This is a genomic window from Amycolatopsis sp. NPDC059021, from assembly GCF_042739895.1.
Taxonomy (GTDB): Bacteria; Actinomycetota; Actinomycetes; order Mycobacteriales; family Pseudonocardiaceae; genus Amycolatopsis.
In genome coordinates this window covers 9,325-65,354 of sequence record NZ_JBHYIQ010000057.1, presented here as the reverse complement: position 1 = coordinate 65,354, position 56,030 = coordinate 9,325, and the positions used below count along the sequence as shown (strand labels likewise).

Below are 56,030 nucleotides of genomic sequence, written 5' to 3'. Positions count from 1 at the left end.
TGGAACAACGGCCAGACCTCGCGCATCGCCTTCAACGAAGCCGAAGTCACCGTCGTCGACGGAGTGCAGCAGTACACCGGCACCGGCACCGTCACCTCCGGTGAATTCACCGGCGCCACCGCCGTTTTCACCTGGGCCTACCTGGTACCCAGCCCCCTGGACTGCCTCGCTCCCGGTGGCCTGACCAGCCAGGATGGCACGGTCGTCGGCGACATCACCGGCCTCTAACCAACCCGCCGATACCCCAAGCCGCCCGCGGGGAACCGCTCTATGCCCCTGGAGCCGAGGGAGCATCTCCGCGGGCACTGAAGATCCGACAGGCGCCCTCGACACACCGGGCACCGGGACAACCTCGTTCCGGGCAACCTTCTTCAACATGCTGACACGACAGGGAACTGCACGGCGCAGAGCAGCTGCCGCTCGCCCGAGGCTTGCCGGAACACTGGTGCGCCGTGCTCCCAGGGGGTGATGGCCGGCACTGGAATGCCGCGTTGGGGTTCGAGCTCGTGCGACCGACGCGCCACCTGCCCCGACCAGCTCCGAAGAGAACCAACGCTTCACGATCCGGCTGCGGTGTCAGCTGGCTCGAGGGGTGCGGCGGCGTTTGGTAGTACGCAACCGGAACGACTCGGTCCCGGTCTCGATGATGGATGCGTCGAACGTCAAGCGATCGACAATCGCGGCGCAGAGCCGCGGATCAGTAAAAGTGCGCGCCCACTCACTGAACGCCGAATTGCTCGCGATGGCAATACTGGAACGTTCCTCTCGCTCGGTGAAAACCTGGAACAGGAGCTCCGCTCCGCGCCGATCAAGCTCGAGGTAGCCGAGCTCATCCAAACACAAAAGATCGACGCGGCCGTAGCGGGCGATCGTCTTGGACAGGTGCTTGTCGTCGGCGGCCTCGACCAGCTCGTTGACCAGTGCGGCGGCGGTGACGTAGCGGACCCGGAACCCGGCCTCCGCCGCGGCGGTCCCCAGCCCGATCAGCAGATGGGACTTGCCAGTGCCCGAGTCCCCGATCAGGCAGACCGGCTGCCCCGCGCGGATCCAGGCGCCCTTGGCCAAGGTATGGACGAGTGCGGGCGGGACGTTCGGGTTCGCGGCGAAGTCGAAATCCTCGATACGTTTCGTCCTCGGGAAACCGGCCTGTTTGACCAGGCGTGCCTTGCGGCGGACCTCGCGGTCCTCGCACTCGATGAACAACAGCTCGGACAGGAAGCTCTTGTAGGTGGCCTGCTGCCGGGCCGCGGCGGCGGCCTGGTCACCGAACCGGTCCCGGATCGTGGGCAGCCGCAGGATCCGGCAGGCCTGCTCGATCGCGGCGTCGGCGGCTTCCTCGGTGATCTGGTCCCGGCCGCGTGTGCTGGTGCGGGTCATGACACGTTCCCCTTCCTCGAAGGATTGCTGAGCAACTGGTCGTAGGCCTCGACCGACGGCGGCGCGGGCCGCGAATCCGGCGGCAGTTCCGCAGCGCGGCGACGCTCCGGCAGTGACACGACCTTGCTGCGACTGCGCCGCGGCCGGGGCAGCTCACCGGCCGCAGCGCCGGTGGCATCTCCGGCCGCGGCGGCATGCTTGCGGGCCTCGATCGCCACCACGTCCGGCGAGACCGACCCAGCCTCCAGCGTGGAGCGGATCCCAGCGATCACATGGGCGTGTCTCATTCGCCGATGCAGCAGCAGGACCTCGATCAGCAGCCGGGTGCCGGCCTGGTCACCGTGCTTGGCCCGCGCGGCGGCCCAGAACGCGTCGTGGGTGGCGGTGAACCAGCCCTTCTCACGGGCCTGTGCCAGCGCGGTCGCCCCGCGTAACGCACCCGGCTTGCCGGCCAGCACTTCCAGGTAGTGATCCAGCACCAGGTGCTGCCCGCCCTTGGTGGCCAACCTCGGATGCCGCGCGACCTCGCTTGAGCCGTGGCACACCACCAGTTCCTCCGCGCCGAGCTTCGCCCGAACCGTCTGGCCGATCAACCGGGCGGGTACTGAGTAAAGCGCTTGGCGCACGGTGATCCTCGAATAACGGTCCACACGCGGTGTCGTGGTCAGCGTGATGTCGAACTCATCCACCGGCAATGGTGCCAGCAGCGGCGCCTCCCGCGCGAAGTCTTCCCCAATCGTGCTGGTGCGGTGGTCAATGTGGCGGGCATCCTCGGCTCGGTCCGCCGCGGCGAGCCGCTCGTTGACGCTCGCGAGCCCGGAAATATCGGCGATCTTCGGGACCGGCACAAACCAACGGCGCCGGAACCGACCGCCCTCGCCCTCGACGCCACCCTTCTCGTGGGCGCCTTCTTTGCCTGGCATGCAGTAGAAACTCGTGACACCGAAGGCAGATTTGAACAACACCCAGCGTTCTGTCTCCACCCTCGACCGTCCAAAGCAGACTCGCAGCACCGCGGAAGACAAGTTGTCGTAACGGATCTCTCCGGCAGGGACACCGCCGAGCTCGGTGAACGCAGTGACGTGGCCAGCGAAGAACGCCTCCTGACCTTGAGAAGAGTACACGCGGTGAATGGCGCGACCACTGAAACTCAGCCGCAGCGTGAAGAGGAAGCACTTCGTGTCGACGCCGCCGACATTGACCCAGACCTCGGCAAAATCCACTTCGGCATCTTGCCCAGGCAAGTGGGTCTGCGGCACAAATCCGTCCACCACACCAGCCCGGTTCCGTGCCTCAAGCAGGATCTCCGGACGACGCTTCGCGACGTACTTCGACACCGTCCGGTACGCGATCCGCGCGTCGTGCTCGTCGACCAACCGCTCCCAGACCCGGTGTGCAGTATGCCGCTGCTTACGCGGCGCACCTAGATCCGCCCGCAACATCTCGTCCATCGCCTCGCGCAACGGGCCCGTCACCGGCGACGAGCGCACCGGCGTCTTCCGCGGTGGCGGCACCGCCGAAGCCAGCGCCTGACGCACCGTCCGGCGATGCACCCCATGCCGCTCAGCCAACGCCCGAAGCGAGAGCCCCTCAACCCGGGCATCCCGCCGGATCAGCGCAAACAACTCCACCCTGGACACCATCCCGGCTCCCACGCGGACGGCCCCTCACCGGCACTGTCCACCCAGGACCCTCAACTCAACCCACCGACGCGCACACCACGCCGACCAAATCCCCCGATCGGTGGGGCCCGCTAACGGTGCCGAACCGGGGCCAAGTCACGATGCCACGGCCACACCACATGCTCGAACGCGTTTACCACCTCGCATCGGCACGCGATCAACCCACGACCAGATGCCCACGATAACAACACGATCCAACAGGAGTCCACAATGGATCGCGAAGGCACGATGACGGAGATCATGGCCGACTACCACCAGCTGCTCGCGGACTACGGGTTCACTCGCGTCGCCGACGTCGCCGACGGCACGCTATTCCGAAGCCCCGATGGGCTGGCCGCGGTGATCGCCAACGACTACGACGGTTCGCTCACTGTGACAGCGTTGACCGCGTTCAGCCCTCAGCTCATCCGCTGGAAGGTGCTCATCGACAACACGAAACCCGACGTGCTCGACAACGCATCCGTCGAGATCCTCGACGCCGTCCTGCACGCGGCCGAACCCCACCTCAGCCATATCGTCCACAATGGACGAGTCGGGCGATAATGGAGGTGGAGTTGTGAAAGGCAAAAGGGGTCGAAGGAGGCCGGCCACACGCCTTCGACCCCGAGATCTACAAGCAGCGGCACGCGGTGGAGTGCGGCATCAACCGGCTCAAACGCCACCGCTGTGGCGACCCGATACGACAAGCTCGCCGTTCGCTACGAGGCCACCGTGCACATCGCCGCGATCAACGAATGGCTCTGACCGACTTCGATAAAGGCCCTAGGGCCAAGCGACGGAAACCTCACCGTGCCAAGGCCAAGTCAAGCCGGACGGGCCGGGGCACGGTGACGCGGGAACAGGTTCAGGCAGTCCGGGGCGGCGGAGGTGGTGCCGTCGTCGTGCGGGACGGCGGTGACGGTTCCAAATGCCCGTCCGACGGTGTTCGCACAAACCCGCGCGCGAGGCCGTGCCACCGGGAAGTCGACGGCGGCCCCGCGCGCGGGCAGACGGCGGGTGTCAGGCATTCGGGGCTGATTCCCCGGACCCGTCGGTCGTCTTCGGGACGTCGGTCTTATCCGGGTTGATGGCGAACCGTTTCGGTGCCTCGCAAGTTTTGCGAGCGTGCCCGTCGGCGACGAGCTTCTCCAAGGCGTTGTTGACCGCGCCGCCTGAGCGGCCGAGGTCCTTGCCGATCTTGGCGGGGCCGAAGCTCTCGCCTGGGTGCTCGGTCAGGTACTTCTCCACCAAGTCCCGCAGCCCGCCCTTGGGCAGTCGGTCCTTGTCCGTGGGGGCCGTGTCGGCGGGTTCGGAAACCGCAGGAGCTGCTGCCGAAGACGGCTCGGGCTCGGTCGCACCATCCACCGGTGCCGTGTCAGGCGGAAGCATGGTGACGTCGCCGTCGCCGGTGGGCGGGGCGGGCGTGTCGTCGGTGTCGGTGGACGCCTCCGTCGCACCGGGGTCCTCGGCCGTGTCGTCGATGTTGGTGTCGTCGGTCGGCTGTTCGGCGCTGGGCACGGTTGCGTTCGTCCGCGCCTCGTCGGTGTCGGCTGCGGCGGTGTCGCTGGTCGACGGTGCGAGTGACCAGGTGTCGGGGTTGCGCGGACCGTCGCCTGCGGTGCGGATCGCGGTGCCGTCGCGGTCCCAGCGGGCCAGGATCTTCGCGGCGGTCGAACGGCCAACTCCGCCCGCCATCGCCAGTTTGGCGGTCGTGGAGCCGGGATTATCGGTCAGCGCCGCCCGCACCTTGTCCTCTGTGGTCGGTGCGTTCTGCTGACCGGGATCGTCGGCCACGGCGTGCAGGTGCCGGTCGTCGTCGGTAGCGGCAGTGGCGTTTGCGGTGCGGGTCTTGCGGTTCTTACGGGACATGACGAACTCCATGTGCTTGGTGCGGAATGAATGGTCATGCCCCGGCCGGGGCGTTGGCCCGCCGGTGCGCATCCGGTGGTTCGGGCTACACGACTATGGACGCTTCGTCACCGCCTCCATGTCAAGCGATTCGTCAAACAAGACATGTGTCTCGTGTGGACACGCGGTGACGGCTAGCTGGCGCGTTTACGTCGTCCGGCAATTTCCCGCGATGGCTTGACAACATCGGCCCTACGGAGCGTCCATATCGACGTACGCCGGACGGCCATCACCCGCCGTCTGATGCCCGACAACACAGGCGCCGTGCCAATCAGTGCACGCCGAAGCCGGATTGCGAATACGACTATGGCCAACATGGGAAATCCGCGGGACGACCGCTACGATTGGGAGAGGGCGCGCGGACTGATAAGCGCCTTCGGCGAATCCAAAACATTGACGGCGTGGTCGCGAGACTGGCGATGTGTCGTGAGTCGAGAGGCAGTCAGGACCCGCCTAGCGCTCGGATGGGCGCCCGAAGACGCCATCACCCGCGCCAAACACGAAAAGCCTCCGCTCGAATTCACCTACTACGGGCGAACCCTGACCTTGCGGGGATGGGCGGAGCAGAGCGGCATTAAGTACCACACCCTCTATAAGCGGATAGCAAAAAGTGGGATGACCTTCGCTGACGCGCTCGCCAAAGGACCCGACGGATCAGATTTCATGGTCGAAGTGACTGCGTTCGGTGAAACAAGACCGCTCTATCGATGGGCGGTCGACGCTCGCGCGAACTGCAGTACCACAACCTTGCGGAAACGGATACTCGCCGGGTGGGATCCGGAACAAGCGATCATAGAGGAACCGGACTCGCGCAACACGCTCGGCAGCGGCGAACCCCTCGCCGCGTTCGGCGCCCGAATGAGCCTGGAGGACTGGGCGCGCCACGCACATATCCCGGCCGCGACGATCAAAAATCGCATGGACAACCATGACCTTACCCTGGAAGAAGCCCTGCGCTCGCTCTGCTGGACACCGAACCAGTCGGATACGGATGCCGCACAATCGGATCTGTCGTAGGTCGCAACCCTGCCGACAAACACGAGCAGGTTCCGCCATCGGTCACATCGCCGTGCACACACAACACGTGTCTTGTATGGACAGTGGGACGCGACGAGTTTTCCGTACCCCATATGGGTCCGATATAGCCACGTCGTCCCGACCGGCATTGACATCCTCGCGAGGACGAAGCGTCCATGTACGTCGTCAACCACATCCACCCCGCCGATCCCGGCGAACACGAAGGGACGCCCCATGTCCACCGCAACCGATATCACCACCGAGACCGCCAACAACACGGCATCGGCCGTGACATCGCTGGTTGGCGACGACTACCACGACACGGCCGAGCTGTCCCTCGACGAGATCGCCGCTCGGGTCCACACCGACCTCCGCGACGTTCAGGGGGACGGCATGATCCCAGCTGATGCGGCGTGGGCCGTGACCGCCGACGAAACCGGCCCGCAGAACCTGATCCGCATCACCGTGGCCGGGCTGCACCGGACGAACGACAACGGCACGATCGACCCGTCGGCCCGCACGGCGACGCGTAAGGCGGTCAAGGTCGCGTTCGGATTGGCCAGCAACTACAACCGGTTCGAGCTGCAGCCCTATCGCCTGCGGTTCCTGACCGTCATCGGAGCCGTCACCGACGACGGCGCCGGATACGGCACCTACGTCGGCGCGATGGTCCAGGACCTGTAGGCCCAGGAAACCAGCTCGCGACAACGCCTCGCGGACACCCATAGCCCACGGTGGGCCGCCCCGACGGCCCACCGTGGCCCGCCCGAGCCGCGTCCGGCCCGCCAACCCTGGAGAAACCCCATGCCCTACAAGGCTGTCTTGTGGATGCGTGTGACGGTTGATGGCGCCGCTCTCGCCGTCCTCGGCTTGGTCGTGTGGTGCGTGCTGTGTGCCCAGCCCGTGTTGGCGGTCGTGGCGGGCGGGGTGACCGTGCTCGCCGTCGCGACGGCCCGGACCGTGCGCCGAGAGCCCACATGGGCCGTGCACGACCTCGGTGAGGAGCACCGGGAGCTGGTGGCGTTGATCGAGGCCACACCCGCCGGGAGCCTTCTCTACGACCCGGTCGACGACATCGGCCTGATCTGCCACCACGACAGCGACTCGCCCGAACGCATCCTGACCCGCATCACGGGAAGCGACGTCGACGCCATCCACGGCGACAACCGCCCCTGGATCATGGTCGAACGCTTCCGCACCGAACCCGGCCACCCCGCCGTCGTGGCCCACCGCGTCGAACCCCACGCGGTCACCCTCGACGACACCGGGCACATTGTCGGCGCGGCACCGATGGCCGAACCACCCAGCAGGGCCGAGCAACGCGCCGCCGCCGAGGACATGTTCATCAACACCGCAGCCACATTCGCCACCGCACCCGACGTCCGGCTCGTCATCCGGCAACTCCGCAGGGCACAGCCCCTCCCATAGCCGCGACCCCAGGGCCCGCCCCGTTGCCGACGCCACCACCGAGAAGACCCATGCCGCACATCGTGCTCGCGGGCCCGCGACCGCATCCGGCTGGCAACAACAATCAACTATTTCAGGAGAACACCGTGAGCAACCGCAAGAAAACCAAAGTCGATATGCTCATAGTGGCGTTGGATGTCTTCACCGTCGTCGCTTTTGTGGTCGCCCTCGCCTGCTCCGAATGGTTCGCGGCAGCGGTCATCGGCGGACTCCTCGCCCTCGACACGGTTCTGGCGACCGTGATTCGTCGGCGCCGCCGTCGGGCGTAGCACCCACATCGTCGTCTCGGGTCAGGGGTCGATGTGCGAGCCCGCAGTGCGCGTGACCGTGGCGGTAGCGCGTGTGGGCGGCTGTGTCCTCCTGAAACCTTGCAACGAGTGCAAACCCGCTGGGGAAGAAACGTGGATGAATCCGATCTGCCGCGAATGACTCTGGGTGCTGCTCGGCGGGTGTCCACTCAGGACGCGAGGCGAGCTGTGGTCGCCACCTTCCATGACCCGCAATGGACCGCGCCGGTCCGCGATGCGCCTGGCCTGCTGCGCTACCGGCGACACGAGTGCGAACTGCGTGTGCGCACCGCCGACGGCGTGGTGTGCTTCGTCGGGTTCCACCTCGATGACACCACTCACCAGGCGCCCGTGCGCGCGGCACCGCCGCGCCGCCACCGACGACGATCAGGGGGCGCTGGCACGGCCTGGCCCACCACCTGGCGTGAACTGCGCACCCGGCTCCGCGCGGCCGGGTGCCAGCTCTCCCATGGTGGCAAGCACTGGCGCGCACACCTTCCTGACGGACGCACCTACACCTTGCCTGCCACCGCGTCCGACCACCGTGCCCTGCGTAACGCCGCCCACGACCTGATCGCGCTCGGCATCGACATCCGCCGGTCGGATGGACACCGCTGACCTCAGCGCAGGCGCCGCCGCTTCCCTGCCGGACTCGGCGGAGGCGGGTCTCCGGCGCCGCATCGAACGTCCACTTCACCTGGTGGGCCGGGTTGCGCCGAAGTAGTCGTCGCCTGTGGCGCGGTAAGGCGCGATCTTGACTGGTTGCCCCCACGTTGAGGCGTGGACCATGTTCCCGTTGCCGAGGTAGAGCCCGACATGGTGGATGTTGCGGGGAGTGCCGTAGAACACGAGGTCTCCGGGCAGCAGTGGCTCTCCCGCGGCGACAAGGGGGCCCGCGGCATACTGGGCCTGTGCCGTGCGGGGTAAAGATATTCCGGCCGCTGCGTAGGCGGCCTTGGTCAAACCCGAGCAGTCGAATCCATTGTCGCCATTCTGGGGGCCATTGCCGCCCCACACATACGGCAACCCCCTTTGCCCGCACCCGTAATTGATCGCGGTCATCGCGGCGGGCGTGGCCGCCTGGATGTTATTGCAGTCCCCGCTTCCGGCCATCGCGGGCGCCGGTTGGCACCGTACCCCGGACACGGCGGCAACGATCGCGCGCGCCTTGTCCTCGTGCTGGGCGTAGGCGTTCGGGAACCCCGATCCCTGGACTGCTTGCGCGGCGTCGTTGACGCTCATCTTCTGCCAGTTCGGCGTGGCCGTGAGGTGTTCGAAGAATTTTATCGCCGCGTAGGTCGGGGCGGTGATCTGTTGCGGGGTGCCCCAGCCCATCGAGGGCCGTTGCTGGAAGAGCCCGAGCGAGTCGCGGTCGCCGTAGGGCAGGTTGCGCAGCTGGGATTCCTGCATGGCGGCGGCGATCGCGACCACCCAGCCTGGCTCGGGCACACCCCTCTGCTTGCCGACCGCGACGATGGTGGCGGCGTTGCCCATCTGCTCGACGGTCAGGCCCGGCACCGTGCCGGTTGGCGCGCCGTCCGGAGTGCAAGTCAGCGAACCCGACGAGCCGCTGCTGCCGAAGAGGCTGCTGACGACGCCGGCGATCCCGGCGCCGATAAGTAGCGGAATGGCGAGGACCACGGCAGCGACACCGGCCCCGAGTTTGCTTCCCATAGTCGGATCGCTGTCCTTTCCGAGGTGCTCGCAGCGGTGTGGCGAAAAGGGGCCCGCGCAGCCGCCGAGGGAACACGGGGCCTTGCGTCAGTGCATGCCGCGTGCGACGCGGTTCGGCGTGGCCGGCGGCGGGATCGGACTCGGCGGGGGCAGCCGGTACGGCGAGGCTGCCGCGGCGTCACCGGTCTCGCCCTCGCCGTCCTCGGACGTGGTGGGGTCGGTCGGCGGCGCCAGGCCGGGCCAGGCGTCCGCGAGGTCGGCGAGGCTGTACCGCGGGCCAGCGCGATCGGCGCGCGCCGAGGTCAGCGGCAGCCACACCGCCTCGCCCGGGCTCGGGTGCGGCGCGGCGGGGTCGAGCAGGTCGGCCGCCGCGGTGGCCACCGGCACCGCGCGAGGGGCATCGAGTTCGGTGTGGACCCGGGCCAGCGCGGTGCGGGCCCCGGCTTCGCGGCGGGTGGTGGGCAGCCACACCAGCACCGGCGTGGCGATACCGGTGCTCTCGGCCAGCCGCGCGTACCCGCCGAGTTTGCGGCCGACCTTGCTCAGGGATTCGGTGCCGGTGTCGAACTCGAGGAACCACTCCACCTCGCGGACGGAGGTCGCGGCGCCTGTGCGCCAGCGGCCGTAGCCATCCGGGATGACGAGGTCGCCGAAGTGTCTGGCGCAGCGGGATTCCGACCACCACGCCACCACCGCCTCGGTGCTGCGGGTGTGGCGGGTGCGGGCGATGAGCGAGGTGAAGAAGTCGTTGACGCCGACGGTGTGCGCGAGGCGCTGGTTGTGGGCGATGGCCATGGCGCGGTCGTGCCGGTAGCCGAGGTCCTTGACCTCGAGGCCGTGTTCGGCGGCGAGCACGGCGGCCCCGGCGGGGCCGAGGACGTAGTGCATGGGGGCGGACCCGAGCTGCTGGAATGGCTGGAACCTGCTGACAGCGCGCCAGAGGTAGAGGTCGCGCAAACGTTGGCGGGCCGAGCGGCCGGAGGGGAAGGCGGCGTCCTGGATCTGGGCTGTGGTCAGGACCCGGTGCTCGTGCAGCAGGGCCAGCAGCCATTTGTCGCGGTCGGTGAGCCGGGAGGCGAGCATGGCCTGGTGTTCGACCGAACCGGCGGCGCGGGCGGTAGTGCGGCCGGGTAAGTGGCCGCGCAGGGTGTGCTGGCGGGTGGTGGTCGTGATCACGAGCGCTCCTCGACGAGGTGAATGTCGCGAATCGCGGTGGATGCAGAAGATGTGAGTTTGATTCAGAGTGCCGTTTCGTGCTCATAGAATTCATCGGTGCGATCCGGCGCGCATTGCGTGGTAAAATTGCTTGAAGCGTGTCGAAAGGGGTGTCGATGACGAGGGATGACTTCAACCCCTTCACGGATCCTGTTACGCCACATGACCTCCGTCGTATGACCTTGGAGTACGAGGAGTGGGAACGCGGCTGGCGGGACGATGACGGGCGACCGCTCCGCAATAGAGTGTTTCTTGCGATTTGGCGCGAAATTCGATGGCCGTGGTATGGACTTGTCGTCCTGGGTGTGGCATTGCTCGCCGCGCTGACGGTGGTCGGTCTTATCGTCAGTGGTGTTTTCTAACACCGCGCCACCTACGGTCAGACGAGAATCCGCCCACGTCGGGCGGACGGGGCACCGTGCGGTCGTGTGCTTCGCCGAATAGCGCATGTCGCGAATACTGTCCCTCCACCGGTAGTCAACAGGGTGTGGATAAGGGCTGTGGGTAACCCGGAACTCAGTTACGGGCGGGTGCGGCGTGGGTCGGTCTTGGGTGGCCGGGTCGGCGGAACTCGTCGCCCGGTCGGCGCGGGCCGTGTCGCGGTGGCGGGCGCGCCGACGTGGGTTGGCGCGTCACCGTGCGCGGTGTTGTGCGCGCGGCGCTGGGCGCGCAGCGCGGAACGAATTTCGCGTGCCCGCCCGGGAATGGGGTCGGGCAGGGGGGTGGTGGTCATGGTGAAGGGCTCGGTTTCCTCGCCGCGCACGACCAGCCGGGTGGCGGTGTGGTAGACGCCGAGGTGGGACAGGTCGTGATCGGACAGCCGCGGTGCGGTGTGGCGGGCGAGTTCGCGGGCGTCCTCGGGGCTGGCGGAGTAGATGATCTTGTTTCGGGCGTTGGTGGAGATGCCTTCCTTCAGTTCTTTCGATAGCTGGCCGAGGTGCTGGTGGGCCAGGATGAATCCGTTCCGGAACGCGCGGGATTCGGCCAGCATGTCTTCCATGGGGTAGGGGAGATTCAGGAAGTTGTGGCATTCGTCTATCACGGTGTGCGCGTCGGGGCGCAGGCGCTGCGGGACGCGGGCGCGGGCGGTGGTGGCCTGCCAGGTGCGTGCCACGACCAGGGAGCCGACCAGCCGCGTCGTTTCTTCCCCGAGGGAGCCTTTGGGGATGCGGACCAGGCAGATCCCGCCCTCGTTGAGCACGTGGGCCATGTCCACTGTGGAGCGTCCTCCGGCGATGGCTTCTTTCACGAAGGGGCGTAACAGGAACGCCCGGAGTTTGTTCATCAGCGGCGAGATCACCTGCGAGCGACTGGAGTCGGTGAGGCCGTCGTACCACTCCCAGAATCCGTGCAGGACCGGGTCGGTGAGCCCGGCGGTGATGCGGGACCGGAACGCCTCGCTGACAAGCAGTTTCGGCAGGTCCGCGAGAGTGGGCACGCCTTCTTGCGCCCGCAGCGTCAGGCAGGCGGCGCGCATGAGGTCGTCGGTGCGCGGGCCCCAGAACGCCGAGTACACCCTGCGGAAGACGGAGACGAGGTTGTCGACCTCCCGGTCGGTTTCCCCGCCCTCCAACGGATTCAGGACGGGCGGACGGTGCCGGGAGTCGGCGTCGAACAGCACCACTCTGTCGGCCGCGCTGCGCGGGATCCGGCTGAGGATGTCGGTGACCAAGTCTCCCTTCGGGTCGACCAGGACGACGCCGCGGTTGTTGTCCACGTCGTCGAGGATGATGGTGCCCAGCAAGGTCGACTTCCCCGAGCCGGTCGCCCCGACCACCTGCGTGTGATAACGCGCGTCGGCGACCCGCAGGCCGACCGGCCGGGCATGGCCGGCGTCCGAGTGTCCCAGCGGTATCACGTCCGGTCCTGGCGCGGCGATCCCGGGCGGTGGGGCGACGGCCTTGGCTCCGGCGCGTTCGACGCCGGGGATTTCGGCGTCGACCGGGAGGTGCGCGATCGCCGCCAGTTCCGGCACCGACAGCAGGTCGCCGCGGTCGAGGCGCCGGTCGGCGAGGGCGTGGGCGGGGTGGCGCAGGCGGGTGCGGGTGTAGTGGTTGTGGTCGGTGTAGGCGGCGAACGCGGCGGCCAGCGCGTGCGCCCGTCCCCGCGCGGTGTCGCGGGCCTGACGCGCCAGCGCGTCGGCCGCGTCGGCGGGCAGGTCGGCGGCCACGGCGTAGCGCACGACGGTCTCGTACTGCGAACCGCGCTGTTTGCCCACGATGGCCTTGTTCTGGGCGGAATATTCCAGCGACAGCTGCGGGTCCTGGCTGATTCGCCGCGAGTCTGAGGTCCGCCCGCCGCGGGTGGCGTTGGTGCCCGGCGTGATCACGTCGAGGAGTCGCCCACCGAGGCGACCGGATGAGCCGTGGTGCACGCGGCGGGCGGCGCGGCGGGCCTGGGCGACGCGGCGGCCGGTGACCGGCCGGGCGAGGATCTGCACGCAGGCACGCTCGTCGCGGCCGAGACCCACCGGCGCGCCGAGCAGCCCGCGGATCGGGTCGGCGTCGAACGCGGTGCGGATCGGCAGTGCCTCGGAGCGGGCGAGGCGCAGCTGCCCGCCGACGGTGATCCGCCGCCGCCCGGGCTCCAGCGCGGGGAACGGGGAAGCGGCGGGGCTGGTGCGGGTGTGGGAGCCGGGCCAGGCGGCCTCGACCGCTCGTTCCACTAAGGACGGTGGGATGACGCCGGGCACCCAGAACTGCACGGTGACGCCGTGTTCGCCGAACACGTACTCCATCGCCAGATGCGGCTGGCCGGCCCACAGCCGTCGCCAGGCGGGGCGTAAGAGTCCGATGAGGTTGGACCAGACCGCGGCGCCACCGGCGGGATCGACGGTGGGTGGGGCGAGCACGGTGATCCGGCGAGCATCGACCCGCAGCGCGGCCTGGCGACGAGCGCGCCACCAGTGGCGCGCCACGATCGAACCCGCCACCGTCACGGCCAGGACCGGCACGACGACCGGTCCCCACGCCAGCGCCCACTCGCGCAGCGCGGCGAGCAGGGTGGCGGTGGTGCCACCCGGGTCGCGCAGGTAGTCACCGAACCAGTTCTGGATCACCGGCGATGCCGCGTCGCGGGTAGCCATGGCGGAACTCCCTTCCGGGAAACGTCGTGCGAGACAAGAAAAAGAGCGGAGCCGGGGCCGGTCACGCGGGATCGAGGTCGACCTGTCCCGCGTCGTCGAACCCGTCACCGTCGAGCTCCGCGTCGGTGCCCAGGGCGACGGCGTCGAAGGAGGCGGCGGTGTCGGCGGGCCCGAGGTCGACGTAGGCGTCGGCGAGACCGTGGTCGGTGGCGTCGGGGTCTTCGTCGGCGAACCGGGCGAGTTCGGCAGGATCGGTGGTGACCAGGAAGTTCTCCGTGGGCGAGGCCAGTGACTGGAACGCCACTCTGTGCATCCCCGAGCTGAGAAGGCCCTGGCCGCGCTCGGCGGAGAGCAGGAACTGCCGCTCTCCGGCGGAGAGGTCGAAGGCCTCGGCGATCTCGTCGATGACTTGGGGTGCCTGACTCAGCAGCACCTGGGTGTCCGCGTTGGACACGATGGCTTTGCCCAGTTCGCTGCCGAGCACGTCGGCGATGTCTTGCGTCGACACGGTGAGCCCGCACCAATATTTGCGAGCGGCCTTGGCCATGCGGAACAAGAACTTCGCGCCCTCGGGCTGTTGCATCAGCAGCCACGCCTCGTCGACCACCACCAGCCGGGGACGGCGGTAGGCGGGGTTGGACACGCGGCGCCAGACGGCGTCGAGCACGAGCAGGGTGCCGATCGCGCGCAGCTCATCGGGCAGATCCCGCAGGGAAAACACCACAAGGTGCCCGTCCGGGGCGGCGGTGGTGGGCCCGTCGAAGAGATCGGCGAACGACCCGTCGACGAACGGATGCAGCCGGGCGGCCAGGTCGGCGGCCACCGCGTCGCCACCGTCGCCGGAGGCGGCGAGCACGTCGCGCAGGTCGCATAGCAGCGGCGCCGGGCGTGTCCAGGTCCGGGCGTCGTCGGTGATGCCCGCGCGGTGGTAGGTGGTGGTGATCGCGGTGTCGAGCACGGCCCGCTCGGCCGCGGTGACCTCGGCACCGAACAGCACCGACAGGACGGTGTGCAGGAACAGGCTGCGCCGTTTGAGCGCGTCCCGCGGGGCGGTGCGGTGCCCGCGTGCGTCGGTGTGCACGGGCAGGTCGAACGGGTTCAGCCGGACTCCGCCCGCGCCGAGGTGCACGTAGGTGCCGCCGACCTGGGAAGCCAGGCGCGCGTACTCGTCCTCGGGGTCGATGACGAACGCCTGCACTCCGTCTCCGGCCCAGCCGCTCTCGTCGTCGCCGAGGGAGCGGTAGAGGCTGCGCAGGGTCTCGAGTTTGACGAGATACGACTTGCCCGCACCGGAGCGTCCTAACACGACGGTGTTGTAGTTGTCGCAGGCGAACCGGTCCCAATGCACCAACCCGGCCGAGCCGACGTTGTAGCCGTAGAGGACCCCGGACGGTGCCGAGGTGGTCGGGTCGGTCGGCGGCAGATCCGGCGAGGTGAACGGATACGCCGCGCTGACCGCCGCGGTGTCGAACGTCCTCTTCAACCCCAGCGGATCCAGCCCGAGTGGCAGGGTGGTCACCCAGCCCTGCAACGCCCGGTAGGTCGCGGGTTTCGCGTCGAGCAATAGCGACGCGCACAGCGACCGCAGCGCCGAGACTTCCTCGGCGAGCGCTTTCTCGTCCGGGGCGTGCACGGTCAGGTACAGGCCGAACTTGAAGAGTTTCCCGTCGCCACGGGCGATGCGCCGGGATAGGTCGGCGGCGTCCTCGGCGGCGGCGTCGAGATCCGGGTCGTCGAGCCGGTCATTCCGCGCGGTGTGCCGCCTGCTGGATTCGAGTTTGGCGCGTTGCTTGCGCAGTCCGCTGGCGGCGGTGGCCGGATCGATCGGCACCACGTGCACCGAGACATCCAACCGGGCCGGGTAGGTCAGCAGCGGCGCGAGAAAGCCGGGGTAGACCTCCTGCGGATACCCGGTGACCCCGAAGCTGGCGACGAACTCGTTGCCGACCTCGAGGTGCCGGGCCGACACCGACAGCGCGTCCGGGGTGAACGCTCCCGCCGACCCGGGCCGGGCCGCCGGGGCGTGGTTTCTGGTGCGTGCCATGGGATGTCTACCTACTTTCGATCTGTCGGGTAGGCCCCCCGCATTGCTGCGGGGGAGCCCCCCTCAGAACCGGACGTGCACCTTTCGGCGCATCCGGCTCAAGCAGGTCCCAAGGACCGTGCGGAAGAGAGCTCCAGGGGGCCACGCTGACTGCCGGTTGCGTGGTGACTGTGGTGGCAGTCGGCGTGGATGAGCATGGGAGATTGCGCATGGTGTCCTCCGGTTGATCGGTAGATCAGGCTGTCCGTGGCGCGGGTGCGGTGTAGTGCCGTGAACCAATTCGCCCAGTCGCGTACTGAGTCCGGTTCGTAGCCCGCGCCCGCGATGAGGTCCAGCCCGCAGAGTGGGCAGAGCCCTTTCTGTTTCGCAGCAAGGCTGACGTGGAATTGCCCGTCTGCCTGTGGGTGCCTGCGTTTCCGTGTCCGCGCGGCCCAGTAATCCGTCAGGCTCGGGTCGTCTTTGGACGCCGTTCCCTTGACCGGGATGTGCCGTTGAATGACGGTCCACACGAACTTGTACAGGTACCGTCCACTGTGATGATCGCCGAACACCCAGTGGTCGTCGCGCCGGGAATGGAAGCGCCCGAAGTACCGGTCCTTGGTCCATGACCGGCTTTTCCGGGGATGCCGCCGCAGGGCCCATCTCCATGTCCTGTGCCACACGTAGTGGTCCAGGTCGGCGAAGATCTCCTTGGCTACCGCACCGCGGTAGTAGGTGGCCCAGCCCTTGATCAAGGGATTGAGACGCCGGATCAGCAGCTCCGTGGTCGGGCTCTGCTCGACGATCCGGCGGATCTTGTCCTTGACCCGTTTCACCGCCTCGGCGCTGGGCTTGATGAGCGTCTTCGGGCCGTACTTCCTCACGTTGAAGCCGAGGAAGTCGAATCCATCCTCCAGCCGGACGATTCGTGTCTTGTCCGGATGGATGGTCAGCCCGCGTGGCTCCAGCCACTCGGCCAGATTCTCCTTGACCTGTTCGGCCTCGGTCTTCGAGGTGCAGAACACCACGAAGTCGTCGGCGTAGCGGACCAGGAGCGGCACCTGGGCCCTCTGCCTTTCGGTGAGGGTGTCCAGGTCGCCGATGGCGGTTCCCATGCCGTGCAAGGCGATGTTCAGCAGGAGCGGGCTGATGACCCCGCCCTGAGGCGTTCCCTCCTCCGTGGGCGCGAATCGCCCGTCCTGCATCACACCGGCCTTCAACCACCGGAGGATTGCCCCGGCTGCGGGGAAACCTCCGACGGCGTCCATCAGGCGGGTGTGGTCGATCCTGTCGAAAGCGCCGGCCAGATCCGCGTCGAGGACCCACGTGCGGCGAGTGTTGCTGCGCGCCGTGAGCCGGAAGATCTTCTCGATCGCGTCGTGACAGCCGCGTCCAGGACGAAAACCGTAGTTCTTGCCCTCGAACCGCGCTTCCCATTCAGGTTCCAGGGCGTTCTTCACCCTGGCCTGCTGCGCCCGGTCCCGGATCGTCGGGATGCCGAGCGGACGAGTTTTCCCACCAGCCTTCGGGATGTGCACTCGCCGTACCGGCCTGACGTCGGTGGCGGGCTCGTCGGCGAGTGTCCTCGCCAACCTTCCCCGCTCCTGTGCCGTCAGAGCCCTCGCCCCGTCGATGCCGGGAGTACGGCGCCCTGCGCTCAGCTGCGTGACCCGGCGAACACTCACGAGAGTGTTCGCGCGGGAGCGCAGCATGAGCTTCTGGAGATTCCGGACCTTCTTCAGGTCCCCTTCCTGCGCGGCCGTGAAGATCCGTTGCCTCAGTCGCCGTACGTCCCGCTCGGCCTGCGCCCAGTTGATGCTGTGCCAGGCTTGCGCGTCGCCCGTGGCCTCGTTCAACGGAGGCACCGCCATGTCGGCTACCGCGTCCACGTTGTTCCCTTCCGTCGTCTAACTCGGCTGCTGGTAATGACTTCTGTGTGCTCGGTTGTCCTCACGGACCCACCAGACCCGCGTGGGCTCCCTTTCGGGCCCGGCCACCATGGGCCGGTATCCGCCGGGTTATGCGCAGCGGCTGAGGTGCCGGGTGCTGCGGTTTCCCCTGGGCTTTCGCCCCAGCGGCGTTCGCTTCTCGGGTCTTCCTGTTCCCGCAAGGGAGTTCTGCCGTGGTTGCCCGTGGCTTACCGAAACGCATCCGCTTCGGACCCTTACGGGGTTTCGCTGTTCCGCTCCTTCCAGATACGACCTGCGAGGACGTCCCCTATACCCCGGACCCGGTGGTGATCACGCCGTCCGATAGACGACTCGGACGGCCACGTGGGCTTCTCAACCCGGTGGGCCATTAACCGCCGATTGCTTGCCATGACGCGGTCTGACTATGACGAGGCTTCATCAGGGATTCACTGGTGTTCGTCCGTCAGGTCTTCTCCCCACCCCGTGGCTCCGCCATGGCTCGGCAGTGCCCTTCGGGCTTTCCGGGAGGCTTCTCCCCACGCCGTTACCAGCGCAGTTCGCTCCCTGGGAGACCGGCTCAGTGATCACTTAGCCGGAGCGACAGTCCACCTCCTTCTTGTCGCCACTGGTTGGAGCGGCTTTTCAGCTCGCACCGTCGTCGTAGTCCCAGTCCTCGTCGTCGGACAGCCACGGCCCCGCCGCCTGCGAGCGGCCGGAGCGCGACGGCCCAGGGCGTGGCGGCTTCGGGCGTGCGGGCTCGGGTCCGCGAGCCGACGGACGGGAGGGGGGCGTCGCCGGAGCGCGGCGCGCGGATGACGGCGCGGCGGCCGTTCGTGTCGGCCGGGCCGGGAGGGATTCCGTCGCGAGGTCGGTGTCGTCGGGGCCGTAGAGGTCGGTGAAGGTGGTGGTGGCGGTGACGACCTCGTCGGCTCCGGCCAGCCCCGTGGTGGACGGTGGCAGGAAGGTGTCGGGGTTGCACGCCGCCGCCAGCACCCCGGTCGCGGCGGCGGCGTCAAGCGGGGTGGCCACGATCCCGGCGGGAGTGAGCAGTTCGATGGCCTCACCGAGGCGCCGCACCAGCCGTTGCTCGGCCGCCTGCCGCACTCCCTCATCCACCGGCTGCTCGCCGTCGCCGCGGTGGCGTCGCCACGGCAGCACGCTCGACGCGGCGGCGGGTGCCGGCCCGGTACGCAGCGGCTCGCGCAACACGAGCAGCACCTGGCGGCGCAGCAGATCCGCGTGCGCGGTGAGCTCGGCGAGGTAGTCGGCGTGGTCTCGCGCGGCGGCTTCCAGCGCCGGGTGGGGGAGCCCGCCGGCACGGGCCCGCAGGTCCACGATCTGGGGTGCGAGGTCGAGGCGTTCGGCGCGGACCAGGATCTGCACCGGCGCGGTCAGGGAGTGCAGGTAACGGGCGAAGGACGCGACGAGCGCCTCCTGCTCCCCGGCCGTGCGCAAGGAGAAGTTCACCGTCGAGCAGACGGCGATGACCGCGAGCCCGTCGGTGCCGAGGTCGACGACCCCGGCCTGCGCGCCGGTGTCGGTCACACCGCTGGCCGGGAGTTCCAGCGGTGCCGGGGACACCGGCTCGGCCCCCGCTGCCGGGTGCCGTCCACGGCGGCCTCGCGTGCGGGGGCCGGGTTGCTGGGCGGTCAGCCAGGCCGGGGCCGCGCGCACGCCTTCGGGCGCGGCGACCCGGTGCCGCGGGGACAGGTGCTGGCGGATCGCGGCGAGGGCGAGCTTGTCCAGGGGCAGCCCGTCACGCCGCCCAAGCGCTAGCACGGTGACCGTGATCCCGACCGGGATGGCGATGATGAGGAACACCGGCAGCGGCACGAACGCGCGGGTGGCCGAGTAGAGGCCGTAGAGCCCGAGTCCGGCGACGCCGAGGATCGCGAGTTGCCGGGCGGTCAGCGGGCCGAGTACCCGGTCCGGGCGGTCGACGTCGGCGGGCACGCGCACGGGAGAAGTCATGGCGACTAGTCCTCACTTCTTCTTCGGGCCCCGCCGGGCGGGCAGGTCCAAAGGCAGGGGCAGCTGCGTTCCGGCGCGCCCCTTCGGCGGCGAGGCGCCCGCGTCCTTGGCCGGTGGCGGCGGTGTGGGCTTGGGCTGGCGCCGGACTCCGAGCGGCAGCGGGTACTGGCCCGAGGCCAGCGGCCGGTTGCCGGTGTAGGCATCCCGCGTCGGGCGGCGCGGGGCGCGGGCGGCGCGGTTGATCCGCCCGGACGGGGTGATCAGCCCCGGGCCGGTCTGCCGCGGCGGGCTGGCCGGTGCGGAGTTGGCGGCCTCGTCGGCCAGCGTCCGCCGAGGCGCGCGCGGTGGCGCGGGACGCAGATGGATCGGCAGCATCCCGGTGTTCGGCGCCACCAGTGCGTGGGGCAGGTGCGCGGGAGGACGGGCGTTGCGGTTGATCCGCCCATCGGTGGTGAGCAACCCGGGCTGCGGCACTGGAGGCGGCATCCCGCCGCTTCGCCCGGCGGCCTCGTCGGCCAGCGACCGCCGCCCGATCCGATCGGGGTCGCGCCGCGTGGTGATCGGCAACCCGAGCTGATCACGCGGCAGCGCGCCGGGCAGCGAGTCCGGCGGCAGCGCCCGCGGGTTGGCCGCCACTCCACGCTCGTCCCCGGACCCGCTCGCGGTGAACAGCGACATCTGCCCAGGACCGGGGCGCCGGTCCGTCCCGTATCCGGTGCCCGGCAGCTCGCCGAGGCGCGGGGACCGACGCGGCGCGGGCAGCGTGCGGCGGACCCGCATCGGCAGCATGAACTGACCCGAGCGCGTGGACGGCGGATCCGCCGGAGCACCACCGTCGCCGCTTCGCATGCGGAGCCCGCCGCTCTTGCCGCCTTTGCCGCCGAACAGGGAGCTGACGCCGCCGAGCAGACCCATCGCCTTGTAGGCGATCGCGCCGCGCACCAGCGAGCCGAGCATCGACCGGCGCCCACTGCCGCGCAGCGGGGACAGGCACCAGAACGGGATCTTGATCTCCACCCACACCAGCGCCACGCACGCCAGCAGGGTGACCAGCCCGGAGGCGGAGACGCCGAACACGGTGAACCCGCCGGGGGCCAGGAAGACCCGCAGCTGCACGACCAGCACCAGGGACTGGCCGATCTGGATCGCCAGCACGCCACCGAAGGCTTTCCACCACGCCTGGGCCACGCCCTCGGTGTGCGGGAGGGCGTGCCACATCAGCGCGATCGGGGCGGCGGCGATCAGCAGGATCGTCACGATCACCCGCACGATGAACGTGATCAGCAGGATCACGATCATCACCACGAGCGCCAGGCCGATGAAGACCAGCCAGCCTTGCCCGCCGTTGAGGACGCCGAGAACCATCCCGGTCAGCGCCTTGCTCGCGGCCTCGGGGCTGACGCCCTCGCCCATCACCGCCTGGGCGAGGGCGTTAGCGATCTGGATCGCCTTGGTGGCGATGAACAGCGACAGGGTTCCGGCGAGGAACCCGACGACGAGGCGGGGTGCGATCTCTTTGATGGTGTAGCGGGTCTGCAGGGTCTCGTAGCCCATGAGAAGCATCCCGGCGACCACGACGAGGATCACGTAGACGGTGAGCAGGATCTGCCACGACTGGGTCCACAACTGCCCGACGCCGGGCAGCGCGCCCGGCTCCGGGGTAGTCAGCAAGGTCTTGCCGAGCAGGTCCAGCAGCGGGTTGAGCGCGGTGGTCACGACGGTGCGGAAGAAGCTGTCGATGCCCTCGGTGACGCAGGCGAGCGGGTCGGTGATGCCGCACTTGTCGGGCGGCTTACCGGTGCCCGTCCCCGGTGCCGGAGTCTGCCCCGGCCCGCGGGGGTCGAGCGGGCTCGGCTGCGGAATGCAGTTCGGCCCGTCACACGGCGCGGGTGCCGAGGTGGTCGGCGGGCCGAAGGGAGCGCACTCGGGCATCACGGCACCCGGGAAGCACGACACCGGCGGCTGCGACGGCGGAACGAGCGGACTGCTCGGCGGTCCCGAGGGCTTCGGCGGCCGCGTATTGCCCGGCAGCAGGCACGCGGGATCAGCCGAGCCGGGACCACAGTCCGGCTGCGGCACCGTCGGCAACGGCAACACCGGCGGTTGCACGGGCACCAGCGGCGCCGCCGCTGCCACGGGCGCGGGTGCGGCCGAGGCGGTGAGCGCGATTCCGGCGAGGGCCGCCAGCAGCGGCACCACCACCGCGAGAACACGGGCCCAGCGACGTGGGGGCATCCACCGGGCCCCACCGCCGTGTGCGCGACAGCGCCTCGCGGTGCCCGTCGGTGGACCGGCCATGAGCCGCTCGTCGCGGCCGGGCCCGGTGCTCGCGCGCGTACTGTCACGGCCCGAATCGGTGGCCCGGGCCGGACGCGCGATCGGCGTCGTCGCGTGGTGCCGGGCGGGGTCGCGTGGGCGGGCGGAGCGCGTGTGGCGATGTGCGGTCATGGCTCACACCCCGCCGACGATGCCCTTGAGAATTTCGACCACGAGCGGGGCGAGCGCGGCGAGCCCGAAGCCGATCAATCCCGCTTTAAACGCGCCTTTGGCCTTCTCGATCTCCCCGGGGTCGCCTCCGGCCATCAGGTACCGCAGCCCGCCGATGGTCACGAACACCACGGTGACCAACCCGAGGAGCCCCAGGATCCAGTTGCGGATGTTGTTCAGAACGTCGTCGACCGTGCGGGCGAGCGCGACAATCTGGACCGTCTCCGCCCGCGCGACCGAGGACATCAGCAACACCCCGGTGGCGACGAGCCACCCGATCAGCAGCACGAGCCGGCGGCGGCGGCGCGCACCTCGCCGCGGCGGCGTGGGCGCAGGGGTGATGTCGGCCGCACCCGCGCAGCGGCTCCCGGCGTGGTGCGCAGCTGTGGTCGCGGACCAGGGATGCCTCGGACGCGGTCGCGGCGTGGGGGCAGGGGAGCCGGGACGGCGGCGCAGTGCCGCACGGCGCCGGGTCGTCGGGTGTGGACGATGACGATGGCGTAGTGGTGTCGGTCGCATCAGCGGACCTCCCGGCTGGTGCGCGCGGCCGGACCGGGGCGGGTGCGGCGGGCGCGGGAACGGCGGTCTGCGGGCAGGCGGGTCCCGCGCTCACTAACTCCGGATTTCGGGCCGTTTCGGGACACGGGAGCGCGCAGCTTTTTCGCCGACGCGGCTTGCGCCCTGGTCACGTTGCGTAGCCGGGTGCGGTGCGTGGGTCCGGGCTTCGCGACCGGAGGCGGCGCGCTGTCGCCGGGCGGGGCACCGTGCTCCGGCGTGGCGTCGGCGACGCCGTCGGTAGCGCTGTCGGTCAGGTAGGCGGTCAGCCGTGCCTCGGCTCGGTGGCGGGTGTGTTTCGCGGTGTCGTAGGACTGGCCGCGGGCGTGTGCGGCTTCGGCCAGCGCGACGTCGCCGACGCGGGTCGCGGAGATGAGTTCCGCCTCGCTGCCGGTGATGACGCCCGCCTCGACCGCGGCGGCCAGGACGAGGTCCGGGTGTCCGCTGGGCCGCGGCGGAGGCGCGGAGCGGGAAGCGAGCTCCTCGTGTGGGACCGGGCGCTCCAGCATCTCGCGCAGGGCCTGTTCGCCCGCGCGGTACGCGGTCCACCGCAGCCGCACCAGCACCGCCCGCCGACCCAGATCGACGTCGTGCAGTCCCTCCAGGAACCCGGCCAGGATCGCGGCGTGGATGTCCTCGCGGTCTGCGGCATTCAGGCCGCGAGTGAGCGTGCGCGCGGCGGGCAGCAGGACCGGCAGCGCCAGACCGGTGCAGGCCACCGTCCACTTCCCGCCCTCGGCGCGGGACAGGCTGACCAGATGGCGCCACGCCGCGTCCCGCGTGTCCTGACTGCACGACGGTGACAACAGCACCGTGCCCAGCTCGTCCAGGGCCAGCAGCCGAGGTGGCACGCCGGTGATGTCCCGGCCGTCGACCGAGAGCGGCGCCGGCCCGGCCACCAGCCACTCGAAGCTGGTCCAGGCGGTGTCGAAGACGTTCGCGTCCTCGACAAGAGCCGGCTTGGAACGAATGAAGAAAACGGGGTCTTTCGTTTCTGTCTCAGACAACGACAAGTCCATGGCGGAACTCCCCGGGGGCAATCGGCATTGGTGAGCCACCAGGAAGCCGTGTGCGCCGCCTCAAAACCGCACCAAAGCCGCCTCGCGGGCGCGACAAAAGCGCCTCAAACTCTTGGTGCGCGTACGGACGGGTCGACTAGCCAACTGCTGAAAGCAGCCTTCCGTTGTCGGTTGAGGCACCCGAAAGTAGGTACTTGAGCAGCTAAAAAACTCGCCGCTGCCCTCGCGGCGATCGGGTAGCGCCTCAGATGCTCTGCGTGTTGGCGGGCGTTGAGGCGCTTGCCGTGGGAAGTCTCGAAAAATTCTGGCCGATGCGGGTTCGTGCGACGCGAGTTCGCCGTGTTTTCCGAGTTGCTGCAGGGGTTTCGTCTCAGTCGCTCGTCTCTTCGTTGGCCCGTGGCGAGAAATTGCAAAATTTTCGGGACACGTCGTGTCCCGAACGGCCCTGTTTTTCGGAGTTAGGGGATGACAGCAAGCAAGGCCCTGGGCTCACGCGGCCCGGTGTCGTTTCATCCTGGAGGGCCGCACATGACCCAGCGCTCGCAGTCCCCGGACGGTCGTCCCGGTCGCCGGTCAGACTCGACTCGCCCGCCGCGTACGCGGCGCGGGGGCGACCGCGCTCCCTACCCCGGAGCCCGCGCTCGCGCCACCGGTGCGGGTGCCCGACCGATCCGTGCGACCTCCCGTCCCGAGAGCACGACGGCGCCGTCGCGCCGGCGTGCGACGCCGACCGCGCCGACTCCGGCGACGGTATGGACGTGCGGAGGCGAACCGGTCGACGCCCACGCGGCGTGGCCGGTGCCGATCGTGGAGACCATCACGGCGGCGTTCACCGCCTCCGGTGCGCACGTCGTCCTCGTCGACATCGACACGGCCACGCGCACCGGTGCCGACCGCGCCACACCGACAGGCGACGCGTCGGCGGTGGTGGCGGCGCGGGAGGCGGTGCGCGCCCTCGACCGCACCGCCGAGACGCTCACTCTCGACCCGCGCACGCCCGTGCCCGCCGCGTCGTCGCGGCCGTTCTGGGCCGACCTCGTCACCGACTCCGCCGACCCGTTCGCGGCCCTCGCCAGCACACCGTCGCGCCCGGCGCGCACCGGAGCTCTCGCGGGTGCGGACGCGCTCGAATCGGGCGCCGGTGCGCGGGCGGATCTGGTGCTCGTGTCGTTGCCCGCGCGTGCCACCGAGTCGGTGTCGCTGGACCGGATCGCGCTGCTGGCGGCGCACCGGTTGCGCCAGGGCGGCATCTTCGCGGTGTATACGCACAGTGACTGGATGCGGGAGCGGTTGGCCGACCCGACCGGCGCGATCGTGGCCGCCGCGCAACACGCCGATCTGCTCTACCTCCAGCACATCGTCGCCCTGCACACCCCCATCGAGAAGGGGCGTCTGCACGCCGCGCCGAGCGCGACCGTGACCGCCGAGTACGACCGCGCCCGGCACCGCGCGACGGTGCGCGGACTGCCCGCTCCGCACCTGCGCGCGCACGGCGATGTCCTCGCCTTCGCGCAACCTGCCGACCCTGCCGCGCCGCCACCCGACACCGGTCCGGCGATCACCGCGCCCGGCACCGGAGACCACCGGTGACTCCGCGCGTGCCGCGTTCACCCGCGCCCCGGTCGGGCGTTCCCACATCCGCGAAAGGCATCACGCTCATGTCCCACCAGCGCCCCTCGGTGTCGAGTACCGCCGTCGTGAACGGCTCCTCCTCCCACGGCGGTGACGACCTGACCGTGCCGATCTCGCGCGCCTTCATTGACGCCCTCGACACCGCCGGAGAAGTCAGCGCGGAGCTGCCGAGCACCCCGGCCGGAAACGTCCCGGCCGGCCCGACCAGCGTTGCTGACGCGGGCGAGCTGCCGTTGTCGGTGTGGGCGACCGCGCAGACCTCCCCGGCCGCGCAGCGCAAGGGCCGCTACGTGCCCGACTCGACCGCGCACCCGGCGAAGATGCTCCCGGCCGTCGCCGCGCACGCCATCGGCCACTACACCCGGCCCGGGGAACTGGTCTTCGACCCGATGGCCGGATCCGGCACCACCCTGGTCGAGGCGATCGACGCCGGGCGCCGCGCGGTCGGCGTGGAGTACGAACCGCACTGGGTCGCCGTCGCTCAGGCGAACCTCGACCTGGCCCGGCAACGCGGGCACGACCACGACGCGGAGATCGTGCGCGGCGACGCCCGTCAGCTGCCGTTCCTGCTGCCCGAGAAATACCGGGGGCAGGTCGCGCTGATTGTCACCTCGCCGCCCTACGGACCGTCCACCCACGGGCAGGTCGTCACCGCCGACACGGACTCGCCGGACGGGAAGGTGCACAAGTACCACCACCGCTACGGCAACCTTTTCGACCGTGGCAACCTGGCCAACGTCGGCCACCACCGGCTGCTGGCGGGGTTCACCCGCATCCTGACCGGCTGCGCGGCCGTGTTGCGCCCCGGCGGGCACGTCGCCATCACCGTGCGGCCGTGGCGGGAGCACTCCGAACTGATCGACCTGCCCTCGCAGATCATCGCCTGCGGCCAGGCCGCCGGACTGGTACCGGTCGAACGCTGCGTCGCCCTGCTGGCCCGGGTCGCCGACCGCGAGCTGGTCGCCCGCGGCAGCTTCTTCCAACGCGACTTCATTCGCAAACAACGCGAGCAGGGCCTGCCACTGCATCTGATTTCGCACGAGGACGTGGTCGTGCTGCGCCGCCCGCCCGCGCCCGAGACCCCGGGCGAACGCCCACGTCCCCAGCCCGCATCCGGCCCCTGGGCGAGGCGCCCGCCGGTGGCGCGGGTGCGAGACGAGTACGCGGCGATCGGGCCCGGGCGGTGGAGGGCGTGAGCGCGCGCGTGCGTTGCCCGGACTGCGGCTGGCACGCCCACTACCAGCGCCCCGCCGCGGCCCGCCGTGCCGCCGCCCGGCACCGGTGCGGCGCGCCGGAACACCCAGCGCCGCGACCGGAGGGCGGTGGGCGGGCGTGACCGCGCTGACGACGGCGGCTCCCACGCCCGCGCCGACGGACGATCGGCAAGCCCGGCGCGCAGCACACTGGGGCGCACCGGTCGGGGGAGCGATCGCGGCTGCTGGCTATCTGGCGTCGGTCGTCGCCGCGAACTGGGCCGGCACCCAGCTGCTGACGGTGGGCTGCCTGGCTATCCCCCTCGGCTCCTGTGTAGCGGGGATGGCGTTCACCGCACGCGACGTGCTGCACGAGGCCTTCGGCGCGGTGGGCGTGGCCGTGGCGATCACGGCGGGAACGGTGGCGTCGATCGCCGTGGCCTCGCCGCGGATCGCGTGCGCCAGCGCGGCGGCGTTCCTGCTCTCCGAGCTCACCGACTCCTGGCTGTATCACCGGCTGCGCTCACGCGGGCCGACGGTGGCGGTCGCGAGCTCGAACCTCGGTGGCCTGCTCGCCGACAGCGCCCTGTTCGTGCCGTGCGCGTTCGGGTCGCTGACCCTGCTGCCCGGCCAGCTCGCGGGCAAGGCGCTGGCCACCGTGGCCGCGGTCGGGATCACCGCAGCGGTGTCCCGATGCCGGGAGGGCCAATGGTGACGTTCTACCTAGGCACCCATCAACCGGCCTGGCTGGCGCGTGGTCTCGGGGTGCCGCTTCTCGTGTCGCACCGGCGCCTGGCCGAGCGCCGCACCCTGCCCCGCGCGACCGGCACGTGGGCCCTGGACTCGGGCGGCTTCACCGAACTGTCGCTCCACGGGCGGTGGCGCAGCGACGCCCGCAGCTACGTCGCGGCGGTGCGCCGCTATGCCGAGGAGATCGGCAACCTGGCGTGGGCGGCACCGCAGGACTGGATGGTCGAGCCCCACGTACGCGCCCGCACCGGACTGAGCCTGCGCACACACCAACACCGCACCGTGCGCAACTACCTGCGGCTGCGCGAGCTGGCCCCGGAGCTGCCGATCATCCCGGTCGTGCAGGGCGAGGCGGTCGCCGACTACCACCGCTGCGCCGACACCTACGAACGCCACGGCATCGACCTGGCGGCCCTGCCACTGGTCGGCGTGGGCAGCGTGTGCCGCCGCCAGCACAGCGCCGAGGTCGAGCACATCGTGCGATCACTGCATACGCGCGGCCTGCGGCTGCACTGCTTCGGCGTCAAGACCAGCGGGCTGGCCCGCTACGGCGCAGTGATCAGCTCCAGCGACTCGGCCGCGTGGAGCTTCGGCGGCCGGTACCGACCGGGCTGCGCACCCAGCCATCGCACCGAGGCGAACTGCCTGCGCTACGCCCTGGCCTGGCACGCCCGGCTGCACCGGAATCTGACCCACCTTCCGACGTCTCGCTCCGTCCCGCTCCCGGAGGACGGGCTGGCTGCGGTGGACGCCGCGCGGCCGTCGTCGCCGCGTCGTGCAGGGCGCGCTCGAGCACGCACCAGCCGTTCCCGGCCACCGGCTCGGCCGCGCGAGCGCGGCGCACACGAGCATCCGCGGGAGAGAGGGGTGCACCGATGAGCGCGTCCCGCAGCGACACCTCCCTCCACACGACACGCAGCCCGGGCGATCTGCGGTTCGTGGCCACCGACGGCCCGGTGATCGGGTCGCTGTGCACCGGGCTGGCCGGGCTCGACCTCGGTGTCGCGGCCGTGCTCGGTGGCCGGATCGCCTGGTACTGCGAGAACGATCCGCACGCCGCGCGCATCCTCGCCGCCCGTCTGCCCGGCGTGCCGAACCTCGGCGATCTGCGCGCCGCGGACTTCGCCGCCGTGGAACCGGTGCAGGTGCTCACCGCTGGGTTTCCGTGTCAGGACATCTCCGCGGCCGGTCGGCGCGCGGGTATCGAGAAAGGCGCTCGCAGTGGACTGTGGCACACCATCCTGGACGCCATTCGCGTACTTCGACCCCAGCTCGTCGTCGTGGAGAACGTCGCCGCCCTCCGCTGGAAAAACGGCGGACTCGACCGTGTACTCGGCGGGCTGGCCGACGCGGGGTATGACGTGGTCTGGCGTTGCGTACGCGCCGCCGACATCGGCGCCGCCCACCGACGCGAACGCGTGTTCCTGTGTGCCATCCCCGGCCCGGGACGGGATGCGGATGATGCCCACTCCGCAGGCGCGCGACGGCGAGCCACGCGGTCCGGCCGACCCGGCGCGGCGTCGTGCGGGCGGGCATCAGGTGAACCTCAACGACGCGGTCGACTCGGTAGTCCGGCCGACGCGGTTGCTTCCGACGCCGACGGCGGCGGACTCCCGCTCGGCGGCGATCCAGACCGTGCTCAACTCGGGCCGTCCGATCCCGGCCGGGTGCGTGACACTGACCGACTCGGTACGGCTGCTGCCGACCCCGACGGCGTCGGATGCGAAGAACTGCACCCACATCACGCACGACGGCGGACCGTCCCTTCCCGACCGCGCCCGCGCACTCAGCCCGTCGAGGGCACCGACCAACGGAACGTGTTGCGCGGCAACGCGAATCCGGGGGATTCGTAGCTGCCTTTCCCCGGGGGCGTGGGGCCCCGCTGCCGACACCGACCGCGCACGACGGTTCTTCCAACGGAATCTCCGCTGCGTCACGACAAGGAGGCCCGTCTCTCTTGGACACTCCACGACTTCTGCCGACCCCGCGGGCGACTGACGGCACGAAAGGCTGCCCCGCGCAACGGGGATCGAAGGGGGACTTGATGTTGCCCTCGGTCGTCATCGCCGTCACCACGCCCACGCGGAAAACCCGCGTGCGAAAGGAGGTGAGTGACCGTGGCGACCGCCCGCGCACCTCGCGCTCGCCGCGCCGCGCGCGATGAACCGGGGCCGGTGGACTGGGGCGAGTACGCCGCCGCCGTGCACCGCTGGGAACTCATCACCGGCCGACCCGCCCCGCACCCGACGCAACCCGGACGGCACGGACGTCCCGTGCTCGCGCCGCCGTTCGTCGAATGGCTCATGGGCCTTCCCCCGGGCTGGGTCACCGCCGCCCACCTCGATCTGCCCCGCACCGCGCAGCTGCGGGCCCTGGGCAACGGGGTGATGCCCCAGCAAGCCGCGCACGCACTGCGCCTCCTGCTGGACGACCTGACCCACCTGCACCGTCCGCCCAGCCACCCGTCGGCCGGCGCGCCCCGGGACACCAAGACCCGCGCCAGCCGACCGGCCGCGGCGCGCGGCGGCTCGACGCGCCCGTCTGGTGCCGTCCGGTCCTCGAGCGCCGCGCGCGGTCGCCGCAGCCGTACTTGCTCGCGCCGCTGAACCTGTGGTGCTCCGGGGTGAGGACACCGCCGAGCCCGCCCCGGAGCGCCACGCTCCACCCGCCGCCGACTTTCCCCAGCCCGACTTTGTGAAGGGGCTCTTCGCCATGCCCACACACAGCAGGACACGCCGCCCCGCGTCCCGTCTGCGCCGCTGGGTCCGTACCGCCCGCCACCGCCTCCAGTCGCGGTACCGGCGGCCACCGAACCGAGCACTCGCCAGCCACCCGCCTTCCGATGTTCCACCCGCGCGGCATCCGGTGACGTGGCGGTCGGCCGAGGCGATCGCGCTCCTGATCCGCGCGGGCTGGAACGTGCACCACCCGCCGTATGGCTACACCACGATGACCGTGGCCGGAGCACAGAACCGGCGCGGTACTCCCCGCACCCGCCTGACCCCGGATCCGTGCCGTGCCCCGGTGGTGCAGGACGTCTTCTACTGGCGCGCGGTCACCGGCCTGTCCGTCGAGGACATCACCGCGCGGCTCGACGCCGACCATGACCGCTACCCGCCGCCCGGCACCCACCTCTCCTGGCCGCCCGCGGCAGTCGCCGCGATCTTGACCAACATCAAGTACACCGGCTACCAGGCCACCGGCACCCGCGACGAGAACGGCGCCTTCCGGCCCGTCGAGCAGTGGGTGCTCTCCGACCAGCCCGCGCACCGCGCCCTGGTCACCCCCGCGCTGTTCTGGGCCGCCCAAGATCCCGCGACCAGCGTGAGACGCATCCCGCACCGACTACTCGCCCCGGCCCACGGATTCGCCGCCAACGGTGACGGGAAGGAGGTGCGGTGATGACGACGTCGCGTCCACCGTCCGCAGCGCGCGCCGCCACGTCGCGCCCGCCGACACAGTCCTCAGCGCGCCGCCGTCCGTCCGCGACACGGGCGGTCCGCCGATCGGGCAAGCCGCGTCGCGAGCGCTACCCCGGCCAGCCACGTGGCCGCTATCTGAGCCTCGGCGCCGGGGTGCAGAGCCTGACCGTGTTCCTGCTCGCGTGCGAGGGCCAGATCCCGCGCTTCGACGCCGCTCTCTTCGCCGATACCGGCTGGGAACCCAAACAGGTCTACGCTCAACTCGACACCGCGCGCCGGATCGGCGAGCAGGCAGGGACACCGGTACTGACCGTGTCCAGCGGCAACATTCGCCACGACACCCTGAACCCCAACGCGCGGTTCGTCACGATGCCGTTTTTCGTCAAAAACCCTGACGGCTCAAGAGGAATGGCGCGGCGGCAATGTACCGGTGACTATAAAATCCGGCCCCTGAAGAAAGCGGTCCGTGAGATCCTCGGCTACCCGCACCCACTGCGCGTGCCGCGCGGCGTGTTCGTCGACCAGGCCATCGGTATCTCCACCGACGAATTCCACCGCGCCAAGGACTCCGACGTCAACTACACCCGCAACATCTTCCCTCTGCTGGACCTCGGGATGTCGCGTTCGGACTGCCTGGCCTACCTGCGCGAGCGGGGCCTGGGCGACGTGGTCAAGAGCTCGTGCCTGGGATGTCCGTACTCGGGCAACTCCCGGCTCCGGTTCATCCGCGACACCGATCCGCAGGCGTGGACGGACCTGATCGAGTTCGACAAGGCGATCCGCCACGGCAGCCCCCGCGCCAACGCCGAGGGAAAACCGTTGCGCGGCCAGTTCTTCATCCACCGCTCCCTGCGCCCGTTAGGCGAAGTCGACCTCGACGCCACCCGCGGCCGACCCGGCGCCGAGGAAGACGATCCCGACGGCTGCTCCCCGTTCTCCTGCCGCTCCGGCGAACCCATCACGAACAGGGCCGCGCCATGACCATTCAGCCACCAAACGGGCCGTCGAGCGCACCGCTGACGGCACCCCATGTGCCCGCCGAGCCTCCGACACCGATTCAACCGGCCACGGCGCCCACCCGCTCGACCCCCGTCATTCGCCGTCCGCGTCGCGCTGACGACTCAGAGGCGCTCGCGACCAGCGACCTCGACCGCTACACCCACGAGCACTCCAGTCACGGGGTAGCGCCGGCCCCGTGGACGTACGAGGGCCTGCGCGACTTGGGGGTCAGCACTGACCTGATGACCGCGGCGAAGGTCCTGCGCATTGGACGGACCAAGGCATACAAGCTCGCTCGCACCGGGAAGTTCCCCGTGCCCGTGGTGCGCATCGGCCGCACCTACACCGTCGCCGTCGCCCACCTGGCGGATCTGCTTCAGCTCGGCGAAAGAGCCTCGTAGCAGCCGCTTCCCCTCTGTCCGCATTGGAGCGTCGATATCCGCTGACCGATACCTACGGATTGCGGGAAAGGAAAATCCGCGATGCCCAGTAGTACCAGGGGACGCACTTTCAAACGCTGCGCCTGCACCGACTCCGACAGCGGCAAGGAACTCGGCAGTAAGTGCCCGAAACTCAAGCGCCGCAACGGAACCTGGAGTTCCGACCACGGAACCTGGTTCTACCAAGTCGAACTCCCGCGCCGCGAGGACGGAACCCGCCGAACACCACCACGACGCGGCGGCTACAGCACCCAGACCCAAGCCCAGGAACAGCTCGACAAAATCACGGTCCTGATCGAGGTCGGGGAGGAACATGGCGGCACAACCCTGACTGTCGTGGGCGACCTCATCGAACGTGCCTTGCGCGCCAAGGAGCCCTTGCCCGCCCCCGACCAGCTGCGCGCGCGGATCAGCGGGGGCACCGCGGCCGAGATGCCCACCGTCGGCGAATGGTTGGAGAGCTGGCTCGCCGGGCGTAAGAAACTGAGGGCCACGACCAGGCTCTCCTACGAGACCCACATCCGCCTGTGGCTGAAACCGCACCTGGGCCACCATCTCCTCGACGAACTCTCCGTCGACCACATCTCGCGGATGTTCGACGCGATGGCCGAACGCAACGACCGCATCACCGAAGCGCTCGCCAGCAGCGACCCGGCTGTGCGGGCTAGCGTCTACGGGATGCGGACCATGAGCGCGGCCACCATGCAGCGCTACCGCGCCACCCTGCGCGCCGCGCTCAACGCCGCCATTCGCGCCAAACGCGGACGCAAGGCGGCCCCGTTGATCACGTTCAACCCCGCCACCTACGTCGAGCTGCCGTCAGGCAAGCGGCCGAAGGCGCTGCTGTGGACCCCGGAGCGGGTCCGGCGCTGGCGCGAAACCGGGCAGAAGCCGTCGCGGGTGATGGTGTGGATGCCCGGGCAGGTCGGCGAGTTCCTCGACTTCGCCTACGGCCACCCGTATTACCCGCTGTACCATCTCATCGCCTACCGCGGGCTCCGTCGCGGTGAGGGGTGCGGCCTGCCTTGGTGGGAGACCGACCTCGCCGAGCGGGAGATCACCATCTCCTCTGCGCTGGTCCAGGTTGGTTGGCAAGCCGAATTCGGCGAACCCAAATCCGAAGCCTCCGGTCGGATCGTCGCGCTCGACCTCGCCACCACGGAGATGCTCCTTGAGCACAAGGAAAACCAGAACCGGATGCGGCTGGCAGCCGGGGACGCGTGGCAGGAATCGGGGATGGTGGTCACGGAACCGGACGGCACACCGGTCCACCCAGCGAAGGTCACCGACGCCTTCTACGAGCTGGCCGAAGCCGCCGGGCTCCCACCTGTCCGGTTGCACGACCTCCGCCACGCCGCCGCCACGATCGCCCTCGCCGCCGGAGCCAGCCTCAAAGAGGTCCAGGCTTTGCTCGGACACGCCAGCATCGCCATCACCAGCGACACCTACACCCACATCCTGCCCGAACTCGCCCACGACACCGCCGAAGCCGCTGCGGCGATCATCCCCCGTAAGGGCCGCCTGCTACCGCCCGCCGCTTAGCGGACTACGCGCCCGAGTACGGATTCAAGTGCGACTGTCGTCTCGCCGGACACGGGTGGCCAGCGCAGGGCGGGTGCGCCAATGACGAGTTGGGTGATCCCGAAGCCTATGTCCGTAGTTCCGGCCAGGCAGAGCGGGTCTTCGCCGGGCGGTGCGAACGGTAATACAGCACGATGCTGTATTATGGCAACTGCGGTTGTGATGTATTGCGACCGCGTGGGAACGGGCATCTCCTCGCAGGAAATGCCCGCCCCCACGCCGTCAACTAGCGCCCTCGGGAGACCAACCAGTGGTGCGCTAGGCCGTACAGCGGGTTTGTGGCCAGCTGCACGGCGATGGCGAGGCTGACGTGGCCTGCCCAGCAGGGTGGGTCACGTCGCTTCCTTTTCACTTTGCATCGACATTCGCACATGATCTTCACCTCCTTTTCGGTCCGAGAGTGGACCAGCCGGAATCACTTCCGGCCTCCCCGTTGGGGAAGTCGAGATGGAGGTGCTGGCGTGCGTTTGCCGTATCGGGTGGGTCCGACACGGTCACTCTAGCGCTCCGGCATTCCCGCGCTGAAACGCCCCCGTGGTAAGAAGCGGCTGTCTCGCTGTGGTGTCGGAACCTCGCAGATGGCGGGTTTTCAATGAGGCAAACCTGTGGCAGAAGCGGGCTGTCGCTCCTCTGGAGACGAGACGGCGGATGGCTTGAGGTGGGGGACCGAGGCTAAACCGGAATGAATTAAGTTTCATGGCTGGTAATGGCTTCTCGGATAATAATCGTGGTCATAGTGATTGTTTGGCGGTAAGTGTGAACGCAGCTGATAGTCGCGGATGGCATCAGCGGTCAAGTCGGAAGTCTGGACGTGTGCTGACGCGGCGCGGCAGGGGCTTGGCGTAGATGTGCTGGTAATCGGTGCTACGCGCGTTGACGTCCGTGGCGGGGTCGGCCTCGATGGGGAAGTTTGAGTACGACTCGTTCCACGGAGGTGGAGAGCGGCTCCGGGCACACGTCGAGGTCGGCGATCCCGCAAACCGGGTCTGCGAGCTGGGCGGCGACGTCGGTGGCTGCGGGCCCACGGCACCAGCGAACTTTCGCGGCGTCGCCGACAGTGTGCATGTCGATCCAGTCCGCAGACTTCAACAGAAGATACCGGCGGAGAACCTCACTCATCAGGCCCATGGGGTACAGCTCGCGCAGGTGCGTGAATCCCGCCTCGGCGATGTGCGTTTCGCGTGGCGAGGATTCCCAGAATGGAATGGCGGGTGACCGGGTGTCGCGGACGAAGTCCCTGGCCTGCTGCCATCTCGCGCGCGTCACGCCATGCAGGCGTGCCAGCGCGGTGCGACCACCCTCGCGCAACACCAAATCGAGGTGGCCGCGGGCCGGAGACGGCCGCAATCCCATCACCCCGTAGGGCTCGTCGTCGATTTGCATCGGCAAGATCGCGGAAAGGAGGTGATCCAGTGCCTCGTCTGTGACCTGCAACCCGATGCGGTGGCGAGACAGGCCGGCCTTGACGATCACGTGCACCTGCCCGTCGACGGTCCCCCGCACACAATGCACGCCATCCACCGCGCGGCAAGCCGCCACCAGCAAACCCGCTTCGAGAATCTGCTGCAGGTATGTGCCGGCCGAGGGCATGAGCGGCCCGGCCTCGGTGCGCAGCTGTCGCCTGATCTCTCTGTTGCTCTCGCCCGTGCACCGGCGGCGTGAGATGAACCGGTCATGGTCCGACACGTGGCCACTGATCGGCATGGCACCCAATTCCCAGCGCACGCTGCCCGGCCAGCGCCGCTGAACAGTCCAGCCGACACCACGAACGAACTACAGGATCTTGCAGCACGGACGACGTCCCGCCGGACGACTTGAGAGGCACCCACTCCCAACCGGGCAAGGGAGGAGCCTCTACGGCAGCCGCGAGCTACCGAGCCGAAGCGTACAGCACCGATACGGGAGCAGGTTCGACCCGGCGGACGCGTGTTCCGCGTTGTCAGTGCCCGCGGTTTCCCCCTTCGCGAACCGGTCCGAAGTTTTGCTGATCGACCGGCGGCTGAGGAGTTTGGACTCCGCGTGGTTGGCGTGTTGGCCCGATCCCGCGGTTCATGGCCGGTAGGGTGCGTGGCCGACGTTGACGAGAGGGGCAGCGTGCTGCGGACGGTGGCCGACCGGTACGTCATTCTTCCCCAGCTGGGGCGTGAAGGTGGCGCGTCCACGGTCGTCAAGGCGACAGATGGGGAGACCGGGCGGCAGGTCGCGGTGAAGCTCATCCCGCGTGTCGACACGGACAGGACGCATCGGGTGTTCTTCCGCCGCGAGGTGGAGGCTCTTGGCCGGTTGAGCCACCCGAACATTGTCTCGTTGCTCGATTACGGGGAGGACGACGGCGAGGACGCGTTCTATCTGGTGTTTCCGTGGCTGGAGCAGGGGCTGCGCGAGGTCCTTCCGCCAGGTGACGAGATCGGGTGGGACGACTTCGCCGACCGGTGGGCGCTGCCCTTGGCCGACGCGTTGGCCTATGCCCATGAACGCGACGTGGTGCACCGCGACGTCAAACCCGCCAACATCCTCGTCAACGACGAGGGGGAGCCGTTGCTCGCCGACTTCGGGATCAGCAAGATTCGCAGCCGGATGGTCACCGAAGCCACCGTTGCCGAGTTCACCTCCCGCCCCTACGCACCACCTGAGCTGGACGAGATGAGCAGCGCCGCCCGCGACACCTGGGGGTTCGCGACGACGGTCCTGCGCTGCCTGAGCACCGGCCCCTTCACCGACTATCCGCACATCACCGCCGCGCTCGCGGATATCGATGTGCCGCGGGACGTTGAGGCGCTGCTGCGGAGGTGCACCAGCCGCAATCGGCAGGACCGGCTTCCGAACGCGATCACGCTGCGCGGCGAGCTGCGCGAGATCCAGAACCGACGCAACCGCAAATGGATCACCCAGCGCGCCGCCCAGCTCACGATCCGGGACGCAGCCGCCCGCAAGCTCGCCCCGCCGCCGTTCGACCAAGACGCCGAGGCCCTCGAACGGGCCCTGCGAGCGGAGTTCGCGCACGGCAGCCACCTCGCACGCTTCTTCGACCCGTCCTTGGGCAGACGCGTATCCGACACATTCGATCTGGTGGGCGAGCACCGGCGGCTGCGGTTGGCGATCGCCCCGGGCAACCTCTCATTCATCGTGACCAAGCAGATCAACGCCGATGAGAGCGCGCTGCACAGGATCCGCAGGCACGGCTGGCCCGTCGCCGAAGAAGTTCTCTGGACCTCACACCGCCAACCACCGGCTGAGGCACGGCGGTCGATGGAGATGGTGCTGGCCGCGCTCGACGAGCACTACACCCGTGTCGACGAGGCAGACCAGCTGCGTGACGAGAACCGTGTCTTCGACGTGTGGCTGGATCTGCTTGACGCCAAGGACGATCTCGAGCACGCGCGCTCCGGCCCGCTGCGCTACCGGTCCGCGGAGATCGACGGGAAGCGCGTGCGGTTCAGCCTGGACAAAGCACCTGATTCCGAGATCGTCGGGCAGGAACGGCTCTGCCGCCCCCTGGACCCCGACGCACGCGACGATCGCGCCGCCGGGTCCGGTGTCGTCGTCGCGCAGCAGGGCAAGATCGTCATCCTCGCGTTCCCGGAGCGCCCGACGGCCGTCCCACGCACGGGAGACCTTGTCCTCGACACGAGGGCGAGCCGGGCGGCGTTGAGACGGCAACGTGAGGCCGTGGTCAACGTGCGGTCCGGGATCGCCGTCCGGCCGCAGTTGCGTGACCTGCTGGTCGATCCCCGGCGTATCGCCGCACCGAACGTCCGTGCTGAACCGACCTGGTTCAACGAGACGCTGGACGACGACAAGCACATCGCGGTGACCCGGGCGCTGGCCAGCCCGGATTTCTTCCTCCTCGAAGGGCCGCCGGGCACCGGCAAGACCGGGTTCATCACCGAGCTGGTGCGCCAAGAGCTGCACCGCAACCCTGAGGCGCGGATCCTGCTGGTCAGCCAGACCCATGTCGCGGTCGACAACGCCTTGGTCCGGCTGGCCGACGCCGGGCTGGAGGACCTCGTCCGGCTCGGCAAGACCGGGGACGACCGGATCGCCGAGCCAGCTCAGCGGCATCTCCTGGATCACCGGATGCCCCTGTGGGTCGCCGAGATCCGCGCCAACGCGGAGCGGCACCTGGCCCAGCTGGCCGCGGACGCGTCGGTGGAACTGACCGACGTCCAGGGAACGGGCGCGCTGCTCGAACTCGTCGCCGCACTCAACGACCTGGCCACGGCGACAGCCAAGCTGGCCGACCTCACCGGAAATCAAGCACACCCGCGACCGACTTTGCCAGCCGAGGCCGATGAGAACGACGCCACCTCCGACGCCGACACACTGCGCGAGCAGATGACTCGGCACTCGACCCGGATCCAGGAGCTGCGTGAGCGCGCCGGATCCCTGTTGGGGCCGGCGAAGATCGACTCCCTGCTACCTCCCGACGCGGATCTGACGGCCGCCGCCGTGCGCGCCGCGGTCCGCTCGCTCACCGAGGAAATTCCGCGCCTGGGGAGGCTCGCCGACATCCTCACCCTGCAGGGCGAGTGGTTCCAGAGGATCGAGTCCAGCCGGGATCTCGAAGGGGTTCTCCTGCATCAGGCCCGGGTGGTCGCCGGGACCTGCATCGGCTTCATGGCGCATCCGGCCGTCCGGGATCTCGAGTTCGATCTCTGCATCCTCGACGAGGCCTCCAAGGCGACCGCCACGGAAACCTTGGTGCCACTTGCTCGCTCCACACGGTGGGTGCTCGTCGGTGACCCGAAGCAGCTCCCGCCGATGCACGAGGAGGTCCTCGACCACGAGGACCTCATGCGCCGACACGATCTGGAACGCGCCGACGTCGAGCGCACCCTGTTCCAGGACCTCCTGCTCAGCGCACCCGAAGCGGCCCGGCACCAGCTCACCCGGCAGTACCGCATGCACCCCGGTATCGGCGACCTGGTCTCGGCCTGCTTCTACGAGGGCGCCCTGCACTCGGCGGCCAAGCCGGAACTGCGGGGCTGGGACCGCCTGTTCAAACCGGTCACCTGGCTGGACACCACCCCCTCCAGCACACGCAGGGAAACCCGAAACGGCACCAGCATGGTCAACCACTACGAGACCCAGGTGATCAAGCGCGCCCTGACCGAGCTGCGCTCGGCATTGCAGAACGCCACAGTGAGCACCGGCGACGGCCGGGCGTTGCGCGTCCTTGTCCTGACCGCGTACCGCAAGCAGATGGAGGAACTGCACCGCGCCGTAGCCGGACTCGGCTCGCCGCTGCTCGACATCGAGGTCAACACCGTCGACGCCGTCCAGGGTCGCGAATCCGACGTCACGTTCTTCTCCGTCGTGCGCAGCAACGACCGCGGCGAACTCGGCTTCCTCGGGCAACGGCACTGGCGGCGAATCAACGTCGCGTTGTCCCGGTCTCGGTTCGGGCTGGTCATCGTCGGCGACGCCGCCTTCTGCGACAACGCACCCGGACCGCTGCGGACGGTCCTGACCCACATCCGCAAGCATGCCAAGACTTGCCGGATCGGAGCGGCCCGAACATGACCGACGCCACCGTCATCGCGGCGCGCCGCTACAGCGAACTGCACCCCGGCTACCACCTGGTGACCGCGGTGGAGGCGGCGATCCCGTTCTCCTGGCTGACCCTCGAAGTGCTGGCGCAACAACGTAAGCCGCTGCCCGTGGTCGACGAATTCGTGCTGCGGTTCTGCCAGCAGGGAGTGGACACGATCACCGGGGTCGCCGGCGTGCTGGGCATCGACGAGGACGCGGTACGGGCCGCGGTCGCCCAGCGGCTGTCCGAGGAGCACCTCGACTACCGCCCGGATCCACGTCCCGAGCGCCACGGCGCACGCCGTATCAGCCTTACCCGTGTCGGCACCGTAGCCGTCACCGATCTGCAGACCACCACACCCCAACGAGCCGACCACCTCCAGGCCTTCGACCGGCTCCTGTGGGACCCGGTATCCCGGAGGAAGTCCGAACTGCTTACGTGGGCCGACATCGCCGCACGCGGGATGATTGTCCTGCCCGCTGCCCGGACACGAGACGTGAACACCGGGGAGGTCACCCCACGCGCGATCAACCGCCTCCTCACCCCCGGCGATCAAGAACGTGCCCGAGTGGCATCCCGCAGGCCTGGCGGCAGCGAGATGGTCGAGGTGCTCGCGGTCGAAGCCGTGACCCGCCAGCACCTGCGCTACCTGCCCGTCGTGCTATTGGTGTTCGCCGCCGTCGGCTTCGACGACGTGCGACTGACCATCGTGGTCGACGACGTTGTCAGCGGCCCCCACGACCAGGCCCTGTCCGAAGCCGGCGGCGCCGACAGGCTGGGCATCAGCGTGGAGCCCCCGCTCGGCGAGCCCGCGCTCCCCCCGCAGCTGCTTGCTCAGCGCGCGCCCCACGACACCGTGCGCGGCCTCCAACGGCGCGCCGACACACCACCACCCGCACCCGAGCACGGCACACCCACCGACGACGACAGCGCCACAGCACGGGCCGAACTGGCCGCGCTCACCGTCCGCTGCGTTCCCACCTTCGAACACCCCGAGCTGCTCACGACCGCGCTGGTCAGCGCACGGAACCGCTTCCTGCTGGTCACCTCACACCTGCGCGACGCCGTCATCACCGACGACCTGATCGCCAAGCTGCAAGCAATGCTGCGCCGACGTGACCTCACCGCCCGCATCGCCTACAGCCTCGGCCACCCCGACAGCGACCACGACCCCCAAGCTCTCGACCGCCTCCAGCGCCTCGCCAACGCCCATAACAACCTGACCCTCGCGCGGATCGACGATCGCCTCCCACACGACCTGATCTTCGACGACACCTGGGTCAACACCAGCTTCGACTGGCTGTCCTTCCGAGACAACCGAAGTCGGGTATACCGCCGCGAAGAGGGCACCCTCATCCGCTCCACCGACGCCGTCAACGATCGATATGCCCATCACACCTCCGTGATCGACTCGGCGATCGTCACGTGATTCTGCGCGCCCACCACCGCCAGCCGTGGAGAGGATCGGCTGGCCCGGAGGATTAGGTCCCGCCGTGTTTCGCATAATGACACCGACCCGGGAAGATCGTGTAGCGACGGGGAAGGGGGCGCACCGTCTCGCGGGCCATGCGGCACACCGTCGTCGTGAGTGAACAACCAGGCTGGCTGCGGGACGCTGTTCCGAGTCCGAGAGGCTACTCCCACGTGATGTAGAAGCGCTCGATAGCGTCCATAATCAAGTCGCTGGGATCTTCGCCGCGTTCCTTCATATAGAGCATTTCTTTGATGTGTTCCACTCGCAGGAACACGATGACCTTGCCTTCTTCGCTGTACACGGTGTTTCTTTTGAGGTGTGCGGCGTGGTTGGGCTCCTTTGTCGTTATCATGAGCGCGAGGTTACCCATGGGCTTGGTGAGGTAGCTGCGTGTCTGGTTCACCTCGTCTTTGCCGATCTCCTGGCTGTCATAGTTCTTGTACTCGACCACAATCATCCGTGCGCTGAGTTCCCGCAGAAGGTGTCCCCAGTGGTTCGGTACGCCGTGGTTGCGGTTGGGAAAGATCGCGTCGCGACGGTCGATACCGGAGTAGGACCGAGCCTGGCGGAGCGGATCGGTGAGCGGCGGCACCAGCAGGTGCTGCAGGGCGTCAGTCGCGACGTCCTCGAACTGCTTCCACGCAGAGATGCCACGGGGGACCGCGTTGAGACGGGCGCGCAGGATTGCCTCGGGGCTTGCCATCAGACGTGGGCCCCGCCTCGCCCTGCTTCGCCGCCGAAATGCCGCGCGGTGACATCGGGAAACTGGCGGAGCAGCCGCTTGAGTTGCGGCCCATCCAGTATCTGCAACCGTACTTCGGGCCGACGTCGCAGCTCTGTCAGGAACTCCTGGGCGATCGATGTGAGCTGGGCGTTTGTAACAAACAGGCCACGTGTTTCGCGCGGCTCCCGCGCGAGGAATTCGGCGAGCTGCTGCATTCTCGCGACTGAGACTCGCTGGTGTGCGTACAGTTTCGTCTCCACGAGCCATACTTCGGTCTCCGGCGCCCCGAAGGGGTCGGTGCGCTGGTATGTGCCACGCAAGTCCACGCCTCTGTCCCGCTGCGCAACGGCCTCGAGTCGAAAGCCCAGCGCCTGGAGCAGATCAGCGACTAGGTTCAGAAACCCATAATCGCTCATTGTGGAGAAGTCGGCCCGCGATATCGCCAGGATCTGTTCGGCGAGCGCGCGGACTCCCGCTTCGAGGTCTGTGGCCAGGTCGACCCACCCCCGTTGGCGAACCGTTGACGGGGCTTCCGGCATCGGTGTCGCAATTATCGGGATGAGTTCGACGCCGCGCCGGTCGAGGTCGCGCGAGAGCGCAACCTCGAGCTCGGCGGTGTCCGCTTCGGACGACGCGATTTCCGCGGGTATGAGCACAACAACGACATCGCTCGCCTTCATATCCTGCTCAATCACTGCCGCCCAGTCTCGGCGGCGAGAGGACAGCTCCCAGGTCTCGTTTGTCGTGTGGATACCGGCTCGGGCGAGCATGTCGCTGATGCGCTCCGCCAATGCCCAATCGTCGGAGGTGTAGCTGAGGAACACACTCGCCATGGCCGGTACCGTAGCGGCTGGTCCGCTCGGTGTCGCGATCCTCAGCAGACAGGTGCAGCGCTTCCAGATGATCATCAGATGCGCGACTTGGACGTGCGTTGGTGCTGACGAGCCTCTAGGAGCGATGACCTCGGAGTGCCGGTACACGGTCCAACCCATGCGAAGGCGAGTTGAGCACGGCTGCCCCCGGTCGCTGGATGTCAGGCGTCGTCGCCGAAGACGGTCAAGAACGTCGACTTGAGAGCAGTGCGGCGTGACAGCCGCTCTGACTTGGCGTCAACACTCCACGAGGAGTCGGGCTCGGTGCCCAGCCATGCCGTCGCGAACGCCTCCCGGTCGTCGGTCAAGTCAGTCTTGGCCATCACGGCGAGACGGTGTCGCATCTCGCTGACCAGTTCGCGCGGGTCATACCCCGCTTTGGGATGGGTCGGCAACCAACCGCCGAGGTAGTCTTGCCCCAGTCGATGACGCTGGTCGTACATTCGCCCGCGACCGAGCCAGACGTCGTACCGGCACCGCAAGTAGTCCCGCCGTTCAGGACGCAGAGGCCAAAGCACGCGAGTGCTCCCCTCGATAAGGCTGAGCAGTCGCGCGAAGTCCTCGTCGGCGCCGAACGTAGTGGTCAACAAGATGCGCCGGCCGCTCGTGCAGTGGGCAGCGGGCGAGTGCAGCCACCGGGGGAGTGTCTCGGGATCGACGCGGTCGAAGATGACGTCATCATCGGAGGGAATGTCGGCGACGGGCATCTCCTGGGCGAGAAGTACCGTGCCATCGAGTTCCTCGATCCGGATGGACAAGTGTTCGAGGTCGGACACCAGGACGACCAAGATCGACGCCGCGTCCTCGAGCACCTGCCGCGCCCAGATGGCGCTGACCGACCGGCCGAGGCGGTGCATGGCGTGTTCCCAGCGCTGCTCGGCAGCGGTGTGGTGATCCGGGCAATAGAACCGGCCATCGGACGCCTCCGGGAACGCTTGGCGCGAGGTCCGGGAACAGGTGCTGCAGGTACGTCGCCGCTGTGCGGAGCGCTCGGCCTTCGGCGACGCGGGCATGGCCTGGGCATCAGCGATCGCGTAAAGGTCCTTGCGGCCCGACGCCTGCTTCACGGTCGCGAGCGCAGGCTGCAGCCGCGCGGGAACCAACCTCTGGGATTTCAGCTCGGGGATGGTCGCGAGAACCTCTCGGGGAATGTCCCGGCCCGTGTACCTCGGCGGGTCTGTGACCTCGTGGGGGCCCGGGGTCATCTGCCAGCGGCGGGCGTCGATCGTCAGCACCGCGCCCGGCTTGTGACGGCGGGTCGGCGCGGTGAGACCGATGCGGACCTGATAGGCGTGCGGCTTCGGAGGCGGCAGGATCACGCCCTCGCGCACCTGCGTGTGCCCACCGCCAGTGCGCTCGCAGCGCACACGGACGCCGTAGAGGTTGCCCCACGGCGTGTCGCGCCGCTGTACCTCGGGAAACATCGTCTCCGGCAGCAGGTCCCACTCGGCGCGCAGCACCTCTTCGGCTTCCTGCCGCGTTTCGCCAGCTGAGGCCATACGCTCCTCGACCACGGCGCGGAACGACTTGACCGTGCGCCAGGCGGAGTCGCGGGCCTGGGCACCGCAGGCGCCATTGAGGCGTTCACGCGCCTGCCTGGTGGTGATGTCCTCCAAGAGGCTCAGGAGACCAACCTCGTGCCTGGTCGCCCGGGGAAACTCGGACATGTCTCGCCTGTCTGGACAAGGTCTGCCACACCCCGACCCCGTCACTTCGAGCGTGTGCGGACATGCGGGTGACATCGTGCGCGTGGCCAGGAGACTTGGGCCGATCGTCGCCCGCCGACCAGGTGTGGGCTGGTCGTGGCAGCGGCCGAGCCACCGCGCTGATGGCTCGGAGTAAACAATACACCTCGTGTGCGTTCCTCCCTGAGACTGGGCGTGACGAGCGATCCCCGCTCCCGGTGGCATATCCGAACCGACCCGCTCGCGTGGCTCGCCGACTTATGGCCGAGAATCTCCGCCCACCTGCAAGGCCGGTTACTATGCCGAAAACTGACCGCTGGCACTCTCGGGGTGCGTGCGACCGCTGGCTGGCCCAGCGGCCGGTGGATTCATCAGGTCGGAACTGCTGAGGTCCGCTTTGTGCGCCGTGAGGGTTTTAGAGATGTCTCGAAGTCGTTTGATGAGCAAGGGAGGTATCTCGGCCGGCGTGATGATTCCATGGCGATTGATCAGCTCTTCACGAAGTATTTCCTCGTGATGGCATAAGGTTACGAACGTCGTGTAGAGGTCGGGACCGTTGGTTGCCGAGGTGGGAGCGCTGACGTAAAGGCGGACCAAGTCTTGGTACCCGGTTCGGATGCCGAACCAGTGGCCCAGTGTCGGCGATCTGAGGAAGCGGAATGTCGTGTCTCGAAGGTAGGTGATTGTCAGGCCCTCGCTGGGGATGTCGTAGTTGGTCTTGTTCCCGATGACGAAGATCTTCCAGGGATGTTCCTGGTCGAGCTCGGCCTTGGTCACGACGGGGTGGTTGCCGATCCGGTTGAGCGCTGTGTCAAGGCTCGGGAGCAGCTGGCTGAACGAGGCTGGGAGTGCATGACTTCCACCGCAGGCGCGAGAAACCGGCAGGACGTCTGCTTCGAACAACGCGCGAAGACGTTCCCGTCCACCTAGTCCGCCGTAGTCACCTGTCCCCCACAACGTGTCGAGGCGCGCCCGGACCCCCGTGCGGGCGTCGATACGCGGTGAGCTCTGCACGCACATGGTGTGGCGCGGGAAGTCGCCGTCGCCCACCGATTCCCGGAAGGCCTTCACCGCGGCGGTGAGCACGAACATGTCCATCGCCTCGCGGAGGTCAGCGTCGTCGAGGGCGACCCGCCGGACGTGCGACCTGTCCCGAGATGGGACGAAATTTCCCGACGTCGTCGACGCGGCAGTGTCGAGGTAGTGGAATTCGCGGGTGCCCAGATAACCCTGAGGTCGTGGCAGTGACACGATGAAGTCGCGGGGAAACAGATCTTCGGCGTAGTCGGGATCCACGAAGGCATCCACGATCGGGCTCGTGGCATAGGACACGTATTGCGACCTCGGCAGGATTGCCAACAGCTTCGAGACGAGTGCGCCGACAGTCGTCCTGTTTCTCGTGGATCCACCACCGGACAGATCGGCGTCGGCGTCGGCGTCGATGATCAGCGTGGGAACCTCGTCGAGCGGCATGCGGACTGTCTGTAGATCGTTGACGAGCTTCGTCAACACCGCAGTGTTCTTCTTTACCACCATCAGCCGCGTCGGTGTACTTTGGAGATTGCGTTCATCGTTGAAGGGGGCTTCTGGGAATCGTTTCCAGAATTCCATGGTACCGAGTCGGTCGGCGAGGCGGCGGTAGTCCATTTCCTGGTCGGTCAACCTGATGATGCTCCCTGTGCCCGGCAGGGAAGGCAGTTCCTCGTCGAGGCGTTGCTGCAACTGGTGTCGCAGGACGTTCTGCGGTCCGCTCAGGACGATCACCATCCGGTATCCGGCATCGATGGCCTTGGCGACGAGGCCCGTGATATTCGCGGCCTTCCCGCTCTGCACGTAGCCGAGCACCATGCCTTTCGCCTGGTATGCCTCGCTGGCCGTAGGGTCCGCGAGTCGCTCGACGACCTGATCCGTTGCCGCGTCTGCACTCGTTATCTCCGCAGGCGACCAGCCTTTGGCCGCGAGAAGCTGTGCATAAGCATGCCAGTAGGTGGGTTGTTCCTGCTGGCGAGGCCGGTACCACGGTGCCCACTTGGCATCGTCCGTCACTGTCGCGGGTGGAGGCTCTGTCTTCGCGTGGTGTGCCCGCAGCGACGCACATGCATGCTCAAGCTCCGTTATGCGTTCATTCGCCGAATTCAGCAGCAGTTGCGAGGCCGCCAGTTCCGCCCTCAGCCGCTGATCCTCTATGGACTGGAGTTCTCGTTCTGCCTGTCGCGGTTTGAGCTGCCGATCCGGTTGGCCGTGCGGCGGGACTTGCCGGTACTCGTCCAGTATCGCCAGCGTCTGTTCGAGTCGGCGTTGGGTCATGCGCTGTTCCTCGGCCACTGCCTGCATTTCCAGTTCAGCGGCGCGAGCCCGCGCCTTTGCCTGGGTCGCTTCCCGTTTCAGGCGTTTGGTGTGCCCCCAGCCGCCAGGTTGTGCGTCTTGAGCGGCGCGATAAAGGTCTTTCAAACGCGCGGTGTCGCCAGGGTTTAATGGTCCATGGCGTTGCGTGACTTCATGCATCAGGTCATCGACGAAGTCCTCAGGCGGCAAGTTCGAGGCGTTCAGGTACCGAGTGACGGAGCTTGGAGATCGGCCCTGCTTACCGGCGTATCCGCGCACAGAGATCTCCAGACGATCGAACTGCGCACGTAGCGCCGTAGCGAGCGCTCGCCGAGCGAGAGGGGCGTCTTCACACACCGGCCCAAGGTGACTGAGTCCATCATGCACACCACAGTGATAGTCGCCCGTACCCGCTTCGCGCAGCTGTTGCACGGGATTTCGCAACGCGTTGCACTCGACGCACCACCACCCTCGCCCCTGATCCTGGGCAAATATCTCCGGTGGAAGGAGCGCAGTGCATCCAGTCGACCCCTCCTTGCAACCTCCCGTACCGGCGGGTAAAGCACGCAGGCGACGAGTACTCAGACGGCTCGGGAACGTCATGATTCTTGCCCTGGCCAAAGGAATGGCTACTGCGGCAGGCGGTGCCCTGGTAACCGCCATCATCTGGTGGTTAGGTCATCGTTAACGTGCCTCAACGCCGCGTGTGACCGATCCGGGGCCGCCGCCTCTCAGTGCCGAGTAAGGGTGGCAGAGAGGAAACCAATATGTTGTGTTGGGCACGATAGCCGGCCGGAAGGCCAGGAGCCGTACGTGTGTGGCGGGAGGTCCGCTCGGTTTCGACGCGTGTAGCGGTCGCATCGGGCGTGTTCAGAAGTGGGTGCGGGTTACGGCGCCGAGGAGCAGTTCGTGTTCGGTGTTGGTCGGCAGGTTGTCGTCGGGATTCCAGCTGTGGGCGGTGGTGATCCCGGGTGGGAGCAACTCGGTCCCGCGGAGCCAGATGTCGAGGGTGGCGCGGGTGCGGGGAATGAGCTGTCTGGTGGTGGCCTGGTATTTCGTAGTGGCTCCACGTACCTGCTCACGTACGACTGGGGTGGCCGTTTCGTCGGTGAGGTGGGAGATCGCCAGGTAGCTACCGGGGGGAAGTACGGTGCGGTAAGCACTGATGATGGCGGCGGGGTCGTCGGCGTCGGGGATGAAATGCAGAATGGCGATCATCAGCAACGCGATCGGCCGGGTGAAGTCGAGTGCGGCGCGGACGGCGGGGTTGTCGATGATGTCGGCCGGTCGGCGTAGGTCAGCGTCGATGACGATCGCGTGAGGGTCATGGCGTAGGAGCAGGTTGCTTTGCGCGACGGCGACGGGGTCGTTGTCCACGTAGACGACGCGCGCGTCGGGGTGTAGTGCTCGGGCGACGTCGTGGGTGTTGCCGACGGTGGGGATGCCGGAGCCGACGTCGATGAATTGGTGTACGCCGCGGTCGATGAGGTGGGCGACGACGCGGCGGAGAAAGTTACGGCTGTCCCGTGCGATGGTCTTGGCGGCGGGGAAGATCCGCAGGATCTGCTCGGCGAAGTCTCGGTCGATGGGGGTGTTGTAAGAGCCGCCGAGCAACCAGTCGCACACCCGGGAGACGCTGGGTCTTTCGATGTCGACGAGGCGGTCGTCGGGGGTGTCGGGCTGCGAGGGCTCGTCCGGCACGGTTCCTCCATCTCCGAGGAATCAGGCTAACAATCGCCTGCCCCGGACGGCATCCACCGCTCAGGCGGTCACCATCCCCGAGCGGTCATCCCCTCGTTTGCCGTAGCGCATGCGCGTCGGCAGGCTGCGCTGTCTCCTGCGGGCGCGACATCTCGTGGTGATCTTCATCCGAATGGGTAGCTTCGGGCTCTTTTGGGGGATGCGGCGTCGGAATCTGGGGTTTTTACCGAGTAACTGGTGTCGGCGTTGCTATTGCCCCGGTTGCGCCATTCATGTCCCCACCGAGAGTAAGAAAGGCTACTCCTAATGTCGTTGAACTGGCCGCCGCTTCTTGCGGCGGTGTCCGTTGTGCTGGCCTCGGTGCGGTTCGGGCCCACGGCGGTGCGCGCGGGCCGTTGCTGTGCTGCGGCGTTGCTGCAGTGGTGGGTTGTTGCCGTGGGCTGTCAAGCGGCGAGTCGTCTGGCGCGCTCGTCCACGTCGGGGATCGTCGCGGTGACGGCGCCTGGGACCCGCGCCGATGCTCCTGGTGTGGTGCTGGCTGTGGTGGTCGGACCGCCCGACAGGGCGCAGGGTATCGAGTGAGCGATGCGGCTCAACCTCCGGTGCGGCACCCGTGGACGGAGCAGGATTATGAGGAGCTCACGGCGATTTTCAACGCCGAACGCGTGCGATTGACCAACTTCGTTCGCCAGATCGCCCCCTCAGTCGATCACGACAACGTGGTGGGGGCGGCGATGCTGGCGCTGTTCCTGCAGTGGAACACCATCGAGGGGAAGAAGGTGAAATGGCTGTACAAGGTCGCGCGGAACAAGGCGGTGGACGCCTTGCGAGACCGGGATTTCGGGCACGAGCCGGTGGATGAGTGCGCGGAGCTGGTGAACGTGGCGCACCTGGTCTGGGCGCCGCCGAGGCCGGGGGAGACGTTGTTGTTTCTCGAGGCCGTTGGTGAGCTTCCCCGCCGCCTCGGACTGCCGCTGACCCTGTTCCAGAAGGGCTGGACGCACGCCGAGATAGCCGAATACATGGGCCTGAGTGTCGAGACGATCAAGACGTATCTCAGCAAGGCACGCAACCACCTCATCGCCAAGCTCCGCGCGGCTCACCACGAGGACGATACGAGCGAAGGGACATCACGATGACACCGCCGGCGTCCACCCCGATCGGCCCCGAGGACCCCGCCAGCCAGGACGCTGCGACCGCGGCCGCGGACGCGCTACTGGCCTGGATCCGGACCGTCCGCGACACCAGCAGCCCCACCATCGCCGACCCGCAGATCGAGCGCGCCGTGGAAGCCGCAGCCGAGGCAGGCACACCGCCGTGGCTGGCGCCCACGGCCGAGGAGGCACTCGAGTTCGGCCGCCGCTGGCACCGTGCTCTCGCGTCCCGCACGTTCCTGCAGATCCACCACAAGTTCGCCGAGCACCTGTTCGGCCGGTGGACCGCGATCCTGCTCGCGCACCTGGGCGCCCCGGTCAGCGATCCCGAGCTGCTGTTCGAGTCCGCCGGGCCCTACCCGGTGCCGGCGCAGGTCGGGCACGAACTCGCGTATGTGCAGAAACTGACCGCCGACACCCTGGGCGTGTGCGTGAGCATGCTCTCGGACCTGGCCCACGAATACGTCCCGGACACCGCACGCCGCGTCAAGGCCCGGGTGATCGGGGAGTTCGCCGGCGGCTTCGCCGCCGGACTGCAGGAACGGGTCCGCGACGAACAAGCGGTGCTCACCACCGCGTTCCTGCACCTGGGAAACCCGGCCAGCGACCGCGACACCGCAGGACCGGCCCACCGGTTCCGGGCGGCGGTCGCCGACACCGTCACCGCGGTGCTGGCCCTCGACGAGTTCGGCATGATCATCGAAGCCAACGCCACCGCGCAGACCCTGCTCGGCCGTACCCGTGCCCAGCTGCGCGCCCTGACTCTGCCCGAGCTGGCCCGCTGCGCCGAGGACGCCGACCAGATCCGCCGCGCCCTGCACACCCTGCGCCGCACCACCGCCAAGTCACCCACCTCCGGGCAGGTGCACACCGAGTTCCGGGTTCAACACCCGCACCACCAGAACCCCCGCTGGGTCACCGCCGCCCTCGGCCACGTCGGCGACGGCCAGCGCGGCATCAGCGCGGTCCTGGAGGACATCACCTTCCTGCGCGGCCTGGAACACAGCATCGACATCGAACCCACGACCGGGCTGCTGACCGAACCCGCGTTCGCCGCCCAGACCCGCCGCATCCTCGCCGACAGCCCCGGCAACGCCGCGCTGCTGACCATCCGGCTGGCCGGGTGGGCCAGCCTGGACCACGTTCTGCCCCACGACATGCGCGCCCGGCTGCTCGCCCAGCTGCACACCCGCATCCGCGCCGCCCACGACCCCGCTCGGCACCGCCAGCTCGCCGGCCGCAGCGGTGACGACGTCCTCGTCCTGCTCTACGAACTCACCGATTGGTCCACCGTGATCCGTCTGGTCAAACAACTCGCCGACTGGCTCCGTGACCCCGTCCGGCTCGACGCCCACCAGATCCGGCTGCAACCCCGCATCGGCATCGCCGAGGCCCGCCCCGAGCACACCCTCGATGACCTGCTGCGCCGCACCCGCCGAGCCCTGCACCACACCGCCGACACCCGCGACCCGTGGATCCACGCCGACACCACCGACGACCACGACGACCACCACGCCCTCGAACTGCTCGCCGAACTGGCCACCGCCGTCGACACCGGACGCCTCCGCCTGGACTACCAACCCATCCACACCACCGACGGCACCCTCGCCGGTGTCCGCCCGCTGCCCTACTGGATCCGCGACGGCGCCCGCCGCAACCTCGAACAGGTCGTGACCCTGGCCGATCAGACCGGGCTGCTGGCCACCGTCCTCCCACACACCCTCACCCTCGCCGCCCGCGACGCCGCGACCTGGGCCCGCGACGGGCGCACGCCGACCGTTCAGCTGCTGCTGCCCGGGCACACCGTGCACGACGAGCCCCTGCTCGACAGCCTGACCGCCACCGTCGCCACCACCGGGCTGCGGCCCGGGCAGCTACAGCTCGCCATCCCCGCGCACACCCTGACCGGAAACCCAGCCATCCTGCGCCGACTGGCCGAACTGCCCTCCACCCATGCCGGAATCGAGCTGGCGCTGACTGGCGTCCTGGACGACCACCTGCCCATCCAGGCCTTTACCACTGTCCCGTGGACCACCATCGCCCTCCCCGCCGGCACTGTCACCGCGCTGACCACCACTCCCGCCGGAGAAACACCGCTGCGTGCCGCATTGGACACCATCCACGCCTTCGGCGCCCGCGCCCTAACCGACAGCACATTCCCCATACGAGAGAACCTGGGATTCGACCTCTACCTTGCCTCCACCGCTACCGCAGCCACCGCGATCAGCTGATAGCCGAGAGCCCGCAGTATTGCGGGCCCTCGGCTATCTTGGGGTGTACTGACGTCGTCGGTGCCAGACCTCTGCCAGTCCAGCTCGACGGTGTACGTCGTCGATGAACGGATCCACGAAGCAGGCCTCGTACAGGGGGCGGCCGACCCTGTTCGGGACTGTGAATGAGCCTTATAGCATTGATGGACTTGAGCCCGGCCCCCGACCTAGCCAGATCAATCGGAACTCAGTGCGATGCGTTGCCCCGCAATAGTTTTCGAGTATCCGGACAGGAACTCAGTACATGGCAACACGGTCTCCCGCATCCGCCTCGCCCCACCGGGGAAGACGGGCACTCTGCGACGAATTCACGCCGACGAGACCTTGTCTCATCTTTAGTCATTCCTGGACAGAATACCCCCGCTGAACGGGTTCGTATTAGGCGGGCACCAAACCTGAGAAGTATAGGGAATGGATGTCCAGGCCGGCGGTTCACGATAAATCTCTTCACCGGTGAGCAATGACTTGCACAATACCGTCGCTTTGTAATGTCCCGTGCCAGAATTACATGCCGCCTTCCAGTCTCCTCCGGCCTGCCAGTCTCTGCAATGCTCAGGCCACAAAGCGGATGCAGGCGAGGCGGCGCTGATCGGGGCGGTCAAGAATGAGCATGTCGCCAACATTCCCGCTATTGCAAGTAGGCTTCTAATCTTTGGTCTCATCTCCGCCTTATCCTTCCATAATTTGATCTTTGTGTGACCCTGGTGATATGGTGGCCACTTAGTGAAGCTTGGCGATTTAACCTTTTTAACCTGATTTGGTCAATCGGCCTTAAGGCTTATGCCGCCAGACTGTGATCTTTCGGTTCCTTGACAATAGGCATATGAGGGCCTTCTGTTGCGATCCCAGTTTCCGTATCGGTATGTAATAACGCCTTCGGCGCTTCTGCAGATGGCAATAGCTTGATAGGAACCTCCGTTGTCTTGTGCGCACATGGCGGCCACTGCGTACCCAAGGAGTTCCCAGTGGCAATCGGTCGGCCACCCCAGAGGCTGCACACCCTTGACGCCGTTCACACTGCTGGGAGTTTCGTGGCTAGAGGGTTCGATTGAAGAACCGTGGCTCGCGGCAGCCGCTGTGGTGGTAACCCCCGCTAAGGGGGCTGTTACTGCGATCGCCGTAGCGATCGCAGTAACAGCAAACCTGCTGGCCAGCTTCTGTACCGTCATCATCTGATCCCTTCGTTCACCTCATGGAGCAGCGCGCGGACTCGTGACCGATATGGCATTTGTTCTCCTTTGGTTTCATTTTCGAAGAATCCGTGGGGTATCCGTTCTCCCGCCGTCGTGGGGCTGACAGCTTCGCGGTGCCTGCTGGTATCGACTGGTGATGAGCGTGACCGAAGAAGCGGGCAATACGTCAGTGCCAGGCGACCCCGACATCGTGCTGAATACTGACTATGTGGTTTTGGAGAACTTGTCGGAGATCACCGGAGCTGCGATACCCAAGGTAGCGACGAACCACGGCATTGGATTGGAAAAAGGTAAGATCGTCGGGCCCGCGACCTCGTCGGCAAAGCAAGTCCCCGATCGCAGACTGCCATCGGTGAGTGGCGCGAGATCGGCCACCACCCCGACGCGATCGACGCGGCCAGCACCTGCGCCGTCCTGATGCAGACTCGGCCGTGCTGGGTCGACCACGGCCCGGTCGGCGCTCGGCGTTGAAGGCGGCCGCCGTCGGCGACATAGACGGACTCGGGGGCCAACAGTTCGATGAGCGCCGCCATACCCCCCGCGTCGGCGGCCGCCTTGAGAGTGATCTTCATCGTTCGGCCGCGTTCTCAGCGAATGCGGCCAGCTGACCCGTGACCGTGCCCCAGCCGTCGGCGAAGCCGAGTTTTTCGTGCAGGGCACGGGCTTCCGGGTCGCCGTGGCGGACGACGATCCGGTAGTCCGTGCCGTCCGGGTGCTCGCGGAACGTGATCGTGGCGGTCATCGCGACCGGGGCGGGGTTGGCCGGACGCCACGAGCTGTCGACCGCGTTGGTGAACACGATCCGCTCAAGTTCGTCGACGGCGAGGAAGCATGCATCCAGGTGCGGGACGAACTCGGCCCCGTCGTCGCTCATCCGCGTCACGAACGCCCCACCGGGCCAGGTCTCGAGGCGGTCCACCCGGCAGCGTGTCGGCGCCGGGATCCACCACTGTGCGAGCCGGGCCGGGTCGGTCCACGCGTTCCACACGGTCACGCGCGGAGCTCGGATGATCCGCTCCAGGCCGAGGTCGAAATCGGGGTTCACGGTTTGTTCTCCTCCGGGGCAGTGGCGAACTGTTCGAGGCGGTCAGTGCGCTCATCCCAGATGCGGCGCTGCTCGGCGAGCCAGTCGTCGACGAGGGCGAGCCGCTCGCGGCTGAGCACGCAGGTACGCACCCGGCCGGACTTGACCGTGCGGATGAGCCCGGCCGATTCGAGCGTCCGCACATGCTTCATGAACGAGGGGAGGGTCATCGGGAACTCGCGCGCGAGGTCGCCGACACTCGTCGGCCCGCGCCCGAGGCGCCGCACGACGGCGCGCCGGGTCGGGTCGGCGAGCGCGACGAACACGCCATCCAGCTGCGCCGAATACTGTGCCATACGGCTAAGTATTGCTTACCGCTGATACTGAGCGCAAGGGCTAAGTATTGGTCGACGCCGGTAAGATGGACCTTCCTGGACGCGGTAACCGAGCGGATCGCCGCCGCGGCATCCGCTGCCGAACCACACCCATCACCGTAGAACCCGGTTACCATCCACAACCTGAGCTGGGCAAAACCAGCCTGACATCAGCTAGGTGCCTTGCGCCCCAACGGATTTCAACTTCTCAGACAGGCGGCTAGTGATGTAGTGGCTCGATCAATTGGGTCCGAGCGTGACTGTTCCAAGATCCAACTAGCTGTTCAGCGGATTCCGTCGGCAGCCGTGCGTGGCGCGGGGGGCCACACACCGACGTCGTCACGACCGCACGGTCGCTCCAAGTGCTAAACAGCGTGGGCGTGGGCCGTCCCCCGCTCCCGTTCCTGGCGTCCAGCTGTTCCGGTCTCCAAGCGGTGGGGTGGAGCGGATCGTCACCACTCGACATCAGGATCGCGACCGAGAGTGGTGTCAGCCACTGAGGGTTTGCGTCCCTCAGGCGAGTGAATTACGCCGGCCGATGCCGGCGTGGCGGCGCGTTCCGGCAACACGCCGCGCGGCATCCGGCTGTGCTACCCGGGTGAGCCGCATGCACGGAGGTGTTCCGGCGGTGCTACCCGTGGTGTGCGCGCACCATGGATTCTCGGGTGCATCACTCGTATGGAGGGTGCGCTCCGGGCTTCGGCGAGCCGTGGGACCGGTGCCCGTGGGGCGCATACCAGAGCTTCGGGTTCCCGCACAGTCGGGCAGGATGCCGGGCCATGGAAGTTCGCGGCAAACACGCATCGTCGGCGGCGGACGTCGACCGTGCAGACGACGAGCCAACACCGATTTACCACGCGATCACCTCCGCGCTGCACGCCGGCCCAGCCACGACGGCCAGTAGCAGCGACGCGCCGGCAGAGGACCAGGACACCGACCATGAACCTGTCCAGGGCGCGGGAACACCATGACCTGAACGTTTTCACCGTAGCGAGTTTGCTTGTGCTAGATCATGGCTGCTGTTCTCCTTCGAGTTGCGCGAAAACGATGATGTTGTCGCGGTAGGAACCCGCGGTCCGGTCGTAGGAGCCGCCGCAGGTGATCAGACGCAGTTCCGGGCCGGCGGTGCGGCCGTAGACCTCCTTGGTGGGGAAGTGGTCTTTGGGGGCGCGGACGCTTCGGCGCACCGCGAAGGTGAGGACGGAGCCGTCCGCGCGTTCGACGGTGACGCGGTCGCCCGGCGCGAGTTCGTGCAGCCGGTAGAAGATGCCGGGTTGGGTCGCGCCGTCGATGTGACCGACGATCACCGCGGGCCCGGTCTGGCCGGGCGCCGGTCCCGGCTCGTACCAGCCGGCCTGCATCGGGGTGGCCACCGACGGGGTTTGCATGTGCTGGTTCGCGTCAAGACCGAGCTTGATCAGCGACGAGCGGGCGTCGAGCTTGGGGATGTGCACCGCGATCGGGGTCACTCGGACGGTGGGGTTGTTGACCGCGACGACCGGCCGGGTCGGCGGCACGGGCTGGGGAGATGACGGTGAGGCCGGAGCGGCGTGCGTCATGCCAGGCGCGGCGGTTGTCGCGGCTGGTGATGGCATCATGTCGGCGGTCAGGCTGATTACCAGCCCGAAGGCCGCCGCGGCGGCCACGGCCGCGGTGATAGCGCCGAACGCGGGACGTGGCGTGAGGCCCGACCAGTGTTTGTCCCGGCGCAGCTGCCGGCCGGCGTCGTAGAGCGTCTCCCAGCCGGCCGCGCCGATGATGATGAGGGACGCGCTCACCACGGCAAAGCCGGTGTTGCCCGGCAGGATGGTGACGGCCGACAGCATCCATGCCAGGCCGACCAGCGCGAGCAAGGCGAGCCGGGTCTGGATTCGGCCGAACCCTGCCGTGGCCTTCGCTCCCGATGCGTGCTCGCGGCCCGATTCGTTGGCGGTGCCGCGCACTACGACGTCCTTGACCACAGACATGACCTGCTCCAGTGGCCGGAGGGGGAGGGGTGGTGTGGTGTGGCCGGGGCAGGGCCACACC

Annotated in this window: 43 protein-coding genes; 22 read left to right on the top strand and 21 right to left on the bottom strand. The window is 68.3% G+C overall.

The features are described 5' to 3' along the window. Positions 1–228, top strand: a 228-nt coding sequence (locus ACFWX1_RS29335) for a hypothetical protein (protein ID WP_378392729.1), incomplete at its 5' end; no start/stop codon positions are given. Between the two features lie 348 nt (positions 229–576). Here ACFWX1_RS29335 and istB read toward each other — a convergent pair. After that, positions 577–1,377: an IS21-like element helper ATPase IstB gene (istB, locus tag ACFWX1_RS29330; protein WP_378392727.1), complete on the bottom strand. Its 801-nt coding sequence runs from the start codon at positions 1,375–1,377 to the stop codon at positions 577–579. Then, positions 1,374–3,020, bottom strand: a complete 1,647-nt coding sequence (gene istA / locus ACFWX1_RS29325) for an IS21 family transposase (protein ID WP_378392725.1) — start codon at positions 3,018–3,020, stop codon at positions 1,374–1,376. The genes istB and istA overlap by 4 nt, the downstream gene beginning before the upstream one ends. 249 nt (positions 3,021–3,269) lie before the next feature. On the opposite strand from istA, the gene ACFWX1_RS29320 reads away from it, so the two are divergent. Beyond that, on the top strand, positions 3,270–3,602 hold the full coding sequence (locus ACFWX1_RS29320; RefSeq protein ID WP_378392723.1) for a hypothetical protein: 333 nt from the start codon (positions 3,270–3,272) through the stop codon (positions 3,600–3,602). A gap of 456 nt (positions 3,603–4,058) precedes the next feature. Here ACFWX1_RS29320 and ACFWX1_RS29315 read toward each other — a convergent pair whose 3' ends face one another. Further along, on the bottom strand, positions 4,059–4,907 hold the full coding sequence (locus tag ACFWX1_RS29315) for a hypothetical protein (RefSeq protein ID WP_378392721.1): 849 nt from the start codon (positions 4,905–4,907) through the stop codon (positions 4,059–4,061). A 345-nt stretch (positions 4,908–5,252) separates the two neighbouring features. Between ACFWX1_RS29315 and ACFWX1_RS29310 the strand changes: the two genes are divergently transcribed. The 5 genes from ACFWX1_RS29310 to ACFWX1_RS29290 all read left to right on the top strand — a co-directional run bounded on the left by ACFWX1_RS29310 (position 5,253) and on the right by ACFWX1_RS29290 (position 8,335). Then, complete coding sequence (locus ACFWX1_RS29310) at positions 5,253–5,963, top strand: hypothetical protein (RefSeq protein ID WP_378392719.1); 711 nt, start codon at positions 5,253–5,255, stop codon at positions 5,961–5,963. Between the two features lie 234 nt (positions 5,964–6,197). Then, complete coding sequence (locus ACFWX1_RS29305) at positions 6,198–6,647, top strand: hypothetical protein (protein ID WP_378392717.1); 450 nt, start codon at positions 6,198–6,200, stop codon at positions 6,645–6,647. A gap of 144 nt (positions 6,648–6,791) precedes the next feature. Continuing rightward, positions 6,792–7,391 carry a hypothetical protein gene (locus ACFWX1_RS29300; RefSeq protein ID WP_378392715.1) on the top strand — a complete coding sequence of 200 codons (600 nt, stop codon included), beginning with the start codon at positions 6,792–6,794 and terminating at the stop codon, positions 7,389–7,391. A gap of 50 nt (positions 7,392–7,441) precedes the next feature. Beyond that, positions 7,442–7,699 (top strand): hypothetical protein, encoded by a 258-nt coding sequence (locus tag ACFWX1_RS29295; RefSeq protein WP_378392713.1) that lies wholly within the window; start codon positions 7,442–7,444, stop codon positions 7,697–7,699. Between the two features lie 180 nt (positions 7,700–7,879). Further along, the gene (locus ACFWX1_RS29290; RefSeq protein WP_378392711.1) at positions 7,880–8,335 is read left to right on the top strand and encodes a hypothetical protein; all 456 of its coding nucleotides are present in this window, start codon (positions 7,880–7,882) and stop codon (positions 8,333–8,335) included. Between the two features lie 75 nt (positions 8,336–8,410). On the opposite strand, the gene ACFWX1_RS29285 is transcribed toward ACFWX1_RS29290, so the two are convergent. The 9 genes from ACFWX1_RS29285 to ACFWX1_RS29245 all read right to left on the bottom strand — a co-directional run bounded on the left by ACFWX1_RS29285 (position 8,411) and on the right by ACFWX1_RS29245 (position 23,644). After that, positions 8,411–9,391, bottom strand: coding sequence for a C40 family peptidase (locus ACFWX1_RS29285; RefSeq protein WP_378392709.1), 981 nt, complete (start codon positions 9,389–9,391; stop codon positions 8,411–8,413). An 87-nt stretch (positions 9,392–9,478) separates the two neighbouring features. Beyond that, positions 9,479–10,567 carry a replication-relaxation family protein gene (locus ACFWX1_RS29280; RefSeq protein ID WP_378392707.1) on the bottom strand — a complete coding sequence of 363 codons (1,089 nt, stop codon included), beginning with the start codon at positions 10,565–10,567 and terminating at the stop codon, positions 9,479–9,481. Between the two features lie 559 nt (positions 10,568–11,126). After that, positions 11,127–13,691, bottom strand: a complete 2,565-nt coding sequence (locus tag ACFWX1_RS29275; RefSeq protein WP_378392705.1) for a type IV secretory system conjugative DNA transfer family protein — start codon at positions 13,689–13,691, stop codon at positions 11,127–11,129. Positions 13,692–13,752: 61 nt separating this feature from the next. Beyond that, the gene (locus ACFWX1_RS29270) at positions 13,753–15,735 is read right to left on the bottom strand and encodes a VirB4 family type IV secretion system protein (protein WP_378392703.1); all 1,983 of its coding nucleotides are present in this window, start codon (positions 15,733–15,735) and stop codon (positions 13,753–13,755) included. A 98-nt stretch (positions 15,736–15,833) separates the two neighbouring features. After that, positions 15,834–17,585: a group II intron reverse transcriptase/maturase gene (ltrA, locus tag ACFWX1_RS29265; RefSeq protein ID WP_378392731.1), complete on the bottom strand. Its 1,752-nt coding sequence runs from the start codon at positions 17,583–17,585 to the stop codon at positions 15,834–15,836. A 681-nt stretch (positions 17,586–18,266) separates the two neighbouring features. Next, a complete protein-coding gene (locus tag ACFWX1_RS29260) occupies positions 18,267–19,595 on the bottom strand; it encodes a PrgI family protein (protein WP_378392701.1) in 1,329 nt (442 codons plus the stop codon). 12 nt (positions 19,596–19,607) lie between these two features. Next, positions 19,608–22,043 (bottom strand): hypothetical protein, encoded by a 2,436-nt coding sequence (locus tag ACFWX1_RS29255; protein WP_378392699.1) that lies wholly within the window; start codon positions 22,041–22,043, stop codon positions 19,608–19,610. A gap of 3 nt (positions 22,044–22,046) precedes the next feature. After that, complete coding sequence (locus ACFWX1_RS29250; RefSeq protein WP_378392697.1) at positions 22,047–22,370, bottom strand: pilin; 324 nt, start codon at positions 22,368–22,370, stop codon at positions 22,047–22,049. A gap of 230 nt (positions 22,371–22,600) precedes the next feature. Next, a complete protein-coding gene (locus ACFWX1_RS29245) occupies positions 22,601–23,644 on the bottom strand; it encodes a sigma-70 family RNA polymerase sigma factor (protein ID WP_378392695.1) in 1,044 nt (347 codons plus the stop codon). A gap of 810 nt (positions 23,645–24,454) precedes the next feature. On the opposite strand from ACFWX1_RS29245, the gene ACFWX1_RS29240 reads away from it, so the two are divergent. From ACFWX1_RS29240 to xerC, 10 genes are all read left to right on the top strand, one after another. After that, a complete protein-coding gene (locus ACFWX1_RS29240) occupies positions 24,455–25,246 on the top strand; it encodes a hypothetical protein (RefSeq protein WP_378392693.1) in 792 nt (263 codons plus the stop codon). 68 nt (positions 25,247–25,314) lie between these two features. Next, on the top strand, positions 25,315–26,484 hold the full coding sequence (locus ACFWX1_RS29235) for a TRM11 family SAM-dependent methyltransferase (RefSeq protein ID WP_378392691.1): 1,170 nt from the start codon (positions 25,315–25,317) through the stop codon (positions 26,482–26,484). A gap of 136 nt (positions 26,485–26,620) precedes the next feature. Next, entirely contained in the window at positions 26,621–27,196 is a 576-nt protein-coding gene (locus tag ACFWX1_RS29230) for a VUT family protein (protein WP_378392689.1), read from the top strand. Next, on the top strand, positions 27,190–28,110 hold the full coding sequence (locus ACFWX1_RS29225) for a hypothetical protein (RefSeq protein WP_378392687.1): 921 nt from the start codon (positions 27,190–27,192) through the stop codon (positions 28,108–28,110). Before ACFWX1_RS29230 ends, ACFWX1_RS29225 begins: the two co-directional genes overlap by 7 nt. After that, positions 28,107–29,084 (top strand): DNA cytosine methyltransferase, encoded by a 978-nt coding sequence (locus ACFWX1_RS29220; protein ID WP_378392685.1) that lies wholly within the window; start codon positions 28,107–28,109, stop codon positions 29,082–29,084. The genes ACFWX1_RS29225 and ACFWX1_RS29220 overlap by 4 nt, the downstream gene beginning before the upstream one ends. A gap of 258 nt (positions 29,085–29,342) precedes the next feature. Then, on the top strand, positions 29,343–29,837 hold the full coding sequence (locus ACFWX1_RS29215; protein WP_378392683.1) for a hypothetical protein: 495 nt from the start codon (positions 29,343–29,345) through the stop codon (positions 29,835–29,837). A gap of 259 nt (positions 29,838–30,096) precedes the next feature. Then, positions 30,097–30,633 carry a recombinase family protein gene (locus ACFWX1_RS29210; protein ID WP_378392681.1) on the top strand — a complete coding sequence of 179 codons (537 nt, stop codon included), beginning with the start codon at positions 30,097–30,099 and terminating at the stop codon, positions 30,631–30,633. A 173-nt stretch (positions 30,634–30,806) separates the two neighbouring features. Continuing rightward, entirely contained in the window at positions 30,807–31,634 is an 828-nt protein-coding gene (locus ACFWX1_RS29205; protein WP_378392679.1) for a hypothetical protein, read from the top strand. A gap of 260 nt (positions 31,635–31,894) precedes the next feature. After that, entirely contained in the window at positions 31,895–32,053 is a 159-nt protein-coding gene (locus ACFWX1_RS29200) for a helix-turn-helix domain-containing protein (RefSeq protein WP_378392677.1), read from the top strand. An 81-nt stretch (positions 32,054–32,134) separates the two neighbouring features. Then, complete coding sequence (gene xerC / locus ACFWX1_RS29195; RefSeq protein ID WP_378392675.1) at positions 32,135–33,634, top strand: tyrosine recombinase XerC; 1,500 nt, start codon at positions 32,135–32,137, stop codon at positions 33,632–33,634. A 903-nt stretch (positions 33,635–34,537) separates the two neighbouring features. On the opposite strand, the gene ACFWX1_RS29190 is transcribed toward xerC, so the two are convergent. Then, positions 34,538–35,377: a hypothetical protein gene (locus tag ACFWX1_RS29190; protein ID WP_378392673.1), complete on the bottom strand. Its 840-nt coding sequence runs from the start codon at positions 35,375–35,377 to the stop codon at positions 34,538–34,540. A 363-nt stretch (positions 35,378–35,740) separates the two neighbouring features. On the opposite strand from ACFWX1_RS29190, the gene ACFWX1_RS29185 reads away from it, so the two are divergent. Both ACFWX1_RS29185 and ACFWX1_RS29180 read left to right on the top strand, forming a co-directional pair. After that, a complete protein-coding gene (locus tag ACFWX1_RS29185) occupies positions 35,741–39,196 on the top strand; it encodes an AAA domain-containing protein (RefSeq protein ID WP_378392671.1) in 3,456 nt (1,151 codons plus the stop codon). Continuing rightward, positions 39,193–40,635, top strand: a complete 1,443-nt coding sequence (locus tag ACFWX1_RS29180; RefSeq protein ID WP_378392669.1) for a hypothetical protein — start codon at positions 39,193–39,195, stop codon at positions 40,633–40,635. Before ACFWX1_RS29185 ends, ACFWX1_RS29180 begins: the two co-directional genes overlap by 4 nt. Positions 40,636–40,840: 205 nt before the next feature. Here ACFWX1_RS29180 and ACFWX1_RS29175 read toward each other — a convergent pair whose 3' ends face one another. The 5 genes from ACFWX1_RS29175 to ACFWX1_RS29155 form a co-directional block, all read right to left on the bottom strand. Beyond that, entirely contained in the window at positions 40,841–41,383 is a 543-nt protein-coding gene (locus tag ACFWX1_RS29175) for a hypothetical protein (protein WP_378392667.1), read from the bottom strand. Then, complete coding sequence (locus tag ACFWX1_RS29170) at positions 41,383–42,237, bottom strand: TIR domain-containing protein (protein ID WP_378392665.1); 855 nt, start codon at positions 42,235–42,237, stop codon at positions 41,383–41,385. The genes ACFWX1_RS29175 and ACFWX1_RS29170 overlap by 1 nt, the downstream gene beginning before the upstream one ends. A 200-nt stretch (positions 42,238–42,437) precedes the next feature. After that, positions 42,438–43,892, bottom strand: a complete 1,455-nt coding sequence (locus tag ACFWX1_RS29165) for a hypothetical protein (RefSeq protein ID WP_378392663.1) — start codon at positions 43,890–43,892, stop codon at positions 42,438–42,440. Positions 43,893–44,258: 366 nt separating this feature from the next. After that, positions 44,259–46,565, bottom strand: coding sequence for a Z1 domain-containing protein (locus ACFWX1_RS29160; protein ID WP_378392661.1), 2,307 nt, complete (start codon positions 46,563–46,565; stop codon positions 44,259–44,261). A 591-nt stretch (positions 46,566–47,156) separates the two neighbouring features. Next, positions 47,157–47,987, bottom strand: a complete 831-nt coding sequence (locus ACFWX1_RS29155; RefSeq protein ID WP_378392659.1) for an SAM-dependent methyltransferase — start codon at positions 47,985–47,987, stop codon at positions 47,157–47,159. Between the two features lie 578 nt (positions 47,988–48,565). On the opposite strand from ACFWX1_RS29155, the gene ACFWX1_RS29150 reads away from it, so the two are divergent. The 3 genes from ACFWX1_RS29150 (at position 48,566) to ACFWX1_RS29140 (ending at position 53,022) form a co-directional block, all read left to right on the top strand. After that, positions 48,566–49,126 carry an RNA polymerase sigma factor gene (locus ACFWX1_RS29150; protein ID WP_378392657.1) on the top strand — a complete coding sequence of 187 codons (561 nt, stop codon included), beginning with the start codon at positions 48,566–48,568 and terminating at the stop codon, positions 49,124–49,126. Next, positions 49,123–51,372 (top strand): EAL domain-containing protein, encoded by a 2,250-nt coding sequence (locus tag ACFWX1_RS29145; RefSeq protein WP_378392655.1) that lies wholly within the window; start codon positions 49,123–49,125, stop codon positions 51,370–51,372. Before ACFWX1_RS29150 ends, ACFWX1_RS29145 begins: the two co-directional genes overlap by 4 nt. Positions 51,373–52,740: 1,368 nt before the next feature. After that, positions 52,741–53,022, top strand: coding sequence for a hypothetical protein (locus ACFWX1_RS29140; RefSeq protein ID WP_378392653.1), 282 nt, complete (start codon positions 52,741–52,743; stop codon positions 53,020–53,022). 150 nt (positions 53,023–53,172) lie between these two features. Here ACFWX1_RS29140 and ACFWX1_RS29135 read toward each other — a convergent pair whose 3' ends face one another. The 3 genes from ACFWX1_RS29135 to ACFWX1_RS29125 form a co-directional block, all read right to left on the bottom strand. Continuing rightward, a complete protein-coding gene (locus tag ACFWX1_RS29135; RefSeq protein ID WP_378392651.1) occupies positions 53,173–53,649 on the bottom strand; it encodes an SRPBCC domain-containing protein in 477 nt (158 codons plus the stop codon). After that, positions 53,646–53,984 carry an ArsR/SmtB family transcription factor gene (locus ACFWX1_RS29130; protein WP_378392649.1) on the bottom strand — a complete coding sequence of 113 codons (339 nt, stop codon included), beginning with the start codon at positions 53,982–53,984 and terminating at the stop codon, positions 53,646–53,648. The genes ACFWX1_RS29135 and ACFWX1_RS29130 overlap by 4 nt, the downstream gene beginning before the upstream one ends. Before the next feature lie 1,028 nt (positions 53,985–55,012). Next, complete coding sequence (locus ACFWX1_RS29125; protein WP_378392647.1) at positions 55,013–55,969, bottom strand: class F sortase; 957 nt, start codon at positions 55,967–55,969, stop codon at positions 55,013–55,015. Positions 55,970–56,030 lie beyond the last annotated feature (61 nt).

Bases quoted from the DNA above. Each gene is read 5' to 3' on its own strand.
- ACFWX1_RS29175 (WP_378392667.1), bottom strand. From the start codon at position 41,383: ATGGCAAGCCCCGAGGCAATCCTGCGCGCCCGTCTCAACGCGGTCCCC.
- ACFWX1_RS29225 (WP_378392687.1), top strand. From the start codon at position 27,190: ATGGTGACGTTCTACCTAGGCACCCATCAACCGGCCTGGCTGGCGCGT.
- ACFWX1_RS29255 (WP_378392699.1), bottom strand. From the start codon at position 22,043: ATGACCGCACATCGCCACACGCGCTCCGCCCGCCCACGCGACCCCGCC.
- ACFWX1_RS29200 (WP_378392677.1), top strand. From the start codon at position 31,895: ATGACCGCGGCGAAGGTCCTGCGCATTGGACGGACCAAGGCATACAAG.
- ACFWX1_RS29295 (WP_378392713.1), top strand. From the start codon at position 7,442: ATGCCGCACATCGTGCTCGCGGGCCCGCGACCGCATCCGGCTGGCAAC.
- ACFWX1_RS29320 (WP_378392723.1), top strand. From the start codon at position 3,270: ATGGATCGCGAAGGCACGATGACGGAGATCATGGCCGACTACCACCAG.
- ACFWX1_RS29305 (WP_378392717.1), top strand. From the start codon at position 6,198: ATGTCCACCGCAACCGATATCACCACCGAGACCGCCAACAACACGGCA.
- ACFWX1_RS29275 (WP_378392705.1), bottom strand. From the start codon at position 13,691: ATGGCTACCCGCGACGCGGCATCGCCGGTGATCCAGAACTGGTTCGGT.
- ACFWX1_RS29285 (WP_378392709.1), bottom strand. From the start codon at position 9,391: ATGGGAAGCAAACTCGGGGCCGGTGTCGCTGCCGTGGTCCTCGCCATT.
- ACFWX1_RS29270 (WP_378392703.1), bottom strand. From the start codon at position 15,735: ATGGCACGCACCAGAAACCACGCCCCGGCGGCCCGGCCCGGGTCGGCG.
- ACFWX1_RS29190 (WP_378392673.1), bottom strand. From the start codon at position 35,377: ATGCCGATCAGTGGCCACGTGTCGGACCATGACCGGTTCATCTCACGC.
- ACFWX1_RS29130 (WP_378392649.1), bottom strand. From the start codon at position 53,984: ATGGCACAGTATTCGGCGCAGCTGGATGGCGTGTTCGTCGCGCTCGCC.
- ACFWX1_RS29300 (WP_378392715.1), top strand. From the start codon at position 6,792: ATGCGTGTGACGGTTGATGGCGCCGCTCTCGCCGTCCTCGGCTTGGTC.
- istA (WP_378392725.1), bottom strand. From the start codon at position 3,020: ATGGTGTCCAGGGTGGAGTTGTTTGCGCTGATCCGGCGGGATGCCCGG.
- ACFWX1_RS29310 (WP_378392719.1), top strand. From the start codon at position 5,253: ATGGCCAACATGGGAAATCCGCGGGACGACCGCTACGATTGGGAGAGG.
- ACFWX1_RS29260 (WP_378392701.1), bottom strand. From the start codon at position 19,595: ATGACTTCTCCCGTGCGCGTGCCCGCCGACGTCGACCGCCCGGACCGG.
- istB (WP_378392727.1), bottom strand. From the start codon at position 1,377: ATGACCCGCACCAGCACACGCGGCCGGGACCAGATCACCGAGGAAGCC.
- ACFWX1_RS29235 (WP_378392691.1), top strand. From the start codon at position 25,315: ATGTCCCACCAGCGCCCCTCGGTGTCGAGTACCGCCGTCGTGAACGGC.
- ACFWX1_RS29145 (WP_378392655.1), top strand. From the start codon at position 49,123: ATGACACCGCCGGCGTCCACCCCGATCGGCCCCGAGGACCCCGCCAGC.
- ACFWX1_RS29180 (WP_378392669.1), top strand. From the start codon at position 39,193: ATGACCGACGCCACCGTCATCGCGGCGCGCCGCTACAGCGAACTGCAC.
- ltrA (WP_378392731.1), bottom strand. From the start codon at position 17,585: ATGGCGGTGCCTCCGTTGAACGAGGCCACGGGCGACGCGCAAGCCTGG.
- ACFWX1_RS29220 (WP_378392685.1), top strand. From the start codon at position 28,107: ATGAGCGCGTCCCGCAGCGACACCTCCCTCCACACGACACGCAGCCCG.
- ACFWX1_RS29140 (WP_378392653.1), top strand. From the start codon at position 52,741: ATGAGCGTGACCGAAGAAGCGGGCAATACGTCAGTGCCAGGCGACCCC.
- ACFWX1_RS29125 (WP_378392647.1), bottom strand. From the start codon at position 55,969: ATGTCTGTGGTCAAGGACGTCGTAGTGCGCGGCACCGCCAACGAATCG.
- ACFWX1_RS29170 (WP_378392665.1), bottom strand. From the start codon at position 42,237: ATGGCGAGTGTGTTCCTCAGCTACACCTCCGACGATTGGGCATTGGCG.
- ACFWX1_RS29315 (WP_378392721.1), bottom strand. From the start codon at position 4,907: ATGTCCCGTAAGAACCGCAAGACCCGCACCGCAAACGCCACTGCCGCT.
- xerC (WP_378392675.1), top strand. From the start codon at position 32,135: ATGCCCAGTAGTACCAGGGGACGCACTTTCAAACGCTGCGCCTGCACC.